The following is a 57,671-nucleotide window of genomic DNA, read 5'->3' as shown; positions in this document are numbered from 1 at the left end:
CTTGTAAAATTTCGCCAATTTGGTCATTTCCTTTTCCGTAAAACTTTCTACGTTTACAGTTTGCAAGTTATCTTCTACTTGAGCAACGCTTTTAAATCCAGGTATTACACAAGAAATTGCATCGTGTTCTAAAATCCACTTGAGTGCTGCCCGTGTCATATTCCCTCTATTTTCAGCTATCCAAGTAAGTTTGTCACTTAACTCTATACCCTTTGCAAATTCTACCCCTGCAAATGTTTCTCCAATATTAAATGCTTCTCCATCTCGATTAAAATTACGATGATCATCTGTTTCAAACTGTGAATTGGCTCTAAACTTCCCTGTTAATAACCCACTTGCTAGTGGAACTCGCGCGAGAATACCAACCCCCTGTTCCTTTGCTTGCGGAAATAGTGCTTCTAACGGCTTTTGACGAAATAGGTTAAATATGACTTGCAATGCACTAACATTAGGTTGCTCCAAGCAAAATAAACCCTCTTCAACAGTTTCAACACTAACACCATAATAGCGAATTTTCCCCTGTTCTTTCAAACGATCAAGTACTTCAAACACTTGACCATTCTTTAAAATCTCCATTGGTGGACAATGAATTTGAAACAAATCAAGTTGATCGCGATTAAGTCGTCTTAAGCTGTCTTCACAATACTTTGTAACACTTTCCATTAAGTATGTTTTAGGGTCATGTACATCCCCTGCTCGACAGAATTTAGTTGCTATATGAATTTCAGATTGTTTTCCTTTGGTTGCTTTCGCTAATAGTTCCTCACTATGGCCATCTCCATAAACATCTGCCGTATCGAAAAAGTTTACACCTTTTCCTATTGCGTGGTCTAAAGCTTTCAATGCTTCTAGATCATTCGTTCTTCCCCAAGCTCCGCCAATTGCCCAAGTACCAAAGCTGAGCTCACTTACCTTTAAATCTGTATTGCCAATTTGACGATAATTCATTTTTCCTCACTCCACTTATCCAAGTATTTTTTAACAAAGCCTATAACAACAGATTTGAAATACAAGAACAATAGCTTTAATACGTATACTAATGAATAAAAGCCGTTTTGGCACTCACGATAATATTAATTATTCACTCTTTTACGAACAAATCATATCCATTTCATTTCCGCAAAACTTCGGTGAACATGCTTCAAACTGTATATAATAGTTCTATCCTATTTGGATTCACTTGTTCTTGTTAGATCTCATTAGTGACTTTTATGTCAGAATTTCACACTTAGCTGTTATGTTCGTCATTAACTTCTTCACCGTTATGCAGAATAGTTACTAGTATTTCTATAAATAAGAGTCCCAACTAACTAGTTGAGACTCTTATTTAAAAGGACTACCTACGGAATTCTAAAAGCCTTCGATTAATATCTTTTGTTTGACCGTAAATATCCTGATAAATAGCGAACATCTTTTTATATTTTTCCACATTAGTTTTATTGGGATGAAATCGTTTATCTTCCTTCAAGAACTCATTCGCGCAATCCTTCAATGAATCAAACCATGAACATCCATAAGCTGCTAACATGGCTGCCCCCATACCTGGTCCTTGTTCGCTTTTAAGTCTAACAATATCAGCATCGAAAATATCAGCCTGCATCTGAAGCCAATCTTCATTTTTCGCACCACCGCCAATTGATATGACCGTATCGATTTGTTTGCCCTTTTGACGAAAAATATCAATAGTTTCATTTAGCGAAAATGTAATCCCTTCAAGAATTGCTCGAACAAAATCTTTTCTGTGATGAGAACTGTCCATTCCAATAAAACTTGCACGAATTGCAGCATCTGCATGTGGTGTTCTTTCACCCACCAAATAAGGAGTAAATACCAGTCCATTAGATCCAACAGGGACAGAGCCAACATCGGCTAGTAAATCATCGAAAGATTCGTCCCCCGCAAAAACATCTTTAAACCAAGTTAAGCTATAACCCGCAGCCAGAGTAACACCCATTGAGTAAAATGCGTCGGGAGCACCATGATTAAAGTAATGAACCTTTCCTTGGAAATCTTTATCAGGACTTGCTTCATAAGACAAAACGACACCAGATGTCCCAATACTACAAAGTGTTTTTCCATCCTCTAAAATCCCTGAACCAATAGCACCACAAGCATTATCAGCACCACCTGCAAATACACGTGTAGAGTTGGCAAGACCAGTAGATTCTGCAAATACAGATGTTATCTTACCTACTTCCTGATAGGAGTGAACTAATGGTGGACAAAGACTGGTATCAATATCTAGTAATTCACAGAGTTCTGTACTCCATTCCTTTTTACTGACATCCAAAAGAAGTGTTCCAGCTGCATCAGAGTACTCCATTTGTAATTTACCTGTAAGCTTGTAACGCAAGTAATCTTTTGGAAGAACAAACGTCTTAACCTTACTAAATAACTCTCGCTCATGTTCTTTAACCCATACTATTTTTGGTAAAGTGAATCCTTCTAATGCGTGGTTTTTTGTTATAGATAACAAACGCTTTTCTCCAACGACTTCATAAATTCGCTTGCACTCTGCTGTTGTCCTTGTATCATTCCAGAGAATCGCATGACGTAATACTTCATTATTTTCATCTAACAAAACAAGTCCATGCATTTGCCCAGAAAAACTAATGCCTTCAATATCTTCTGGATCCCCATCGAAATCCTTCAAAAGATCAAGTAGACCCGATACAGTCTGATCAACCCAATCTTTAGGGTTTTGCTCACTATATCCCGTTTTCTCTTGAATTAGAGGGTAAGATTTCGATACCTCTTGAACAACAGCGCCATGTTGATTGACGAGTAAAATTTTAACAGCACTTGTTCCTAAATCTATACCTATTACATATTTCATAGCTACATCTCTCCTGCCATTCAAAACTTAATTAGTTAGCGAAAGCTTTCAATAAGTATTGATTGATTGTTGCTTTAATTTGTTCTAAGCGACCAGATGTCTGTTTTATATCTGATAAACCATAAGCATACTCTTCCAGTTTACGGAAGTCTGTTTTTCCTTCAACAATAGCAAGTCCAATACCTTCTGTGTAAGTCTGATAGCGATTTTCGACTATACTTTCCAAGACCTTATCATCAATTAAATTTTGTGCCACCCTTAAACCTACTGCAAAAGCATCCATTCCAGCAATATGTGCATGGAATAAATCTTCTGGCTCAAATGAACCTCTTCTTACTTTCGCATCGAAGTTTAGGCCGCCCCTACCAAGTCCGCCATTTTTAAGAATTTCATACATTGCAAGTGTTGTTGACCATAAATCCGTAGGGAATTCATCTGTATCCCATCCGATAAGTGGATCCCCTTGGTTTGCATCAACTGAACCCAGCATATTATTAATGCGTGCATAGTGAAGTTCATGTTCAAATGTATGTCCCGCTAGTGTCGCGTGGTTTGCTTCAATATTGAACTTGAAATGATCTTCAAGACCATAACTTTGCAAGAATGCATGTGCAGTAGCTACGTCATAATCATATTGATGTGTTGAAGGCTCTTTTGGCTTAGGTTCAATTAAAAATTGGGCATCAAAGCCAATTTCTTTGGCGTAGTCAATAGCCATATTATAGAAACGTGCTAAGTTATCCAGCTCCAGCTTCATGTTTGTATTCAGAAGTGTTTCATAACCTTCGCGGCCACCCCAGAATACATAGTTTTCTGCACCAAGTTCCTTACCGATTTCTAATCCCTTTTTCACTTTAGCTGCAGAATAAGCAAATACATCTGCACTACTTGAAGTGGCAGCACCATGAACAAATCGTGGGTGTGTAAAGTTATTCGCCGTATTCCAAAGTAATTTTGCTTTACTATCTTTCATATAGTCTTTGATCATACTTACAATTGTATCTAAGTTTTGATTAGACTCTCTTAAACTGCTACCCTCTGGTGCTATATCAATATCATGGAAACAGAAAAATGGAACATCAATTTTATCGTAAAATTCAAATGAAGCATCTACGCGGGCTTTAGCTAAATCCATACCACTAAACTTATCCCACGAGCGAATCATGTTGCCTCCGCCAAATGGATCTGAGCCATTCATCGTAAATGTATGCCAATACGAGACTCCGTAGCGTAATATTTCTTCCATTGTTTTATCACCGATTTTTTCCTCGGGATTATAAAATTTAAATGCATATGGATTTGTTGATAATGAACCCTCGAATTTAATCTTGTCAATGTTTAGGAAATAAGTCATTGTTTGTACCTCCTAGATTTTTTATGTTACAAAGCAACAGCGAATGTAAAGGCTTACAATTGTAATTATAACACAAATCATTAGTTTGTCTATTAGTTGAACAAAGTTTTTAACTTAAAAAACTGATTGCATTTATCACTGGAAATGATGAACTTTTTATATGAGTAGTGTATGCTTTTAATGATTCCTCTTTCTATTAAATAATGAGATTGGCTTATTCTATAAGTCAGGAAATAAGGGTGGTTGTCAATGAATCCTACTAGTGGCTTTATTTATAACGTTTTTGAATGGATAACAAGGTTTGCCTATTTAAATTTATTGTGGATACTTTTTTCATTAGCAGGCGGAATAATTTTCGGCTTTTTCCCAGCTACTATAGCAATGTTTGCAATAACCCGAGAATGGTTAAAAGGAAATACAGAAAAGCCAATTTTAAAAGCCTTTTGGGAATACTATCGGAGAGACTTCTTAAAAAGCAATCTTTTGGGAATATTTATTAGTATAATAATCTTCTTAATTACGATTGATATTATTTACATTCAAGGTAATACTAACGGGGATTTAACATGGACATATATACCTTTATTTGCATTTATGTTACTTTTCATTATGTTATTATTTTATATCTTTCCTGCCTTTGTTCATTACGATATAAAAGTACAATATGTTATGAAAAACAGCTTTTTTATTATGTTAATAAACCCCTTCAATAGTTTATTGATAATACTCTGTCTTGTACCACTCTTTTTTATTATGAAAAGTTTTCCTGCCTTGGCATTCATATTTGGTGGAAGTTCATACGCATACATAACAATGTGGGTCAGTTTACATGCTTTTAATAAAACGAATAAGAAAAATGGCAATCCCGTTAATATCGAGAATTAACGACTTTTTTCACGAAAAAAACTTCACACAACGGAGCAGTTCAATCCCCCGTTGTATGAAGTTTTTTTATGTGCCATACACTTATTACCCTTTCACTGCACTAGCAGAAATCCCTTCAACGACTTTATTACTAAAGAAGATGAATGCAACAATAATTGGTAACACACTAATGATTAACGTTGCTCCGATTGCTCCCCAGTCTGTCATATATTGCCCAATAAAGTTTTGAATACCTACGGTTAATGTTTTATATTTTTCTGAACTTATAAACGTATTTACAAATACAAATTCATTCCAATTATAAATCATATTAATAACCACAGTAGTAGACATTACTGGCACAGTCATCGGAAGAATAATTTGGAAAAACAATCGATGAACTGAAGATCCATCTATAATTGCGGCTTCTTCTATTTCACGAGGTAATGTGTAATAAAAGCCGAGTAATATCATCATTGTGATTGGTAAATTATAAGCCGTATATGTAATGACAACAGCGAAAGGATTATCAATTAAGTCTACGCTTAAGAACATACTGAAAAGTGGTATCAAAGCAGAGTGTATTGGAATCATTAGTCCAACCATAAACAACCCCAATACGAAACCGCTTAACTTCCATTTCATTCTTGTAATTGCGAAAGTTGCCATGCTCGCAAACAATACTGTTAGGATAATCGCTAGACCAGTAATCCAAACACTATTGAAGAAATAAATGCCTATTCCACCATCCCAAACCTTTTGGTAGTTTTCCCATCTAAACTCCGACGGTAGAGCAAATGGTGATCCAGCAAATATCTCTTTATTATCTTTTAATGAGAAAATGAAAAGCCATATTATTGGGAGTATCTGGAACAACGCTACAGCTGCTAGACAAACGTAAAGAAAAAAGTAACCAATGCGACCCATATCATAAACCTCCTTCTAATATTCTATTGGCTCGTTGGAAGTAGTAAATTTCCGAACAACTAACGTTACTACTAAGGTAATGATCAACAATAAGAATCCAATGGCACTTCCATATCCAAAATCATAACTTGAAAAAGCTAGTTTATACATATAGGACGCCATAACCTCACTCGCTCCATTTGGTCCTCCACCAGTCATAACATAAATCAAATCGAAGTACTTTAGTGATCCAACAATAGCTAATACGACTGTGACGCTTACTACTTCTTTAATTAGAGGTAGCTTAATCCTAAGGGCAATTTGAAAAGCAGATGCACCATCAATTTTCGCTGCCTCTATCATCGATTCAGGAATATTTTTAAGTGCTGCATAGTAAATCAAAATATAAAATCCAGCATATTGCCACAAAATTGGTATGAAAATAGCAAATAATACTAGTGATGGCTCGGCCAACCACGCGGGCGGATTATCAATCCCTATTTTGATAAGAATAGCATTTAAAATACCATTCGACGGATTGTATACTTTGATCCAAAGTTGAGCGATCGCAACTGAAGACAAAAGCATTGGAATCAGGTATATTTTCCTCAGTAAATCAGCGCCTTTTATTTTGGATGCCAATATTAATGAAACTAACAAATATAGCGCTAAGCTCATTGTCGAGAAAATTGCTAGTAAAAACGAATGATAAGCACTACTCCAAAATTTGAGATCCTTAATCCCATTAATATAATTTTCTAATCCAATAAATTTCTTTGCACCAATGCCGTCCCAGTCCATTAATCCATAGTAACCCGTAAGGATTAATGGAATAAATATTAGTACAGTAATCAACAGGAGTGCTGGTAAAATATAAAGTGCTATATATAGCTTATTTGACATTACTTTATTCATTACACTCAACCCCATATCTTATGAAGTAGAAGAGGACCATCCGATGTTAAGGATATGTCCTCTTCATTGTTAATTTGACTTTACGCAATGCAGAATGCTTTTTACTATTTCGAAAGGGCTTCTTCGTGCGCTTTCGCAAACTCTTCAGGTGTCATTTGATTCCCAAAAAGTGCTTGAATCGCATCTAAATGCACTTGTGCTACACTTGGACTCATTTGAACGTCAGCAAACATAGTAATATTGCTTGCTGAATTAAGTTCATCCAATATATCGATATACATTTGTGGCAGGTCTAAGGATCCAGCATCCACTTTTGATGCTGGAATAACGCCAGCTTTTGTGACAGATTTCTCGCCCCATTGTTTAACAAAAAATGCGGCAAATTCTTTAGCTTCTTCTTTTACATCAGAATCTTCTGCAACAAATAATCCAACCCCAGGTCCCCCAATAAAACTATTCATATCTCCCTTCCCATCCACAGTTGGAAACTTGAGATATTCTACAGAATCTCTAAATTCTTGAGGTACATCTTCATTTGTTGTGTAATTTGGTAAATCCCATGTTGCAATTAAATACATTGGTGCTTGTTCATTCATAAACATACTTTTCGCTTCTTCATCAGAGAGACCATTAAATCCTTTGACAAATGCCCCCATATCGACAAGGTTTTGTACTTTTTCTGCTGCTTCAATTAATGCTGGATCCTCGAAAGTACCGGATCTATCGATCGCTTTATTAAGGACTTCAGCACCACCAATTCGGTCTGCTAGATACATATACCATAACGAACCTGTCCAAGGATCTTTGTTACCTAAAGCGATAGGTTGTATTCCATCTGCCTTAAATACATTAATTACATTTTCTAGTTCCTCAAATGTTTCTGGTGCTTCGAGATTATGCTCTGCAAACATAGTTTTATTATAATATATTGTCGCAATGTTCAACTCTAGTGGAAGACCGTAAGTCACCCCATCTATTGCATAAGCCTCTACAGTTCCTGGAATGAATGTATCGCTTAATTCTTTATCAATAAGATCATCTAATGGAGCAAACATATTACCACCTACATAGGGTTCTAAAAATCCTGCTGCCCAAGTCATTCCAACGTCTGGTAATTCTTTAGATGTTGATAGAACCTTTAACTTATCTTTGTATTGCTCATTGCTTAACACTTCTAAATCAATTTTGACACCTTCATGTTCCTTTTCAAAATCAGCAATAATTTCACTTACAATTTCATGATGCTGTTTAGAGCTCCCCTCGGGCCATAGATGCATAAACTTTATTTCAGTATCACTAGATGTTTTACCTGAATCTGAACAACCTACTAATAATAAAGTCAAAACAAAAGTGGATAACAGAATTGTAAACGCTTTCTTTTTCCTCATTATTTATCTCCCCCAACTCAAGTTTTTGAAACAACAATATTCAGATTGTTGTATGCATTTTCATTATAGCAAACAGGAAGTTGTTAGTCTAGTGGATGAACAAAGTTTTTTTCTACCTCTATTTTTGTGATTTTCAATTGTGTTTTTCCCCCAAAATAGGAAAAGGACGTTATAATTCTTTCCACAAAAGTTAGGTAGACACTCAAATCAGTTGAATACGAAGTTGTATCTAATCAAGTTTTTATTTGTTAGAATGAAAAAAAAGAGAGAAAGAGTTGAATGGAATGAAGATGGATGCTAATCAAACTTGGAATCATCATGTAGTCAAAAAAGGCAATAAATCTTTAGTTTTAGATAAAATTAAAAATAACTCCCCTATTTCAAGGGCTGCTGTTGCAAATCAAACTGGTTTAAACAAAGGAACCGTCTCATCCTTAGTGAGCGAATTACTAGAGGATCACTTAATCTATGAGTCTGGTCCAGGTGAATCTAGCGGCGGGAGAAGACCTGTCATGTTATTATTTAATAATTCAGCTGGCTATTCGATAGGAATAGATCTAGGGGTGAATTACTTACTCGGCGTTTTAACTGACCTAGACGGAAATATTTTTCAAGAGAAAGTAATGACTTTTAAGAACCTTTCTTATAATGAAATTGAAGAACAATTATTTAACACCATCGATTCCCTAATTTCTTCTGTGCCACCTAGCCCTCACGGAATCGTTGGAATCGGTGTTGGTGTACCGGGAATAGTTGATAATAGTGGGGAAGTTTTGCTAGCGCCAAATCTAAACTGGACAAACGTTAATTTAAAGTCAATTTTACAAAAAAAATATAACCTTCCAGTCATTATTGAAAACGAGGCAAATGCTGGTGCCTACGGAGAGAAGAAATTTGGTGCTGGAAAAGAGTTTGAAAATATCATTTATGTAAGTGCTGGGATTGGAATAGGTGTCGGACTTATTCTTAATGGTTCTTTGTATAAAGGGTCCAATGGTTTTTCTGGTGAGCTTGGCCATATGACAATACAAGTTAATGGTTCTAAATGTCGTTGTGGAAATGATGGTTGTTGGGAATTGTATGCGTCAGAACAAGCATTAATCAATAACGCTGGACTGTTAGATATCCCCCTCCCTTCTAACAAAGAAGGCGACTTAAATAATTTATTAACTCTCGCAGAGAATGGCAATAAAGAGGTTATCAAACTATTTGAACAAACTGGGGACTATTTAGGTGTAGGCATAAATAACATTATTAATATCTTTAATCCACAACAAGTGATTATTGGTAATCGGATGGCCTCTTCTAAAAAGTGGCTAGAGGAATCTTTGAATACAAGAGTAGCTAACCAAGCTCTATGGTTTCAACGAAGTGATTTACAAATTGATTTTTCGGAGTTATCCACACTCTCGTCCGCATTAGGCGTAGCTGCTTTTTCAATAGAAAACTTTTTAAGTGTTAGTATCCAACAAAGAAGTATAATTCAAATTTAAAGTAGTAGTAACGGCAAACCTTTTGTTACTTTAGTCATTCGTTAATCAACTATCACTAATTTGCTAATCCAATTAACTAGTGTATTATCTAATATAGTATTGTGAAAATTGCTAATTAATGATTTCATTTATTTATTAATCCCATTACTCCCCTGCCAATAACTGTCGGATTATTGATAAACAATAGGTCATTAATTAGTATTTTTATAATTGTATTTAACCTTTCTCCATTTTGTAAGCACTTACATGCATTCACTATTTTTCAGGGTGCTCAGATTTGGTGAAAGATAAAAATTATGTAAAGGGTGAATTAAAATGACAATCATTCGGAATCCAATTTTACCTGGATTCAATCCAGATCCAAGCATTTGCCGCGTAGGAGAAGATTATTATATTGCCGTTTCTACCTTTGAGTGGTTCCCTGGAGTGGGTATATATCATTCCAAGGATTTAAATAATTGGAGATTAGTTTCAAGGCCCCTTAATCGATTAAGCCAATTAAATATGATGGGAAATCCTAATTCAGGGGGTGTATGGGCCCCCCAACTCTCACATAGTGACGGTAAGTTTTGGCTAATCTATACGGATGTGAAGGTAACAGAAGGACAATGGAAAGATTGCCACAATTACCTTGTAACCAGTGAAACTATTGATGGAGAATGGTCTGAGCGTACTTACTTAAACAGCTCCGGCTTCGATCCATCATTGTATCACGACGAAGACGGTAGAAAGTATCTAGCGAACATGTACTGGGATCATCGTATCGATCATCATAATTTTTATGGTATAGTTCTTCAAGAATATAACGTCGAGGAACAAAAACTAGTTGGAGAATCTAAAATAATTTTTAAAGGGACAGATATCAAATTAGTTGAAGCCCCTCATATATATAAAATCAATGATTATTACTACTTATTAACAGCAGAGGGTGGTACAAAATACGATCATGCTGCCACGATCGCACGATCAAAAAATCTTTGGGGACCATATGAAGTGCATCCCGAGAATCCATTGATTACATCATGGCCATATCCTAGAAATCCACTTCAAAAGTCTGGACATGCTTCAATTGTTCATACACATACAGATGAATGGTTTTTAGTACACTTAACAGGCAGGCCCTTACCAAGAGAAAACCAACCATTGTTGGATGATCGAGGCTATTGCCCACTTGGACGGGAAACTGCCATTCAAAGAATGGAGTGGAAAAATGATTGGCCATATGTGGTTGGGGGTAACGGACCGTCCCTTGAAATTGAAGGACCTGATATCGAAGAAGTAAAATGGAAGAATGATTATGATGAGAAAGATGACTTTGATATTGATGAATTAAATAATCATTTTCAATCACTGCGTATCCCATTAGGCGAAGATATTGTTTCACTAAAAGACAATCCTGGCCACCTGCGACTATACGGAAAAGAATCCTTGACTTCAAAGTTCACTCAGGCTTTTATAGCTAGACGTTGGCAACATTTTAACTTTACTGCAGAAACGAAAGTGAACTTCACTCCAAACTCTTTCCAGCAATCTGCAGGACTAGTCAACTATTATAATACAGAAAACTGGACAGCACTTCAGATTTCCTGGCACGAAGAGAAAGGTAGAATCCTTGAACTCAGCACTTACGATAACTTTATATTTGCTCAACCGCTTCAAGGTAAAGAAATCGTCATTCCAGATACTATAGAATATGTTCACCTCAGAGTTGATGTAAAAACCAATTTTTACGAGTATTCTTATTCCTTTGACGGAGTGAATTGGACTGTTATACCTGTCAAATTTGCGTCACATAAGCTTTCTGATGACTATATCAAAGGTGGAGGCTTCTTTACTGGTGCATTTGTCGGCATGCAGTGTCAAGATACATCAGGTCAGAATCGACATGCTGATTTCGATTATTTTATTTATAAAGAAAGGATATAAAGATTCCTGTATTTAAACTGAGTGGAAGCAAATATCACCCCAAAAAGACATGTGTTCCAATAGGAATCACATGTCTTTTTTGATTGAGTAAACACAAATAGAAGTATATAAACTATTACGTCACACTGACATAAAGCACTAATGAACTATTTTCACATTGTCCTTCGATTAAATTAAGCTTTGCGATGTTTTGGGATGACTATCCCTTTCCCCAAATCATTTGATAATGCTGGTTTTTTATTAGCCTGGACTCTAGGATATAATATCAGTACTATATAATAATGTATTATTATTTAGTTTTTATTAAATCTATATATTGAACAACTGGGTATCTAAATAAATTAAGTAAAGGTGACTTAAAATGCATAACTCAAGACCTAAGAGTTGCAGCAAATCACCTTGGCTAGGGGCGGGAGACAATCCCCCTCGTCATAGTGAATTCAGTGGGATTCTATATTCCATATATCAATATATATAATATTTACCGCATTTCATGTTACTGAACATTCACTTCTTTTCCATTTTCAAGATTAATAGACTTTCCGTTGTGTGAGATAGTTAACGCCTCTCCCTCTATTACCAAATAAGTTACTTCAGTTCTATCCATATGGATTTTTAGTAGCCTGCCTTGATATTGTAAATGTAAATCGAGTGAATTCCATTCACTAGGAAGAGAGGGTGTTAATGAAAGGCCCCCTTCTTTCACTCGTAAACCAGCAAATCCATAAACGATTGCTAGCCAAGTTCCCCCCATATTTGCCATATGAAGGCCATCTTTTGTATTTCCATGTGTATTATCCAAATCTAGGCGAACCGTTTCATTAAAATAATCATAGGCTTTCTTTTCGTAGCCTAGTTTGGAAGCCATTATGCTAAATACACAGGAAGATAATGATGAATCATGAGTGGTGATTTGTTCGTAATAATCGTAGGATCTTTTAATTGTTTCGAAATCTTGTTCATCTTCTAGCAGAAAATGAGCCAAGACAGTATCTGCTTGTTTGCAAACTTGATATCTATAAAGTGTTAACGGATGATAATTCAATAAAAGTGGGAACTTATCTTTCGGAGTATTCTCTAAATCCCATCGCGCTTTTTGCAAAAAACTATCGTCCTGAGCATTGATTTTATAAGTTTCATCGTATGGCAGATACATTTTCTCACCTGCTTCAGTCCATTTTCTTACTTCTAATTCTGTCAGTTCTAACCTTTCAGCTAATTGTTTTAGATGATTACCATCCTCTTCTTTTAACAGATAATATACTTTAGCAGCCCACAGTAAATTATGTTTTGCCATGACATTCGTATAATAATTATTATTCACAACGCATGTATATTCGTCTGGACCAGTTACACTATCAATTCTAAATAAGCCATTTTTCATGTGACCAACATCACCCCATAAACGTGCAGTTTCAAATAGGACTTCTGCCATATACTCTTTTAAAAATGCCTCGTCCTTCGTTACTAAATAATATTGAATATAACTATATGCGATATCTGCACTTATATGATACTGCGCAGTTCCGGCAGGGAAAAACGACGAGCTTTCCGGACCGGAAATCGTTCTCCAAGGGAATAAAGCCCCTTTTTCATGTCCCATCTCCATAGCTCTTTCCTTAGCACTCCCTAAAATAGAGTATCTATGAAGTAATAAGTTTTTCGCAATTTCAGGGCTCGTCATTAAGAATACCGGAAACATATAGATTTCAGTATCCCAGAAATAATGCCCTTCATAACCTTCACCAGATAAACCTTTTGCTGCAATATTACTTACCGGATCTTTGCCGACTGATTGTAAAAGTTGAAAGAGATTAAAACGAATGCCTTCTTGAAGCAGTGCATCACCATCAATCTTCACATCGGATTTACTCCAGAAATTATCTAGATATTCTCTTTGCTCCAGTAAAAGATCTTCAAAAGAAGATCCTTTAAGCTGCCGTTGAATAGCAATTGCATTTTCAATAACTGTTTCTCCATGTCTGAGTGTATCTGTATAAACATTGTATTTTGTAAATTGCACTGTTTCATCACCAACGCATGAGTAAGTCTCTTCTACGTAATTATCTGCGGTTTTACTTTCATACATATACTTTCCAGATTCAATCACAGAAGAAGTAACACAAGCCACTTCAAGCTTAGTAATATAGGTACTGTTTTTTACTATGCTGAATTCTTCTTCCTTTCGAACTTCCGTTACATGTAGTCTTTTAGCATGACCTGAAGCTACCCGGGGGTCATTTTTATCAACAAAGTTAGAGACATCGCCATTAACAGTCGAAACAATTTTCAGCTGCTGAATATGGCTTAAAGGCTCTATATTAATATTTACTGCAAATAATTCCCTTCTAACAAAAGAAATGAGTCGTTTAAAATGGATTTTAACTTCTTTTCCGTTAGGTGATCTCCAATGTACAATTCGTTCGGCAAAACCCGCATCCATATGCAGATTTCGTTGGACATTAATTACTTCTCCTTCAAACATAGAAAATAGTTCGTCATCCAAATAAATATGTATAAATTGCCCATCAATGACATTCAGGATCTTTTGCTGTGTTTCTGGAAACCCATGCAACTTCTCTCCATAATTTATTTCTGTTTCATCATGAAAAGCATTTATATATGTACCTCGAATCGATTTATATGTATCCTTATAGCCCTCCTCGAAATTCCCTCTCACACCTAGATACCCATTGCCTAAGGACAAAAGACTTTCATTTAGCAGTAAGTTTTCATTATCTAACTCTGACTTCGTTAATTTCCACGTCATTGATATATCACTCCTTAGTCAATTAATATTTGTATGAAGATTTAAATTTCTTTATTCAAATTTGATTAAATTATATTTTCTCATTATATCGCTTTACAATTTCTTCAAAAATCAATTCAGACGTATTTCCTACTAGATAGTCTGCATGGGATAAATGTTCTAATGCACCAACGCCAACAGAAAACATATTTGCTTTATTAATTGCCTCTACACCTACGGCTGCATCTTCTAGACCGATACATTCAGAGTAGGGAATATTCAAGAAGTCCGCTGCTGATGTAAACGTTTCAGGATTAGGTTTTCCTTTCGTTACTTTTGTAGCATCTACAACGTAATCAAAATAATTTGTCAATAAAAGTTTCTCTAATACCTTAAGTGCATTTTTACTAGCTGAGCCAAGCGCAATTTTAATATGCTGAGCTTTGATTTTCTTCAATAGACTTTCAATGCCAGGCAATATATAATCTGGATTTATCAAGTCTATAAACTCCAAATAATGGTCATTCTTTTGATTTGCCAGTCTTAATCGCTCCTCATAAGACAAGCTTCGCGAGGAGGGGGTCAATTCCAAAATACGCTCTAAAGATTCCATACGACTTATTCCTTTAAGTTGTTCATTAAACTGTCTATCCATCGATACACCAAGTTCCTGTGCAAGCTTTTGCCACGCCAAAAAGTGGAACTCTGCTGTATCTGTGATAACGCCATCAAGATCGAATATAAAAGCTTTTGGGTAGTGTGTCATGTCTTACTCCCCTTTCTTTTTAAGTAATTATATCGGGATTTGGCAGCTTCTTTACTTACGTAACGCCTTGACACTTTCCCGTTCGAGTAACTGATAGTCGACATAAATATGCTTCTTATCTAGTTTGTTTTCCATCAAACTTTGTAGCAACTGCGCTGAAAGCCTTCCGATTTCAATGAAATCCTGTCGAATTGTAGTAAGTTTCGGTTGGGTATAGCCACTAAGTACTAAATCATCAAACCCAGTAATAGAAATATCCTCAGGAATTCTTAATCCTGCTTCTTTTACTGCCCTCATTACACCAAATGCCATCAAATCACTAAAGCAAAGAAACGCTGTTGGTTGTTTAGTTTGCAGATACTTTTCCGCCAAAATATACGCTTGCTGCTCGGAAAATTGAGCATAAAGCACGTCTTCATCACACATCTCCAAGTCATTTTCTTTAAAAGCTTCCTGAACTCCTTTAATCCTCTCTGCATTTACATCGGTTTCTTTTGTCCCCGCCACGATAACAATGTCTCGATGATTGCGTTCTATTAAGTAACCAGCAATCTCTCTACTAGCTTTGGCGTTGTCAATAGAGACACTGCCAATCAATCCATTGTTCATATCTGTCATAATGTCGACAATCACACAGGGGATATTGGTATCGATTAGTTCTTTATAATATGGATCATCAGTGCGTATTCCCTGTAAAATCGCACCACCAATATTTCGCTCCCGACAATATTGAGCATAACTTTTTTGTTTCTGCTTCAATGAATCTATTAGAAAAATCGACAATTCATTTTGACTTTCTTCAACAGCGGTATACACTCCTTTGAATATATCGAATGCGTTGTTATCTTTTTCATTATTGTTAAGAACGCCAGATGAAATCAATCCAATAGTCATTTGCTTTTTTGATGATAAATTTTTGGCTACAACATTAGGTGTATAATTCAATTCTTTTGCGATAGCGAAAATTCTTTGTCGTGTTTTTTCACTAATATCAACATAATTATTGAAAGCTTTTGATACGACACCAATGGATACACCTGCTTTTTTTGCAACATCTTTTATTGTAGTCATTTTAGAATCACTTCCTTAATTAGTTAATATTAATAACGGGCAATCGCATTATCTATAGAGTCGAACCCGATAATGCTCCCATAAAACCCGAAAACACTTGCATTCTCTTTCCCACTGCAAGAACGAATTTATTTCACTGCTCCTTCCCCAATACCTTTAATAATATGTTTTTGTGCAAGTACATAGAAAATTACAACTGGAATGATTGTCAACATCAATCCCGCCATTGCTAAATTCCACTTAATCGTAAATTCGCCAAAGAAATAAAAAGTTGATAGTGGTATTGTTCGAAGCCCCTTGTCAGTAAGTGTTAGGGACGGTAATAGATAATCATTCCAAATATTAATAACGTTTAGGATCATCACAGTAACAGTAATCGGTTTCAACATCGGGAAAATGATTTTCCAAAAGACCCCAAACTTTGAAGCTCCATCAATCGTAGCTGCTTCTTCCAAAGTGATTGGAATAGACTTAATAAAACCATGATATAGAAAGACAGAAATACTTGAACTAAATCCAACATGCATAAAAATTAAACCTTCACGAGTATTGAACATTGGAATGTGTAACGTATTCGTAATAGTACTCATGAGTTGCATTAAAGGCATCATCAATGTTTGGAAAGGTATAAGCATCGTTGCTATAAAAGTCATGAAAATAATTTTGCTCAACTTATTGTCCGTTCTAGCTAACATCCATGCAGTCATCGAAGATAAAACAACAATAATCACAACTGAGAAAATAGTAATATATAATGAGTTTCCCAGCGCAGTCAAAAAATTCATCTTTTCCATAGCTTCTAGATAATACTGAAAACTGAATTTCCCAGGCAATGCAAGTGCATTTTCATAAAGTTCACGGCGATCTTTAAATGAGTTTACAATGATTATGTAAATGGGAGATAAGAAGAAAAGTGCTGCCAATAAGAGTAATACTTCTTTTGTAATTCCTCGTATTTTTTCCATCACATCTCTACCTCCCGCTTCTTCGTAATATAGACTTGAGTCAGTGTAATAGCAGCAACAACAAAGAAAAATACAATTGCTTTCGCTTGACCAAATCCATAATTACCATAACCAAAAATTTCATTATAAATATTCATCGCAAACATTTCCGTCGAATTAGCTGGGCCACCACCTGTTAAGGACAAGTTTACATCATAAATTTTAAATGCTGATGAAAGAGTTAAAAATAAACTGATTGTAAAAGCTGGCATTAATAAAGGAAAAGTGATTTTTCTAAGTCTTTGCCACCCATTTGCACCATCAATTTTAGATGCTTCGACTACGTCATTGGGAATACCTTGAATTCCCGCGATATAAATGATCATGATGTATCCCGCCATTTGCCATGTGAAAACGAGAACTAGGGCATATAATGCATAATCAATATCGATTAGCCAATTAAAAAATACATTGTCTAGTCCAGTCACTTTACCTATCAATGTAAATACATCCAAAAAGATAAATTGCCAAATGTATCCTAGTATTAGTCCACCGATCAAATAGGGCATAAATACCATTGTACGTGCCATATTTGCAATTCTGAGTTTGGATGTCACCAGTAAAGCAAAAGCTAGTCCTACCACATTTACTGAAATAACTGCTAAAAATGTAAACAATGTCGTTTTCCATGTAGATGCAAGAAAACGTGTGTCACCAAATAACTTGATGAAATTATCAAATCCTACAAATACTTTTGGGTTTGCTGCAATCCCATCCCATTCGAAAAAGGAGTAGTAAATTCCTATTAAAAAAGGAATAATCACTACCGTAACAAAAATTAGCAATAGCGGAGCAGTAAATAATATGTACCACCCTTTATTATTTTTTCCTGGCATGTAACCACCACTTTCTAGTAGTTTGTCTATCTTTCAACTAGTTAATAAAGGAAGATAGATTATAAAAATCTATCTTCCTATTCATGATAACTATGATGTTATAGTGATATTATTTCACTGCGTTTTTCCATGCTCCATCCATTTTTTGAATGAATTCATCACCTGTCATATCTTTTGACAAGAAGAATTCTTCTGCAGCTGGCGCAAAATCATTCGGAATAATATTAGCTGGGAAATAATTTAGTGCCCAAGGTATTGTTTGACCACTATTTGAAGCTTTTAATACATCTTGAGATAGTGGATCTAAATTGCCTGCATCGATATTTGTCAAAGCAGGAACAAATCCGAATTCCTCAACAATGTATTGATGACCCGTTTCAGTTGTAAACATCCAGTTCAAAAAGTCATTTGCTGCTTTAACTTCAGCCTCATCTTTTTCCCCATTAATCGTCCAGTTGTTACCGACTCCAACAGCCAATTTATCATTGCCCATTAATGGGAACGGTAACATGCCTACTTCAAAATCCACATCGAAATCAGACAGCATCCCCCACGCCCAGTTACCTTGATGAATCATTGCAGATTTACCAGCAGCAAAGTCACCTACTTCTTTGTCATACGTTACATCCAATGGACTTACCGTATTCGTTTTAATAGCATCCATAAATTTCCCAAACTCTTGGAATTCTTTCGTGCCTGCCATCGTAACTCCACCATCTGTCAATTTATCGATGAACTCGTAATGATCGTTTTGCAATGCGAAAGGATAGTTTGCAATATGGCCAATTAAGAAATAAGCTTCTTTAGAAAGACCAAAACCATTAATATCTTCAGCTTTAAACTTTTCTAATGTACTTACAAAAGATTCATAGTCGGCAACGTCTTCAGGTTTAACTAAATCTTTGTTGTAAACCATACCAAATCCTTCGACGCCATATGGAACACCAACGATCTTATTATCAATTTCTAATTCCATTCCAGGAGCAATGTGTTTTACATATCCTTCAGAAGTCATATCGTAAGCATACGATTTTAGTTTTTCAGCTTCTGTCACATTTTGAAGACTAAAAATAGACGGACCTTGATTACTGTTCAGACGAATTTGTAGTTGTTGGAAGTAATCATCACCTGTTGTCCCCCAGACTTCCACTTCGACGCCTGTTTCTTTCGTATATTCTTTTGTCAGTGCTTCCAACTGATCTGATATTTCAACCTTACTTTGGAAAATCGTGATTTTTTGAGCTGCTGATTTTTCAGGCTCTTTAGTACTTTCTTCCGATTTTTCACCATCTTCTTTTCCACTACTACATGCAGTTAAAAGAAGTAATAAAGCTATTAGCAATAGACTACTAATCTTTCTTTTTTGATGCTTCATTTAATTTCCCCCTCTTATCATTTGAATTTTTATAGTGAATAAAATGAATAATCATTTTATAACTACCAACATTTAATACACCCTTTACTAGTTATCCTGCATTAGTTAGCTTTATATGCAGAGGATGCAGGTCCTCCATCGAGTGATATTTCACTCTGTTAAACCAAATGGTATTTCTATAAAATCATCACACTCATGAATTTCACCAAAAACCTCAAATATTATGCTCTCCTTGTTTTCTACCTTCACTGACAAGGTAGATTTTGTTATTGAAATAGTAACCTGCTGAGCCTGCCAATGAATCGTAAACTTCATATGATGCCAATGTTTTGGTATTCTTGGGTTTATTCTCAGTCTTCCATCGACAAGCCTGATTCCAGCAAAACCAAAGATTGCTGATTTCCAAATACCACCAATAGAAGCGGCATGAACACCATCATCTGATGTATTCATCAGTGGTCCTAAGTCGATTTCACTAGATTTTTTAAATAAAGAATAGGCTAAATCAATGTCACCAATATCATTTGCTACGATTGCGTGTGTCGCCAAACTTAGCGATGAATCATGTAATGTCTTCGGTTCATAATAATTAAAATTTGCTCGTTTAACAGCTTCTGAAATGCGTTCATCATCATTTAAAAAAGTTTGTTCTAACAAGTAAAACAAGATTAATGTGTCCGCCTGTTTCGTAACCTGCAATTTATTTATTTGTTCCGAATTATAATCTCGATAGATACCTCTAACTTTCTCCTGATTTTTATATTTCGCGAGATCAATTTCTTTTAACAGTAAATACGTATCATCTTGCGGTATTACTAGATCTTCTTCGCGCGGTTCTGGTAAATAGATTTTTCCTGCTTTATCCTGCCAATGTTGATATGCTTTATCCAAATTCAACTTTTTGGTTAGTTCTTTTAAACACATCGGGTTTTCCATTGTTAACTTTTCATAATAGCGGATTGCTAGTTTCATATTGAAATACGCCATATAATTCGTAAAGGCATTGTTATCTACATGTTCTTTGTACTCATCCGGACCAATTACATCATTGATATGATATTTTTGTTTTTTCTCGTTCCACTCAAGCCGACTTGCCCAAAACGTTGCTGTATCAAAAATAATCTCATAACCATAGTGGTCCATGAATCCCTGATCAGCTGTAACATTATAGTATTGATAAACAGCAAAGGCGATATCTGCAGTAATGTGCTGTTCGATAAATCCTGACCAAATTTTCGTCTGATTTCCAGTAACGATATCAATATCTCCCCAAACTGGCGTTACTTCTCCATCTGTCGGCCAGGCTACTTCCCACGGATACATCGCACCAAGGTAACCATTTTCTCTAGCTTTTTTCCTTGCTCCTACTAAACCATGGTAACGATAGGTTAATAGCGATTTTGCAACTTTGGGATTAGAATAGATGAAAAATGGAAGAATGAATAATTCTGTATCCCAAAACGAATGTCCTTTATAACCTTCTCCACTTAACGCTTTTGCTGCGATTCCCATTCTGTCATCGTGTGCTGGTGTCATAATGGTTAAATGGTAAAGCGAAAAACGCAATGCAAGTTGATCAAAGTCATCATCGCTATTAATCTCGAAATTATATGCTTCCCATATCTTGTTCTGCCACGTCTCCAAATGTGACTGAAAAAGTGTATCATATCCTTTTCCGGAGCTGTCTTGTAAATCTTGTAATGAATGGTCGCGAAGTTGTTGTATATTGTATTCAGCTTTTTCGAATTCCTTATCTCGGCTAGTGAACACTGTTGTTATTTTTTCTATTTCCAGTTTATCAGTAGGCTGAAGACTGAAATCATAAGTCAACCATACTTTTCGACGATCCATATTCATCTCAGGAACTTTGATTCTTTCCTCATCATTAACCGTAATTTTATGAGTTGTGTTAATTACAACATCAATTTTAGATTCATTAGTTGTTTGGACTAACTGAATGAATTGCTTATCAAAAATTCTTCGTTCACCTTCAAGAAAATGTTGTGATCCAGAATTGCTCATTTGTGCATTAATACCGGAATCAAGGGAAATTCGAACTGGATCTGTAAGACTTTCAACCATCATTTTCATCCCAATTAAATGTAAGTTATCCAGTGAAACAAACCGTCTAAAATGGAATCGTAATTCTTTTCCTCTTGGTGAAGTCCAGTCAAAATACCTTGTCAGCTCAGCCGTTTTTAGATTTAATTGTCGCTGGTAATTCTTCGTTTCTCCAAATTCAAGGCTAAAACGTTCACCATCTATCCGTATATCAAACCTTGTAACATCCGCTAAATTTGGTAACTCCGTAACTTCATTTTCCTCAGCTCTATTAAATGTTCCACTTATAAGCAAATTTCTTTTGTCTTTTATGTATGGCTCTTCAGTAGTAGATCTCAATCCCATATATCCATTTCCAAGATACATAATTGATTCACTTTTCCCTAATGTATCAGGAGAAAACTCAACTTCGGAAACAACCCAATTCTTGAGTTCTCCTTTACCTTGCGAATAATTCATCATACAATGAAAGTCCTCCCTTCAGTGAATACGCTTTCATTAATTCACGAAAACGTTTTAGTTTTAAACTAAAAAAATATACGCTTTGATTGAGATGCTCAATGTGACCATTTGCGAAATCGTTTTAGATTTTGTTTAAAAACTAATATATGAGCTTACAACGAATTATAGAACCGATATTCTAAATTGTCAATCAATTTATTTTGATTTCTATGATCCTTTAGTCTACTAGTAATCTGTTCGAAAGGAATATCTATCGATTCATTGACTTCAAAAAAGTTGCTATCCCCTATGACAAGGAAATCTTGCCCATAAGTTCTAACAACTTTATATCTACTAATTCAAAGTTTCCTTTTCAACATTCCCAGTTTCTACTTGCCTCCTCATTACGAGTCAGAAGTTAACCCCTCTACTACCGTCATAACTGCCTCTTTTAATTTCAATAAAAGCGCGTCACTTTCAACTTTTGTCGCGCCCTTCACTCCAAAATAGAACTTAATTTTCGGTTCTGTTCCAGATGGACGGATGGCGAACCATGCACCATTAGACAATATAAATTTAAGAGCATTCGCGATAGGTAAATTGAGTGGCCGCCGATCCCCCGTTTCAACGTTAACAAAATGTCCAGATGAATAATCTTCAATGATTGAAAGGGGTTTGGTAAACTCTTTTACAAATGATGTCGACCGGAAATAATTCACGATTTCATCAATTTTCGCCATTCCAGTCTTCCCTCTTAGCGTTATTGATTCCAAACTTTCTTGATAAAAGCCGTGCTCTTCATACAGTTCGTGTAGTCCATCCAATAATGTTTGGCCTTTTGCTTTATAACGAGCGGCCACTTCAGCAATTAAAACCGATGCTTGGACAGCGTCTTTATCCCGTACGAAATCGCCAATCAGGTAGCCATAGCTCTCCTCATAACCAAATAAGAAAGTTGACTCTGCAGTTTCTTCAAATTCTAAGATTTTTTCACTTATAAATTTAAACCCTGTAAGGACGTCCATCGTTTTAACACCATACTTGTCTGCAATCGCCCTACCAAGTTCTGATGTGACGATTGTTTTTAAAACAACACCATTTTTCGGCATTGTATCGCGGTCCGACTTATCTTCCAACAATGCATTTAATAGTAATGCACCAATCTGATTACCTGTTAAAAAAACATATTCTCCTTCTAAATCCCGTACTGCAACTCCCATTCGGTCTGCATCTGGATCAGTAGCTATGAGTAGATCCGCTTTCACTTTATAGCCATATGTAAGTGCCATTTCGAAGGCTTGTGATTCCTCCGGATTTGGGTACTTAACGGTTGTAAAATTCGGATCTGGAATTGCCTGTTCACTAACTATGGTTACGTCCGAGAAGCCTGCTACCTCTAGTCCTCTACTAACTAATTTGCCCCCTGCTCCGTGAAGTGGAGAATATACAATCGATAGACCTTTATCCGGCTCTCCGCCTAAAAGTATTCCATTCAAATGCAATACATACCGGTCGCTCATTTCATGATTCAAATAAGTAAGCAATCCCTCTTTTAAGAGAATAGCCTCTTCCGCGACCTCAACCGAAAATAGATCATTAATACTCTCCGTATGAGCAGTAATCGCATTTGCGGCTTCTAAAGTTACTTGTCCACCATCTTCTCCGTATACCTTCAGTCCATTGTATTCTGATGGATTATGGCTTGCTGTAATGACAATGCCCGAAAACGTATTCAACTCCCGCACTGCAAAGGATAACAATGGAGTAGATTGAAGTTCATCAAACAAATAACAACGAATGCCATTAAACCCAAGGACTTTCGCCACTTCAAGACCAAATTCCGCAGATTGATGCCTCGGATCATAAGCAATTACGACGCCCCTATTTTCTGCAACCTCCCCGCAGCTTTTTATATATAAAGCAAGCCCAAGTGACGCTTTCCTAACAGTGTAGATATTCATCCGATTCGTACCAAACCCCAGTTCTCCGCGCAAGCCGGCCGTGCCGAATGAGAGATTTTTATAAAAACAATCTTCCAGTAATTCTTTATTGTTTTTTTCAACCAGAAGTTGTTGCTTTAGTGCAACTTCTAAATCACCATAATTAAACCATTTTGCTGCTCCATCTTGCCACGCCACATGAATAACCTCCCAAAGTCATTTGAATGCACCACTACGTTCATATGCTACAGAACCCCTACAAATTGTCAACTCGACTGAACCTTCTTGCCCTAGAACAACAACATCAGCATCTTTACCAGTCATTAATGATCCTTTTCGTCCTGATAGCCCTAAACGATTCGCTTGGTTTATTGAGGTGATTTGCAGTTGTTCATGGATAGACAACTCTAGCCACTTGGCGAGGTTCAATCTAGCGCTATTCATCGTCACTATGCTTCCAGCCAAAGAACCAGTCGACGTTAATAAACATTTGTCGTCGCGCACAGTCACTTCCTGGCCGCCCAAATCATACTCCCCATCTGGCATCCCTTTCGCACGCATCCCGTCAGTTATGACTAGTACTTTTTCAAGCCCTTTCATTTTCACAATGAGTTTCATTAAATCTGGATGAAAATGAATGCCATCTGGAATAATTTCAACATGGATATCGTCCTGTAAAAGAACTGCTCCAACAACTCCAGGATCACGATGGTGCATTCCTTTCATGCCATTAAACAAATGCGTTGCATGGCTAACACCGTGTGATATGGCATGAACTGATTCATCATAGGATGCATTTGTATGACCCATCGATGGAATCACATTGGTTTTGTTAAGTTCAGTTAGAAGTTCAAAATCGTTGTCCAACTCCGGCGCATATGTGATGATTTTAATAGAACATCCAGATAATTCCTGCCATTCTTTAAATAAATTAGCATCCGGCGTAATAATAGCATTTTCTGGTTGGGCCCCTTTTTGTGTTTTATTAATAAAAGGGCCTTCTAAATGAATACCTAGCATTTCCGCGGTTCCCGGATCATTGCTTTCTACTCGATATCTCCCAAGACTTTTTAGCGTTTCACTAGTATAAGAGACTGGATTCGTTATGGTTGTTGCCAGGAATGAGGTTGTCCCCTCTTTTGCTAGAGCAAGCGCTATTCCTTCAAAAGCTTCCTGTTTACCATCCATAAAGTCGAATCCTGCCGCTCCATGAACATGAATATCAATCATACCTGGAATCACATATTGTTTCCCTTTACAATCGATTACTCGATCTGCCGTAGCCAAAGAGGGGCAATCTCCCATCACACCAATAGACTCGATTTTTTCTTCTTTAATATGTATAAACCCTTCGTGCAATACACTATCTTCCAAAACTAGTGTAGCGTTAATTAAATATAAGTTTCCCAAGAATAACTTCCTTCCATACGTTCAGTCTAGTATTGCAATATAAATCGACACTCATTCAATTATGCACAATCACACTTATCCTCTTTCGATTCTATCGACCAACATCTGCTCAACAGCCCACTCTACTTTTTCTGCATTAATGTGACCCGTTTTTTCTTCCAGCGCATTTAGAACACCAATTGATAGTCCATATTTGATTAAGGCTGCATCTTCTAAACCACGGGCTATTCCCGCAGCAAACCCCGCAATTACGGAATCACCAGAACCTACAGGATTAATCGCCTTAATCTTAGGGGCCTTTGCTCTGTAAAGGGTCTTGTTATTTTTCACAATTGCGCCATCCGCGCCTAGCGTGACAACAACCCAAGGGATATCTGTAAATAGCGTTGATTCTAGCGCTTCCATAATTTGTGTTTCATCAAGAGACGTTTGACCAAGTAAATCTGCAAGTTCTTCCTCATTCGGTTTAATTAAATAAGGCTTATGTTCACTTGCTACTAGTGCTGTTAATATAGCCCCATTTGAATCTAGTAAAACCTGGGTATCATATTGGTTGCAAATCTTCACTAATTCAACATAAAAATCCGTCGGCAAGCCTTTTGGCAGACTTCCAGATAGTGTTACAATCTCAACCTGTTCTGCATATTCAGTAAATTTATCTAAAAAAAGTGCCGCTTCACCTACTGATATTACTGGGCCAGTTTCTAATATCTCCGTCTGTTTTCCTTCATGGATTACAGCTATGCAATTGCGCGTTTCACCATCTATCGGAACAAAAAAATCTTGAATTCCAATTACCGCAAGTTGCGTACGAATGAAATCTCCTAAGCTACCACCTAAAAAGCCCGATGCAGCGACATCTTCGCCTAGTTGTTGCAATACCCGTGCTACATTCAACCCTTTTCCGCCCGCAGTTTTAGATACATCTTCGACCCTGTTTACCGTATCAAGCAATAAGTTATCAAGCTTATAACTAATATCTACTGCTGGATTTAATGTAATCGTTAATATCATCGTATACCACTCCATCCTCAATAATACATTACAAAGTTTACCCCTGTATACTCAAATGGAGTGAGAATATTCTCTCACTCCACATCGTCATGCTTTTCCATCACTCATGCACATGATTATTTTCTCTTTAACTGCGTTCCTCATAGCGTCTTTAGCTGGTTTCATATACTTTCTTGTATCTGTTTCATTTGGATTTTCTATTAAATACGTGCGCAATGCTTCAGAGAACGGGATCTTTAGCTCCGTCGAAATATTTACTTTTGCACAACCAAGTGAAATACATGTTCGAACATCCTCTTGTGAAATTCCCGAAGCACCATGAAGCACAATTGGAATTTCTACTAAGTTTTTTATCTTTTCTAGACGATCAAAGTCAAGATTCGGTTTAGTCTCATAAAGACCGTGACCTGTGCCAATCGCAACAGCGAGTGAGTCAATACCTGTTCTCTCAATAAATTCTTGTACAGTATCTGGATCTGTATACGCTGCATCTGCTGCTTCAACAATAATATCATCTTCTTGCCCAACTAATTTCCCTAGTTCAGCTTCGACAGTCGCACCATATTTGTGAGCTTCATCTACTACTTTTTTAGAGAGAGCAATATTTTCTTCAAAAGTACCATGTGATCCATCCACCATGACCGCTTTTACACCTAACTCAAGCGATTCTACAATCGATTCAACTGTTTCATGATGATCTAAGTGCAATGCAATTGGTATATCATTGCTCTTTGCTGCTACTTCAGCAATTGCTTGAATATATTCACGACCACCATAAGCCATCGTTCCAGGAGTCGCCGCTAGGATGACGGGCGATCTTAATTCAACTGCTGCCTCAATGACCACTTGGATTGTTTCTAGATTATGAATATTAAAAGCAGGAACAGCATACCCTTCTTTTCTAGCTTTAATGAGCATTTCTTTCGTGTTTTGTACGTATCCCATCACTTTTCCCCCTAGTTATTCCATTAATGAATTGAATCGATTTGATAACTGGATAACTTATTTTTTATAGTCGTAAATAGTAACACCTTTAACGACACGGCTAATCGCTCCATCCGGACTCGGATTGTCTGGTGTGATTCCTAATTGAATTGATTTTTTCAATGCTAGAGCTTGGGCGAAAATGATATACAATAATGCAAGATGGAAGTCGCTTGAAAGTGATTCTGTGCCAGTATTTACTGAAATAACCCAGTCAGCTAGTTTTTCAACTTCTTCATCCTTCGTTTCAGTAAGTGCTACAATTTTCATGCCAGATTTTGCTGCCGCTAATTCCTGTAAAATATCCAGATCGTATTTTCTTGTATAGGGATCTTGTGACATGAATAAAACGACTGCTGATTTGTCATTCAAAATTGATTTCGGACCATGACGAAATCCGAGTGATGATTCGTGGATTGCAACAACTTGTCCACCGGAGAGTTCAAGCATTTTTAAAGCTGCTTCATGTGACAGTTGAGCAAGTAAACCTGAACCTAAATATGCAATTCGTTCAAAATCAAATCCCAATACTTCATCAACAGTGTTCCCTAGTCTTTCAATTAACTGTTCCGCACTAGTAATAACTTGTGTTGCTACGTCTTTCGTAAAGACATCCTCAGTAAACAACACATAAGCAGCAATGGTCATACTCGTGAAACTACTTGTCATTGCTAATGATTGATCATTTGCTTTTTCAGGCATTAACAGCGTAATACTTTTGTCATCGCCTTGAATATTTTTCGCTAATTGTCCATCCTTATTACATGTAATAACAACTTGATAAAAGTCAGTAACAATCTCTTGCCCTAATGTAACAGTCGCAACACTTTCCGGGCTATTACCGGACCGTGCAAATGACACCAAGATTGTTGGTATCTCTTTAAATAAGTATTCTGTTGGATTGGAGACAATATCAGTTGTTGGGATTGATTCAAATTGGACGTTTTGTTGATTTTGTCGTGCTAATTCTGGAACTAAAGTGTCGCCAACAAATGCAGATGTACCGGCACCAGTTAAAATAACTCGAACAGTATCATGTTTTTTGTAAATGGATGTAAGAAATCCTTTAAATGTTTCTTGCTGCTCTAATAAATCTGTAACCAGTTCCTTCCATACAACTGGCTGTTGATGTATTTCCCTTGACGTATGTACCGCATTGCTTTTCTTAATTTGGTCTGAAGTTAGATTAAACATTTTTAACATCCTCCACTTCTTCAATGAATACTTCCCTTACTTTTTCACACTATCGCGAATAATAAGTTTGGTCGAAACAAGTATTTTCTTCGCTATTTTTCTGCCTTCTAGTCGTTCTAATAATGTATCTACAGCTGTTTCACCCATAACTTCCGTATATACTCTAATCGTACTTAATGATGGATACATATATTTCGAAACTGTCATGTCATTTATCCCAATAATACTGACCCGGTCTGGGATTGTTATATTAGCCTCATGAAGTGCTCTTAAACTACCAATGGCCATAACATCACTACTCATAAAAAAGGCAGTCGGTAAGTCTTCTCCTAAGTCTTCTATAGCTTGTTTCATTAAGTTGTAGCCATCTTCAACTGAAAATGAGCCCACATAGACAAATCGTTCATCAAACAGTCCATTTTCCCACATATAGGATTTATACGTCTTTTCCCTTAAATCTTCTATAGGTTCGGTCTGGCCTTTCAGTAATTCTCTCCCGCCAATAAATCCTATTTTACGATGATCAGTGGAAAGGAAAAAATCGATTATTTTCTTTGTAGCTTTTTCAAAATCAATGACAATTGAATCATATTTATCTTCATTAGGACTGTAATCGACAAAGACAACCATTGGATTAATAGTTGTTAATTCCTTAACTTGTTGTTCGCTAAATTTACCAACAGCAATAATACCCTCTATTTCAGCAGCCTTTATATCTTTAATATTATTGAAAAAATATACTTCTGGCTTCATACCAATTTCTTTACATCGTTTTTCGATTCCAAGCCTTATTGATAAATAATAAAGGTCATTTAATTCTTCTTTTTCCGTATACCAATGCACAACAGCGACCTTTTGATCGACATACCTCTTTGACGAAGTTTTTCGGTATGATAATTCTTCTGCTACTTCAAATATCTTCTTCTTCGTTTCATCTGCTACCGATAAGCTTGCATCATAATTAAGCACCCGAGAAACTGTTGCAGAAGAGACACCCGCTTTTTCTGCTATATCTTTAATCGTTGCCACTCTCAATCACCTTTTCCATTTCTATAATTACCGTATTTAGTAGATTACCTACAATATATACATCATACAGTATTTATAGTCATAGAACAGATTAGCAACTGTCCTATGATTTAGCCTAGTTTATGTGTGTCTATTAGCGAGACTTTTATGGGCCTTGTTCCATAATATAGGTAGATATTTCCCGGCATTGCCATTACTATAGATGTTGAAATAAAAATTCCAATTGAATCCACTTCGACGCTAGGGGATGCCTTCCACGCTAAGGTCAACTAATATAGGTATTCATTTGTTTAACGTATATACCAGAGTTCAAATTAAAGGACCTCATTAGCAAAATTAGCGATATGAATGACTTTACCATTTTGTCGCCTTGAAGCTTCAGCACCAAATGCCAAAAGGTGACTTTCAAGTGATACAGCGGCAGATGATCTACTTTCATTTCCACCGTAGTTTCTTGCTTCATGTAAGAAGTCCCTGACGATTGCTTCATCACCGCCTCCATGGCCACTCTTGGGTTCATTCAACTTCGTAACTGTTTCATTATTTGTTAGAAAATCGAAAACAGAGATTGAGTTTTCATCCATTTTCCCTCTAATTTCACCTTTTGTACCCATGATTTGCACAATACGCGTTTGCTCTCTTGTGAATCCACACATACTAAATGTAGCTGTAGCCCCGTTTTCAAATTCCAGATTGACTACTTGATGATCAACAACATTATTATCAGAACGATAGACACATTTCCCATAAGGCGTTGTATTTAACGCATGAATAATACCTTCTCGTGAATGATCAGTAGTGAACTTTTTCGCCCACCCTTTTCCTTCACCTAAGTAGTATTTCCCAGCATGGAAAACACAATCGTTTTCAATTGGGCATCCATCCAAACAGCGCAACGGTCCATTTTCAGGTGCATTTGATTCTTTAAAATGCATCAATGACCCAAACGAACTGACATGCTTACATTTCTGGTCCATCAAATACATTAAGATATCCATATCATGACATGATTTTTGCAAGATCATCGGGCTTGATACATCACTATTATTCCAATTCCCTCGAACAAAACTGTGTGACATATGCATAACTTCAACGTTTTCATTCAATTGAATGGAAACAATGTCCCCTATTTTTCCTTCTTCAATAACACTTTTGATGTTTTGCCAAAATGGTGTATACCTAAGAACATGGCAAATCGTTAGCAGTTTATCATGTTCCTTTGCAATTTCCACCATGGAAATACATTCCTTGGGATCAGGTGACATCGGTTTTTCTAGTAAAACATGGTACCCTTTTTTGATCGCTTTTACTGTTGGTTCATAATGCTCCCTGTCCAATGTACATATGAAAGCAACATCCGCATCGATATCATCTTCTAGCATCTCTTCCCATGAGGCATAACACCGGTCTTCCGAAAGTGAGTATTGTTGTGCAAATGCTTCTCTTCTCTCAGGATTTAACTCCGCGACTGCTACAAACTCTAATTCATGTGGATAGTCATTGGCATAAGGAGCGTATGCTTTTGCTCCCCTATCGCCGGCACCAATTAATACCGCTTTTGTTTTTTTTGAAGTTTTCTCATCTTTATAGTGTTTCAAATCTTCTTTCCTCCCTTTACCTATTCAATCCCCTTTAAAGCGGCACCAACAATTCCTGAATCACCTTTTAATCTACTTATATGTAAGCGTTCTAGGCTATGTTGCTGTTCAGGGATTAAATATTGTTTCAAAGACTCTTTTATCAACTCTAACAAAAATGGGTTTTTATTAACAACTCCTCCACCAAGGACAATCCTGTGTGGATCTAACAAACATATAATTGAATAAATACCATGCGCTAAAGATCCGACCACTTCATTCAGTAACGTTTTTGCAACTTCATCATTATCTTCATACTTCGAGAAAAATTCGCTTGTTGTAAGATCAGGATTGTTAAATCGCTGTTCCGCAAGTTTTTTTATTGCAGGACCTGAGGCTGACTTTTCCAAGTTTTCAATTCCATTTAATGATGCTCCTGCCAATACTGGAAATAAACCAATTTCACCTGCAAAACCATTCCCACGCATAAACGAGCCTTGATGAATAATTGCACAGGAGATTCCTGTACTAATTGTTAAATATACAAATGTATCCTGCTTATTCGTGTTTGATACTTTCCATTCTGCAAAAGCAGCCATATATACATCGTTATCGATTACAATATTTTTAAACGAAAAGTAATCTTGTAATCGACTTACAATTGGAAAGTCCCTCCAAGGTAAATTGTTTTGAAAAACCGCTATCCCATTCTCACGATCTACTTTTCCAGGTACACCAACACCCATACCCTTGATGTCACTAATACTTATTTTTGAATCATCTAGTACCATTTCAATACTTTTAATCACCTGTTCAAACATCTTTTCTTTATCTGACGGATCACTCGATACTTCTGAACGTTTATAAATTTCACCATTTTGATCAATTATCACGGTCGCAATTTTTGTACCACCAATATCAACACCCAGCGCATATGTCACATTATTCACCACACAATCTCTTGAAATAAAGAATTCCTTCCAATCCGCTTTGGCGCTTTATGTATGCCTTTGTTCAGTCTATACACGTACTCATAGATTCTACTTATATATCTACTTTTTAGAATCCCGGTAAACTAGTTTAGTAAAACTATTACTAACGTTTTTTTCAATATTACCACACACTTATTATTACGTCTATGCAGAATATCAGTAATAAATTCTCATCTCCCGTAATGAGCTACACTCTAACGGTCATCTAGCACTAAGACACTTCTTCAATTACAATTACACAGGGTTGAATAGGGAAGACTTTTCCGCCCTTTCAGCTGATTGTCTTCCCCACACAAGCCCTATACTTTCTTTTCTGCCAGAAAACTTCTAAGCTTCCAACTTACACTCTTTACTTTCCAGCCGCTTCGATATACATCCATTTATAGCTAAAATCGCTACCGAATGGATTGATGGCAATCCCTTTTACAGCTGGGTTCCTAAGAAACATTCCTCCGCGTTGATACGTCGGCGCGATAGCTGCATCATCTTCCAGGAGGATTTTTTCAGCTTCCGCAAACACTTCAAAACGTTTGATTGGATCATTTGCATAAGTTGTTTTTGTAGATTCAATAAGTTCGTCATAAGCTGGATTTGAGTAACCCATTTTGTTATGTGGGCTTCCTGTTACAAACAACTCCATAAATGAGATTGGATCCTGGAAGTCAGGACCCCATGCTGATGCCTCGATGTCATAATCACTATTGTCATCAAGTTCCAGACGCACTGCTGAAGGAACTTCTTTCAGTTTGATTTTCAAACCTGGTAGGTTTCTTTCAAGTTCCGATTTGAACCATTCTTGTTGTTTCTTAGAATCTTCTGTGTCTCCGCCAAGAAGTTCAATTGTTAGTTTGTCTGTTCCAAGTGCTTTTAGCCCTTTTTTCCAAAATGCTTGTGCTTCTTTAACATCGTAAACAGTGAAGTCTTCACTGTATTCACGGAAGTCTTTACCGTTTTCATCGAGCACAAAGTCATTTGCAACTAGGAAGTTAGCGGCTTTAGCTCCATTCGCCAAGACTGCATCTGCAAGCTCCTCTTTATTGAACGCTCTTGCAATTGCTTTACGAATGTCAGCATTCGCAAGTGGCGTTGGTTTACCATCACGCAGTTGGTTCATTTTGAAGAAGTATACAGCCGTTTCAACCTCACTAATAAGATTGGGATCATCAGCATATTGCATTGCATACTCAGCACTCAGTTTCACACGATCTTTCTCGCCGCTTTCATATAATTTTACAGCTGTTGACGTTTCTTTAATGACATCAACAATGATTTCATCAAGCTTTACACTATCAGCTTCCCAATATGTGTCGTTTTTGGCGTATTTCCAGTTACCAGTACCATCCCACTCTGACAATGAGAATGGACCGTTATAAATCATCGCATCAGAGTTAGTCGCATATTTATCGCCCTGGGCAGTTACGAATTCTTCGTTAAGCGGTAAAAATGTTGCGAAAGAAGTAAGAGATAGGAAGTAGGCAACCGGGCGTTCAAGTTCAACGACAAGTGTTTTATCGTCCACAGCCTTAATTCCAAGGTCTGTAACTTTCGCTTTCCCTTCACCAATTTCAGTTGCATTTTTAACCATGCCTGCCATCAAATACGGTCCGTAAGGTGAAGCCATATCAGGATCAATAGCGCGTTGCCAAGCATATACGAAGTCATGCGCAGTTACAGGTGTTCCATTAGACCATTGTGCGTCACGGATTTTAAACGTATACGTCATTCCATCTTCACTGATTTCAGGTTCAGCCTCAGCCATAGCTGGTGCTAGTAAACCTTCTTTATTCACACGATAAAGTCCTTCTATTACGTTGTTTAGTACCTTGGTACTTACTGCGTCTTCAGCAATTGCTGAGTCAACAGATGCAATTTCTGCTACTTCAATCAAATTTAGAACTTGTGGCACATCTTTACCTGATTCTTCTGTCGTCCTTTTTCCAGCTCCAGCAGCAGTGTCAGCGCTTTCTTTTTTGTCACCGCACGCCGCTAAAAACACACTAAGTACAAGTATCAAGCTAATAAGCCACATAAAATTATTCTTCTTCATATTGGTTACCTCCTCTAAACTGTTTGTAAAATTGGTATATTAATGTTTTAAAATTATTCTTACAATTGAAAACACCTTTTTATAATCTCGTAATGCACTAGAACAGGGTAATATAGAGAAATGATTTTCAGGACCAACAATACGTTTAATGAATTTTCCCATATCTTTTCCGTAACTACCGTATCACTTGCCACAGCTGAAAATATATGTATTTTTAATAGTGTTCAATTCGAACGTTCATCACCATCAGCACTCACCACACAATCTTTTTAGCTACTTATTAATTAAACCTCCACATCCAGATAAAACTCAAGTAAAAACAATCAGTAAAATGTTTACTTAATGTTTTTTTAACAATAACATACATTCATTATTCCGTCTATACAGAATACAAAAAAATCAGTATACGAATTCTCTCACCAAAAAATCCCATACGCCACAAAGGACATAAGGGACTCGCACACACTTCTTCACACATTATTATATGAGTACAAGATACTCATCGGATTTACAACGTATCAAATGTTGGGCTTGTCCTATTCTCATTAAAATCACTAGTTAACAGCCATGCGTTTTATCCTAGTTTAGTTAAAAATTCAATTCGGATCAAATACGTCAACTAACAGTAAAGACACAGCACCTATAAGTGTTGCATCATCCCCGAGTTTAGTTATGGTTACTTCAGTCTGCTTTGCCCGTGGTGTCAATGCACATTCTTCAATCGTTTTTAGTATGACTGGTAAAATAAATTCTTTTGCTTTTGTTACCCCACCACCAAGTACAATTTTTTGCGGATTAATGATATGTATTAAATTTGTTAAACCTATCCCAATAACTCTTCCAGTTTCTTTTAATAACGTCACAAACTCTTCATTACCCCTAATAGCTAATTCATAGACTTCCTCTGCAGTGATAAGTTCTTGGGATATGCTCTTCATTGCTCGCCTAGCAATCGCGGGACCCGTTGTGAACGTTTGCAAACAACCGCGATTACCACATTCACAAATTTCTCCGTTCAAATCGATAGTCATATGTCCCACTTCACCTGCAATATCTTGTGCCCCGTGGTATAAATTCCCATCAATGATTAGGCCCGCGCCGACACCCCGTCCAATATTCACAACTAACATACTCGTTAATTCACCGTGATCTCCAAACCAAGATTCGCCTAACGCCATTGCGCGTGCATCATTTTCTACTTTAACTTCTAGTTCAAATTCTTTTTCCAATTCTTCTTTAATCGGAACATTTGTCAGACTTAAAATAGGAGCAAACAATGATGTACCAGTTTCTACGTCCACAACTCCATGCATAGCTATACCTATACCAATAATTTTTTTACTAGTTGAGGGTATGTCTTTTATACAATTGTGAATACAGTCTTTTAAAATAATGAGAAATTGGTTGTTTGTTAGTGGTGTAGTCAACTTACTTAAAGTCCGATTCAAAATTTTTCCCGACAAATCGGTGAGGATACACTCTATCATTTCCGGTCCCGCGTCTACTCCTACTACATAAAATTCTTGGTTATTGATTAAGAGCATCGTTGGCTTACGGCCACCTTGAGACTCACCAAGCTTACTTTCTTTTACAAGCCCTTGCTCAATCAACTTTTTCACATTACTACTAACCGTAGGCGGCGTTAATTTAGTCTCTTTAGCAATTTGCGCTCTAGAGATGGGTGCGTCCGTCCTTATTTTATTTAATATAATGGACTTGTTTACTGATTTCATCCATTGGAATGTGCCTTGCCGCATATTAAAGCCTCCTATTATTATAGATTTATAGATAAATAACATCCCTATTTTACTTCTAACACATTAATCTATAATACCAATCAAATCGTTTTTTCATGACAGGAAAACGCTTTAACTAGTTGATATTTATTAGCTTCTCAATTTATGCTCGAAAGGCTAACCATTATTATCATTACACGAATCGCTCATTAGCATTAATACTATCACTTATCTCTTTAGTAGAATAGACAGACAGCATTGTTTGAGTGTGAAAAGTTCAATTTTTCTTCGAGGTTTTTCCAATTGCCTTTGGCCGCATGAATTCGAGCTAAACCGCCCTACTTTTCGCCCAAATACTGAGCAATGTAATCTCTTTTCTATAAATCAAATATAGAACTAGTGTCTGCTGCCATTAGACAAATTCCATATCGATTGACGAGCTTCCCCTGTGATTCTTTGCACGTTTTCCATTTTCTGCAGACGAACATAATTTGCAAAAAAATTCATCAATGGTTATCTCAAAACTACCCGTTAAGTTGGCTTATTTAGATTCACTATAGATTCCATACTAATTCATGAATTCATTGTCGGGCATTTTCAATCATTCCATTGGAAGCTTCTTAATTTTGATAATAATTATTTCGCTAGGACAAGAAAAACTCTGTCGAACAGGCAAGTTGATATTTATCGCATTCATTGGTATTATCAGTCTCTATGTATAAGAAAGGGGACAATTATGATACACCTAATTGCAATTGATATGGATGGAACAATATTAAGCCCTGACCACAGCATCAGTACTAGAAACAAACAAGCAATTTTAGCTGCGCAGTCAAATGGAATTGAGGTTGTAATCGCTACTGGAAGAGGTTTCTCAGAAGCCTATGGTCCTGTTAGGGATAGTGGATTGAATCTTTCATACATTTGTCTTAATGGCGCAGAAATTAGAGATGCGTTTGGGGAATTGATTTCCGCAACCCATATAGTCGAAAATGACATCACAAAAATCACATCTATTTTGGATACTCACACAATCGATTATCAATTATATATTGATACGCTCATTTATATTAATAGTATTGAAGATCAAATCGATACTTTCATTCAACTTGCTGAGGCAGCTAACCAGATCCCCGTCGTAGATAAAATTCGACAAGAAGTAATGGATAGAGTAGAACAAGGTTATATCCGCCAAGTTGATTCTTACAAAGAGCTGATAAACCAACGTGGAAGTGAAATTTATAAAGTATTTGGAACGTCCTTTAATAGACTGAATTTGGATAAAGCTAGAGAAGCTCTTCAGTTATTGCCTGGACTTGCTATCAGTTCATCTGGAGCGGGAAATCTCGAGATTACAAATATCAATGCGCAAAAAGGAATAGCAGTTGAAACATACGCCAAGAGTAAAGGGATTTCAATGGAAAATGTTATGGTAATTGGTGATAGCTATAATGATTTATCAATGATGGTACGTGCAGGACGCGCTGTAGCTATGGGTAATGCTCCAGCGGCAATTAAAGCTGCTTGCACTGAAATCACAACAACAAATGAACATGATGGTGTTGGATTAGCAATTGAAGCTATTCTGCAACGTCAACTTTAAATTAAGTAAGTCGTAAGGCACCGTTATATTTGAACGTAGCCTTAGTTCACGACATCCTTTCGCAATAAGGAGGGATGCCGTTCAATCGCTCCTTATTGCGAAAGCGTTGGAGGAATTGATGGAAAGGGCAATCTTGTCCATTGCCATCAATTCTTAGGCAACTCGAAGAAGCCGACAGATGGACATAGACACTGTTCCATATCGAAAAACTTATAGTTCCTTTATCTATCAAAATCCCCCTCTTCGATTGTCTATCTAATTATAGAGGAGTTTCTTTGTTGTTTTTTATCGATACATAGCAATCATCTATTTTTTAACTCAAAATGCATTGCTCAATTTCACAGGTGATCCTTTTATTGCCGATTCTAACGCAGCCGTGGTTACTTTATGCGTCTTATAAGCATCTCCGTAGTCTGACAATATTCTAGATGGGTCACCTGTGCGTACTGCATTGATAAATACTTCATTTTCTGTTTGATAAGGATTAACCGTGTCGATATAGTCTGCTGTAGACCCTTTCATCTTAATCTCTAAACGTTTGGGTGACCAATCTACCATTCCTTGATTTGTAAATAAGGTGATTCCCGATTTCCCAACGCTTTCTGGGAGTATACAAGTATTCGATATATTAGCTACAATCCCATTACGTAGTTTCATGGTTACCGTTCCTACATCCGCAACTGTGACAGATTCGTCTTGCGTAGAAAGAATCTGGCTACCAAATACCGCATAAACTTCTTCGACTTCCCCACAAATATAGCGAAGTAAATCGACAATATGCGTTGTCTGTTCGATAAATTGTCCCCCGGAACTAGCTTGATTTCGCCACCACGGCACTTTTGGCATACTCCCCATATACTGCCCAAGGACAATACCGATATTCTGGTCATTTAGTATACTTTTTAAATGCGAAATCGAATCACTATAGCGATAATGATAGCCTACTGATGTAAGCAAAGACTTTTTTTTGATCTCCGTAAATATAGTTAAAGGTGTTTCATTGTCTTGACTCAATGGTTTCTCCACAAAAAACGGAATTCCTCGCTTAATTAATTCCAGTTCTATCTCTCCATGTGCCATTGGCGGGACACAAATATAGACAGCATCCAAGTGAATGGCGTCCAGCATACCTTCCAAATTGTTATACCCTCTCGCATGCGTAAACTTTAATGCCATTGACTCCGCTTTTTCTATACTTGTCCCATATATAGCTGTTATTTTGACACCTGCTAAACCCGATAAAATCTTTGCATGGAATATGCTGAAGTAACCAGTTCCAATAATCCCTACATTTATAGTCAATATAACTCCCCCATTAACTTGATTTTATTCCTTCTATAGTAATCACTGGTTTAGCGGAAATCGAATTAGGGATTTTCTGCGTTATGGCAAGTTTGAATTGATTGAACTGTGTCGCCACTGGCTGGCTTGTTAAATGGCCTTTTTCTCGTATGGCGCTGCTTCTAGCAATTCAATTATTTCCACTCTAACAACCAGCATTTCTAACCTTGTTTCATTTAAATGAGCAGATGCTTTATGAATAGGTAGATCAAAAATTTCCTTATCTGCTGACACATCTGCCAATGAGCTTAAACAATTTGTTTTATTTTTGATACACCTCAAAATTCACTCTCTTCTATTACTTTAACAAACTAAGTTATTTCAATTGAATGTCATTCGGTGAAGTTTTACGACTCACAATCCCTTCTTGCATTGACTAATTACAGGAGCAGTACCTACAATACTTTTCTTAACATTTCCAACTGAACTCTCAGTGATCTTCTATTGCTTTATCCACTGTTCTATTCAAGCTTCGTCCCATAAACGACGTACATTATCCATACCCATTTTCGAAGCTTGTTTACACTCTTCTATTCCTTCAAATTCAACTGATATATAGCCGTTAAAACCTGACTCTTTAATAACTTTGATAACTTCTCTCATATTAATATCCCCATGACCCACAATTGAACCTCTTAAATAATTACCTGATGTTGTTTGCATCCAGCCTTCTCCAGGATAAAGATGTGCTTGTCTCAGATAAAAGTCCTTGATATGTACTACAGATGCATATGAGATGTTTTTCTTAACAGCAGATACTGGATCTTCATCTACACACATAAAGTTCCCAACATCTAATGTTGTTTTAAAGTTAGAACGATTTACATGATTTATTAACGACTGTACTCGATCACTTGCTTGAATAAAAAAGCCATGATTTTCTACACTAGTTGTAATTCCATATTTCCCAGCATAATCTGCAACTATTTGACAAGCTTTTGTTAGCTTAGGTAAGTCAGATTCGAATTGTTTGATTGTTGAGTCGGAAATAGGTAGTGACGCTACATCATGGCGCATGAATTTTACCCCAAGACGATTAGCAATATCTACTTCTTTTTTAACTCGCTCAATTTCTGTTTGAAAAGCTTCTTCACCTTCTGTGATAAAATTAGCTCCAATCGCATAATTAGAAATATCAATCCCAACAACACTAGCTTTCTCTCGAATAGCATCAACTAATGCTGGATTATCTTCAAGTTTAAAACCAAGATTCGGGACAATTTCAATATGCTCTCCCCCCTGATCAGCTACCCATTGGATCGCCTCAATAATTGACATTTCCTTACTTTTCAATATTCCATATAGACTGTAAGAACTTAAACCAACTTTCATAATAAGCATCTCCTTCTATAGTAGTATAGCGGGGCTAGTCTAGAAATTTTGGTATATGTTAGTTAAATCTTTAGTCAAAAATAATGCTTGCGATAAAATATTCTATGCCCACCACATATCAGTAGGTTGCTCTTCAATTAAGACTGACTTCAAATTCTTTACTGCGCGCGAAAATCCTTCTTCAATCGACATCAATGGATCCTCATGTTCAATGCTCACAACATAATCATACCCATATGTTCGCAGAGCACTCATCATATCTGACCACTCTTGAATACTATGTCCACATCCAACAGACCTGAATGTCCATGCTCGACTTTGTACCTCTCCATAAGACTGCATATCAGTTAATCCGTGCATGTTTACATTTTCCTGGTCAATAAAGGTATCTTTTGCATGGAAATGATGAATTGCATTTTCTTTACCCAAAATCTTAATCGCTGCTACTGGATCAATACCCTGCCACCAGAGATGACTCGGATCCAAGTTAGCACCGATAGAATTGTTTGTAGCATCTCTCAATTTCAGCATCGTGTATGGTGTATGAACTGAAAACCCACCATGTAGCTCTAAGCCAATCTTTACACCATGATCTTCGGCAAATTTACCCTGTTCTTTCCAATAAGGAATCAACTTTTCTTCCCATTGCCATTTATAAATATCGGAATATTCCGATGGCCATGGAGATATTGGCCAATTTGAATATTTCGAATCTGGATGAGACCCGGGTGTCCCAGAAAAGGTATTAACAACAGGCACATCTAATAATTTTGCCAATCTTACCGTTTTGGTAAATGTCTCATGTGCATTTCGGGCAATTTCTTTATTGGGCGAAACAGGATTATCATGACAACTAAACGCACTAATGGTTAAACCACGTGAATGCACGTGATCAATATATTCTTTTCTTTTATCTTCACTCCCAAGTAATTCATCTAAATTACAATGGGCATTACCTGGATATCCACCTGTACCAATCTCTACCCCGTGCAATCCAGCTATTTGCACATAATCTAGCATTTCTTCAAATGTTTTCCCCGCAAATAGTACTGCAAAGACTCCTAATTTCATAATTATTTTCCCTCCCAATTTTAGTCGCATAGGTAGATAACTTTTGTGCTGAAATAACTGTAAACTAATACATTTATTTTAGAAGTATAGACTGCTTATATCCTGTTACTGTTAGGAAAAAGGCAGTCTATATTTCTCTTAAGTTCTTTAATTCGTCTAAATAGTGGCCTTATAACGGATCCAATTTATAATACCGGAATATGAATATCTACTTCCTTTCCTTTTTCAGAAGACCTGAAAATACCATCAATGATTGCTTGGTTGATTAGGATTTCTTCCCCTGGAATTGGTGCAGGTTTATCTTCTTTGATAGCAACAACAAAATCGCGTACTTTCGCATCAAAAATGTTGATGTCATGTACTTGTAGAGGAATAGCTGTTTCTGTTTGATGACTATCCACATCATGAAACATGCTAATTGATCCAATTCCTCCATCCCAAACCCCACTCCAGGGTCCACTACCTGCAGGCATTAACTTTAAACCAGCATCTTTTCCAAGAAAAATCGTAGGCCCTAATGTATCCATATGCATTGCCCAAGATATTTTAAAGTTAAGTACCATACCGCCTTCTAAACGAATCATGGCAACACCAAAATCTTCTACTTCGAACTTATCCGCTTCAGGATGATAAATCGGATTCTTCCCAAAATGATTCGATGTATATGCCGAGACTGTTAGCGGCTTTGGATGACCTAATGCATTTAGCGCTAAGTCAAGCGAGTATGTTCCTATATCACCCATAGCTCCTACACCCGCCAATGCTTTATTAATAAACGTGCCACCTGGCATCCCGCGACGGCGTCCTCCCCCTACTTCTACATAGTAGATGTCTCCAAGCTGGCCAGACTGAACAATGTTTGTTACCTTTTGCATATTTGGATCATATCGTGGTTGAAAACCAACAGAGAGCATTTTCCCTGTCTTTTTCGCTACTTGAACCATTTCAATTCCTTGATCAAGTGTGACTGCTAAAGGCTTTTCGACAAGTACATGTTTTCCGGCTTGCAATGCATCAATACTTGTCATATGATGAAAAATATTTGGGGTGCAAATACTAACACCATCTATATCTAGATCGAGCATTTGTTTATGATTTTCAAATGCTTGGGCATCCTCAATCGCTAAGTTATTAATGAATTCCTGTGCCTTTCCTGGTACAACATCTGCCACCCCTACAATCTGAACACCTGCCATTGCTTGATAAGCTTTTGCATGACTGACTGCAATTCCACCACTGCCAATAATGCCTATTTTAATTACTTTTGTCATCACTTAATCCTCCAGATTATTATACTAATTACGAAATTAGCAATTCTATATATTCAGTTTTTAAAATCTATATTTTTATGTCCAATAGAAAACCAAAACAATTTTATTGAAGTAGTCGAGCATAGTCAATGCACACTATTTATCAATTTATTTGATCAGTTTGATATCGTTCATATAAGATACATTCAATATTATTTTCAACAACCTATTCTTCGTTTAGACTCTTTTATTATCAGCTATAATAGAGTTATTCATTTCCTTAAAGCAACAGACTTTTTCATGGAGCTAAATTGATCTCCATATAGAAAAATGGTCGGAGTATCGTTATACTTGCATAACCTTTCTTCACATTTATGATTTTTCACTAATTCTCCTTAGTTCTTTAGCATTTTGTGCTGCACTTTCTACTGGGTCACCTGTAAAGTCTTCTTGTTCAATAACAAACCAGTCAACTTTATGTTCTCTACCCGCTTCTAAAAACTGGGCAATATCAAGTGTTCCTGTACCAATTTCAGTTGAAACAGGCTTACTATTAACAAGCTTTAGATCTTTAATATGTAACGAAACACAGCGATCTGCATACTTTTTTATTATTTCAACTGGACTGTTCCCAGCATGTGCAGCCCAAAAACAATCTAACTCCATTTTCACATATTGCGGATTCGTATTTTCATATAATAGTTCAAAACCTGATTTCCCATTAAATAAATCAAATTCAAATGCGTGATTATGATAGCCAAATGAAAAACCTGCTTTAGCTACTTTCTCACCCAAATTATTAAATAATTCAGCTGTCCGTTTATAATCATCCTCAGTTGTCCGCATGTTTTCTGGTAGATATGGACAAATCAGTAGACGATTATCTATACCTTCATGATAACGTAGTAAACCATCAACATCATCTTGTAATTCCTCAATTTGAATATGTGCACCTGCTGCCTTGATTCCTACTTCATCCATTTTAGCTTTTACATCTTTTGCTGTATGGTCAAAGAAACCTGCAAATTGAGCACCTTCATACCCCATATTAGCAACTTGCTCAAGTACACCAAGTAAATCTTGTTCAGCTGCATCTTTAATTGAATACAATTGTAATCCTAACTTCCCCATTACTTTCTCCTCCTTCAAATTCCACATTTACTCATTAGTTATATCCTGTTACTTATAACTTAATAGCCCTTTTCAATTCACTTGATTGATATGCTGCTAGCGACACTTCGAGTGATTTGAGTCCATCATAGCCGGTAATGGAGGGTTCCCTGCCTTCTTTCACACAGTTTACGAAATCAAGAATCAAACCATAGTCCATATCATTTCCAAAAAACACGTGCTCTAAAGACTTGCTACCACTACCAAACATTCTAAAGTGCTCTTTAAACGCGTCAACTTTTACTGTTTGTTTCGTTCCAATCACTTCAATTGTTGCGTCACCCCATGTTGGGTATTCAGTAAAGCGTGACCAACTGGCATCATGGGAAGCTATCACACCATTGTTAAATTCAAACGTAAGAATCCCTGCATCATCAATGTCAACATCATGAAAATAAGAATCGACAAACGCTCTTACCTCGGTTACTTCTTCATTTAAATACCAACGCATAATATCAAGCATATGAACAGTATGGTCGAGTACAGCCCCACCACCTGATTGCTCTTCATCAATAAACCAGCCTCCAGGATTTTGGCCACGGTTTGTTGAACGAAATGCGACAATATCACCGAGTTCCCCTTTATCTATCATCTCTTTCAATTCTCTAATTGGTGAGCTAAATCTTACTGGGTAAGCGATTTGTAAAGTAACATTATTGTCTTCGCAAACTTGAATCATTTCTGTAGCATCATCAAGATTGGTTGCAATTGGCTTTTCACACAAGATATGTTTCTTTGCCTTTGCTGCGTTCAAAACCATTTCTTTATGTCGATTGTTTTCACTGCAAATAATGACGGCATCCATTTCTTGTGCTAAGAAGTCTGCTTGATCACTGTAATGTATTGTATTATAGTTCACCGCGACTTCTTGTCCTCTTTCAACGTTATCATCATAGATACCAACTAATTCAACATTGGGTATGTTCTTTAACCCCTCTGCATAACTATATGCGTGCATATGTGCGAAACTCATCATACCTATTTTCATTTAGTTGCACCTCCATCGACAAGCAATCCAAGATGATTCATTCGATCAATAAGCGCCTGATCAACTTTGTATGCTGTAGCTAAAATGGAATCAACTGAATAGGTTAACGGCAATGCCGTCTTACTTCCAGGTCGGACTGGTCTCATTTCATCACTGTCAAATTCAATAATAGTATTAATCCCACTCCATTCAAACTCAATTCGTTCCTGATCAGTAACCGTATACTCAATATGAGCCATTGTTCCGCTACCGAAATACAACATAATAATGATATAAGCCGGGGTTACAGTTTGATCAGTCCGTTTTACATGAACATCTTGTGGCTCACCTAAAAGTGCTGATAACACATATAAATCTCCCGCAAGTAATGAAACATCTTCAACATGCTTCACAGTGCGTCTAAAGCGAAAAACACCTTTACGTTTATCTTCTTTACTAATAATCTCTTTCGCCTTTTGGTAAAATGGATAGTTTTCTAAATCAAAATAAACACTCGAATCCAGATTTTGATTGTTGGTTGTTATCAGATTTGATGGAATATAAACTTGGTGTGCATGATTCTTTACTGCTTGCAAGTTTTCAACTGTAGCTGCTAGGACGATAATCGCTTCGCCATTTTCATTTTCTCTTAATTGTTCAGCAGACTCCAAAACACTTACATTTTCTAAAGTCGTTCTAAAGTCGATCCTGTCAAATCTACTGAATATCATTTTCATCAATTTAAAGAGCCTCCTACTTTATTACTAAAGTCCCCTTATAAATAAACTTCTTTACCTATTTTTGCGGATTCATAAATTGCATTAAGCATTTTCATTACTTCGACACCATCAGCTATAGGTGCAATTGTTTCATGGCCAGATTGACAGCATTCTACAAAATGATTGATTTCATTTGCGAATGATTTTACAAAGTCAAAACCTAAATTGTCAATTTGAGGAGTAACATTCAAGATTGTATTATTCTTCTCCAAAACAAGTGCTAATGCAGGCTCAATTTCAGCCCCGCCCTTGTCTCCATATAGTTTAACCGACGTTTCATCCTCCTTAGCGTGTAGTGTAAAACTAACATCAACAAAAAGTGATGCTCCATTTTCAAAACGGATGAGTGCATTTGTTAGATCTTCTACATCATTTAATGTTGGATTATAGTCTGCTGCTTGATAAGATGATAGATTTTCAATATGACTACGATTGCCAAGCCTATGGTATGTATTTCCACTTACTGAAACGGGTCGCGGTTTCCCCATTAAATACCACATAATATCAACTACATGAACGCCCAGGTCTATCAACGGACCGCCGCCTGATTTTGTTTGATCACTAAACCAACCACCTGGATTTCCCAATCGTCTCAAGTATGATGCTTTTGCATAATATATTTCACCAAGCTCATCATTATCGATAAATGCCTTTAAAATTTTCACATTATCTGCATGTCGTCTGACAAAACCAACTTGTACAGTTTTTCCAGACTTTTTAGCTGCAGCCTCAACTGCAAATGCTTCTTCGACAGTCATACTTAATGGTTTTTCAACTAAGACGTGTTTACCAGCTTCGAGCGCAGTAATAGCAATTTCCGCATGCGTGTTGTTCCACGTACAAATACTTACAGCGTCAATTCCCTGATTATTTAATAGTTCCTGATAATTAGTGTATAACTGGCTAACACCAAATAACTTACCTTTCTCAACTAAGCGCTCTTCATGAATATCACATAATGCGACTAACTCTACTTCCTTATTTTGAGAATACGGTGTAAGATGCATCTCCGATATTGAACCTACCCCAATAACTCCAACTTTCAACATATAATCTACTCCCTTGAAAATGTAAATAAAATAAAAAAGAGAGATGATCAGCAAGGTTTTATAAACTTAGTTTATAACTAATTTTGCTGGTCATACTCCCTAATTCTTAACATACTATTTTTTCTTGTTTCAATTATATAATTAGCTATTTTCAGTTCCACATAACAGTTCAATATTTCACTTGAAATGCATTACAACTCAATCCGACGTCCTTCATCATGAGATTTCACTGCCGCTTCATTAATTAGTGTTAAATTAATGACATCTTCTTTCGTAATCGTTGGCGGTGCCCCTGTTTTAATCGCATTAACCCACTGCACCATTGGCATTGGTAATGCCGGTAATACTTCTGTTAAGTCTTGTGATTTTATATTGGCACTATTGATGTGAATTTTATCATCACTAATACGTAACGTCCCTTCCGTTCCATATACCTCCAACTGGAACGGGCTGCCATTTGACACAAAACTTGTTTCAATAATACCAAGTGCTCCCGACTCATAATCTACTAATAGTGCAGAATTATCATCTACAGTTGTACTGTTTGCTTTATGAAGACGTGCATAAACACCTGCTGCTTTTCCAGCTAAGCGATTCGTCAAATAGATTGGATGTGCGCCAAGGTCAATCATAGCCCCCCCACCAGCTTGTTCCTTATCATAGAAACGTGCAGGCAACCATCCATTTTCTTGTCCTTCTGGCGCTACGCCACCGTTATGAGCGAAACGACAACGAACCATTGTAACTTTTCCTATCCAACCTTCATTAATTGATTTCTCAGCATATAGGAAGTTATTATCAGTTAGTCTCGGTAAAGAAACCATTAGCTTGACGCCAGCTTCTTGAACGGCTGCATATATCTCTTCAGCGTCCTGAACCGTAAATGCTAAAACCTTTTCAGTGAAAATATGTTTTTTATGTTTCGCTGCAGCAATGATAACTTCTTTGTGCATATTTGTTGATGTATTTACGATGACTGCGTCAATATTTGGATTTGCTAAAACAGCTTGCAAATCTTGTTCAAACGGAACATTTAGCTCTCTTGCCCAGCCTTCTCCACGTTCGACTTCTTCATCCCAGACAACTTCAATCGACATGTTGTCGTTTTCTTTAACATTACCAGCATAGTCATCAGCGTGTACATGCCATCTACTTAATAAGGCTACTTTAATCATTTTTATCACTCACTTTTCTATATTTTATATTTAAGTCATAAATACTTCATAAGCTAAATGTACTCGCTTTCAAATCTCGCCATTTTAATACAGATACTTATTAGTCGAAATAAACAGCTTTACCAGTTTTAGCAGACTCATAAATTGCTTCTAAAATTTGCGTCACAACAAAAGCTTCTTCTGGTTTAACAGTTGGTTCTGTGTCATTAATAATGCAGTCAATCCATAAACGCGCTTCAAGATCGGCATTGCTTTCTGATGCGCCGTCATAATAAGCAACACCACCTGCACCTAATTCTACATTTCTAGTATACAAGTTGCCCATGTCTTCTCCATTAATACGCAGACCATTTTTCATATCTGCCCCACCTTTTGAACCACTTAGGGAACATTTAGCTTCATCAACATCAAGTGTATTTAATGCCCAACTTGCTTCTAAGGTAATTGTTGCACCATTTTCCATTGTAATAAAGCCAAATGCAGAGTCTTCAACTTTGAATTTTTCAGGATCCCAAGGTCCCCAAGCATTTGCAGCATTTTCGTTTTTACCCAATACATGATAAACATTACCCATTACAGATTTCGGCTTATAATTATCCATCATCCATAATGTTAGATCAAGTGCATGTGTCCCAATATCAATTAGCGGACCGCCACCTTGCTTCTCCTCATCGAGGAACACTCCCCAAGTCGGCACAGCACGTCTACGAATTGCATGTGCTTTGGCAAAGTAAATGTCTCCTAGGTCTCCACGTCTTGTGATTTTATGCAAGCTCTGACTATCAGGCCTAAAGCGATTGTCATAACCAATTGTGAGCTTTTTACCAGTTCGTTTAGCTACTTCAACCATTCGTCGCGCTTCTTCAGATGTTTTAGCCATTGGTTTTTCACATAAAACGTGCTTCCCTGCTTCCATTGAAGCAATTGAAATTTCTGCATGAGAGATATTTGGAGTTAAAACATGAATAACATCAATTGATTCATCTTTTAATAATTCTTGATAATCCTCATAAACCTTAGCATTTTCAGTCCCATATTGTTTAGCTGCTTTTTCAGCCTTATCTAGTTCTATATCACAAAATGCAACAAGTTCAACGTTCTTTAGTTTACTTAAGCTTGGGAGGTGCTTCCCATTTGCAATTCCGCCACAACCAACTATACCCAGTTTTAATTTTTTCATCATTTTTTTCCTCCTTGGACTTCCTATTTTCCCAATCTTACGAATCAAAATTCCCAAACGCTCTACTCATCTACAATGTCAGTGTAGATGAGTAACAGCCAGCACTTGGTTTCATCAAAAATAACCCCTCATTCAGACAATCTAAATCTGGCCATATCTCGTTATTCAAAATTCGGTAACAGATTTATTCTTTGCTTTGTTATTTATTTGGAAGTTGGTCATATTCAATCCTTTCCTAAAGGAAAACTTTAACCTTTTCCATCTCTTTGAACTACAAGTTATATCAATTCACTTAACTTGCTGCCCAACGATCATAAGCTACCTGGTAGATTTCAATGTACTTGTCAATATTCATATCTTCGATTGTTTTTACATATTTATCCCAATTAGATAATGGCTCAACACCTGTGATGAATTTTGCTTCCATTTGCTGAATATACGATTGTAGGTCTATTTCAATTGTGTTAACTTGTTTCTGCTCTTCTGACGTTAAGTACACAAGTGGAAAAGGTACTTCTGCAAATGGATCGATTTTCCCATTAGTTTCAGACTCGATAAACTTATCAAATTCTGATATCTTCTTCCCTTCTACTGGACCACTTAAAGAAGGTGCGGGAATTCCGTAATCAGGTGTTAATGTCCCACGGTATTCCTCTGAGGATTCATAGCCCTCTGGCGGATCAAGATTTACTATAGCCCCTCCTTCTTCGTCAGCCCATTCCCAAAGTGCCCCCTTAGGACCCATATTTAAAAATGCATAGCCCTCTGGTGAATAGAAATAGTCAATCCATCGTATAGAAGCCTCTGGATTTTGATTCCCACTTGAGATCGAGAAAGCCCCTCTTTTGATTCCCGGACTGCGTGGTACCAATGGTTTATCCGAAAAGGGGCTAGTTAACGGTTGAAACATGGGATTAGTCATTGCATCTTCTTCCTTTTCTCCTGTTGTAAAGAATGAAAAGTAATCTGGGAATATCCCAACTCTATTAGCTTGTCCTTTTGCTTTTTTCTGTTCATCGGATTGGGAGAATGTCTCTGGGTCTAATAGTTTTTCCTCATAAAGCTTATTCATATACGTTAGATACTCTTTATATTCCGGAAGTTTCGGCGCATATCGTACTTTACCATTAATTTCTTCAATCCCCTGTTCTTTCATGCCAAAAGCACCTAGAAACCATGCACGAGTGCCATCCATTTTTACATCAAGCAATGGAATTTCATCTACTTTTCCATTTCCATTGGGATCTTCGTTTTTGAATCGTTTTAATAGATCATAAAACTCATCTGTAGTTTTCGGTAACTCTTTAACATTCAACGCTTTTAGCCATTTACCGTTATACCACATTGGTCCTTTATACCAGATAGATGTTGGCCCACTAGAAATCACTGGTAATGAATAAATATGTCCATCGATTGTAGTAATAGACTTTTTCACATCCGGTCTTTCTTCAAGTACTTTTTTCAGATTAGGAGCATACTCTTCTATAAGGTCTTCTAAAGGTAATAAAACCCCTTGTTCTCCATAGTCAGTTTCCATAGCTGGTGTTAAATTATTTGTTCCAGCTGCATATATAATATCTGCTATTCCTCCACTAGCAAATGCCAAATTTAATTTTGTTTTAAAGTCGCTCATTGGAGGTGTTTCATAATCAAAAGAGATATTCGTCATTTCCTCATATTCTTGTAATGTAGCCATGTCTTTCCATTCAGCTAGGCCAATACCTGGTGCAATCATAGATAACTTTATTTTTTCCTCAACAATTGGAAATCCTGTTTTATTTACTTCAACATTTGTACTTTTGGATGCATCTTTATCCTTTTCCCCTTTATCTGATGAGCAAGCTACCATAATCAATATAGTTAATATAGCTACAAAAAGTAACGTAATTGTTTTTTTCATGCTCCATTCTCCTTTTTTAACTACTATTATTTCCCAAGAATTGCTTCAATCCTTATACGCATCACCCCCTAAATATCATCTATGTTTATGCGTTCATCTTAACTAGCCTTTAAGTGATCCAATCATGACCCCTTTAACGAAGTGACGTTGCATAAATGGATACATAATGATAATAGGTAGGGTAGACACAATCATAACTCCATATTTGATAATAGAGGCTAGTTGTTGCTTACTATGAAGTACCTCAGCCATACTACTTGACATATTTATATTCTGTGATGACATTTCCTGTAATACCAGTATTTCTCTTAATACTAATTGTAGCGGATAAAGGTTTCTGTCTGATAAATAGATTAAGGCGTTGAAATAGCCATTCCAATGTGCTACCCCATAGAATAGTGCCATAACCGCTATTATTGGAGCCGATAATGGTAGTATAACTTTAAAAAACATTTTAAAATTGGTGGCTCCATCAATAGTTGCCGATTCTTCCAATTCTTTTGGAATCGTAACTTCGAAAAATACACGAGCAATTATTATATTATAAACCGCAGCGGCATTAGGTAAAAGCATCGCCCAAATTGTATCAATAAGCCCTAAATTTTTAACAACTAAATAAGTTGGAATCAATCCACCACCAAAAAACATTGTCAGAACAAACATACCCATGAATAGATTTCTACCTGCAAGATCTCTACGTGATAATGCATAAGCAGCTGGAATTGTAATGGCTAAGTTTATAAATGTACCGAGTACGGTATAAAAAATAGTATTAAGATATCCCCTCCAAATATCACTATTTTCAAAAATTAACTTGTATCCGTCAAATGTTATCCCTTTAGGAAGTAGCCACATCGTTCCTGAGTTTACAGCTGCGGGATCACTTATTGATGCACTAACAATATAAAGCAAGGGATACAACACTACTACCGCTGCCAGTGTCAGAAAAATATAGTTAAAAACATTGAACAATTTGTCTTTATTTGTTTCTTTTATTACTGCCCCCATATTCTTACCTCCTCACCATAGACTTGTTTCACTCGTTTTTTTCGCAATTTGGTTTACACTAATGAGTAAAATAGCATTAATAACTGCATTGAACAATCCAACTGCAGAAGCAAAACTATATTGACCATCTAATAATCCAGCTTGATAAACAAATGTAGCGATAACGTTCGAGGATTCGAGGTTAAGCGGATTTTGTAATAATAAAATTTTCTCGAAGCCAATTGCTAACATATTCCCGACGTTCAATATTAATAGAATAACCATTGTTGGGAATATCCCCGGAATGTTTATATACCATATTCGTTGTAAACGTGAAGCTCCATCTACAATTGCCGCCTCATGTTGCTGTGTATCAACACCGGCTAAAGCAGCCAAGTAAATAATTGTTCCCCAACCTGCATTTTGCCATACTCCCGAAAATACATAGACCGTCTTAAACCATTTTGGATCCGTCATAAAAGAAATAGGTTCAAAACCAAGTAATTGAATAGCATGATTTATTATGCCTGTTGTTGGGGCAAGGAATGCAATGACCATCCCTGTCATTACGACTATTGATATAAAGTGTGGTGCATATGTAACCGTTTGCACAGTTCTTTTATATAAACCATCTTTTGCTTCGTTTATTGCTAGTGCCAAAATAATTGGTAACGGGAAACCTACAATCAACTCATAAACGCTAATTCCTAATGTATTCTTAATTAAATCCCAAAAATAATATGACTCGAAAAATCGGATAAAATGTTCGAAACCTACCCATTCACTACCCCATATACCCAATGATGGAATAAAGTCTTTAAATGCGATTTGCACCCCATACATTGGAATGTAGTGAAATATCAAAAAGTATAAAAATGCTGGCAATATAAATATGTATAATTGCCAATTCTGTAGGATTTTACTTGATCCAAGCTTTTTTTTTGATTTTGCTTCCTTTTGTTGGGTAGCTGTACTCATGCTCATTCAAATATCCTCCTTTATCCATTAATGTGAAACTACCATCATCTTAGCTCGTTATGTAATTTGTAAGCAATATGTTGATTTTATTAATTCTTGTTTCCGCGATGAGTAGTAACGCAATTCAGACTTGCGAGACATGGGATTGATAATGAAATGGATATGTCGATTTTATATTCATATGTCGATTTAATACATAAGGATTTAGGTCATGTTTAGAGTGAAACTGAAGCACATACTGCCAATCCGTTCTTAAACCTACATTTAAATTAACGAAAAAAAAAAGCCCTCACACAATACGAAGGACTTTAGAGTTATTTGATTACTTTCTATTCAATTTACGATATTCACCAGGTGGGATTCCTTCCCTCTCCCTGAATTTCCGTGTGAAATTTGATACATCCTTGTAGCCAACATCGAGAACAATTTTCTTAATTGGCCAATCCGTGTCCTTTAATTTTCTCTTTACATCTTCCATGCGCAGTTTCAATACATACTCCGTAAAAGTGCTACCAGTTTGATCTTTAATAAATCGGCTAAGATAAGGTAAGGTAAGATGAAAATTTATTGCTATGCTTTCCAGACTTAAATCGAACATTTTATATTTCACTTTAATGTATTCAAGAACATCATTTCGCAATTCCTCATTATTTGACCTCTTCTTACTCTCAACCTTTTTACATATTTTTATGGCTACTTCGCAAAGCTGTTCTTCTAATTGTTTTATAGAATTAAAATCTACAATGCTATTGAAGTCGTCTATATACTTCGTTAATTCCATTTCAGAAGCCGTTTTCATTACCGTATTGATAATATCAAAACAGATACATTTTAAAACTTGTATGGACAATTCCTCTTTCGCAAGTCTTGTAAACATGTCGCGCAGTGTTTCTGTTGCAACTATATGATCCCCTTGCTTCAGACTTTGGGCAAGCTTTATTTGGTCTTCTACTGGATACCCCAACCCCCGTTCTGACTGGGAACTTATTTCCTCAAAATAAATGATACTCCCCTGTGGTACTGCAAACTTATATTCTATTGCCGCAAGTGCTTCAATATAAGATCGATTAATATAGCTTTTTTCCTCATACATTTTCCCTACTGCAACAGTAGGGTTAATTACAGTAGTTTCCTGTATATACTGTTGGATTTGTGAGACAAGTATTCGGCGTTGATTGACAGCTTTATTTGGATCTTGGTTCATACTTATAATTAATGCCAATGCATCATTATAAATCAAATCAACTCCATGTACTGCGGCATCCTGTATTGTTAGTTTCGATAATAGCTGTAGAAAATTCTCTTTTTCTTTCATTTTATCGAAATATACAATTGTAACAAAATAACAATCATCCCTCATTACAACATTTAGCGCATGCATTAATGCATCTATTTCTTTGTTATCCCTTAAATCACCTTTCAGTAAATTAATAAGTAGTTGCTCTTTTGCAAATGGTTTTTGTAAAAAGATTGTTTCATTCAAACTCTGATGCGTTAGGAATGCCTTTGCAATTGTATTTCCGATGTTCTCGAATTCATTTAACTCCATAATTTCCACATTTTGTTTGTCGTTTTTTTGTGTTAGTTCAAATAACTTTCGAATTGGTTTATATTGTTTACTCCCAAATAAAACAGCTATTATAATACCAACAAAAAGGAGGAAAATCAAAATTGTGATGATAAATGTTCGCATATGGAAAACCCGTTCAAGAAACTGATCTGTATCCATCAGTGTTATAAATGTCCATCCACTAATTTCTGATTTGACAGAAACGAGAGAGTACTCTTTTCCATTTATCTCTACATTCCTTATCTCTTGATCATTAATAGTTGTTAAATTTAAATTCCCCTCACTAATCTCCTGTACATTAATACTAGATGCAACCTTCTGATTATTCTCGTCAAAAATATACGTATTTCCTTGAAAGTTACCTAATATGTTTTGAGTGAGATCTGTCAGGACCTTTTCTTTGATAAAATACATAACGGTTCCGTAAGGGTAAAGACTATTTGGAACTATTGGGTATAGGAAAGCAATTATACGATCTTGCGTACCATTATTCAGCGTTACGTTCCCAACAGTCTTTAACATTGGCTTTGTAATATATAAATCATTTATCAAGCTCTCTTGTTCTTCTTTATCGAATTTATACATTCTCTGTGTAAATGTATCCAGCGAAAAGGAGCCACTTAAGGTATATATATGGTCATTTTCATGGTAATAAACAAACAAATCTTCAATAATTGAACTGTTTGACTTATATTTTTTCAACTCTTCAATTGCCTCTCCACTGTAATAATTATGTTTCATCATGTACGGTGTCAAGCGGGGATCATAGGCTATATTTGTCGCAATTTTTTCTAGCTCCTTTATCCGTTCGTTTGTAATGTTTTCTACTTGTTTCAATTTATTAATATTAGATTGTTCGATTTCCTCTCGTAAATTGTAAACCGAACTATAATAAATAAATGCACTCATTAACATGAAAGGAATGAGGAAAACTAATAAATACGACACAATGTACTTAAATAATAATCGGGATTTTGTCCTCTTAAGCCAATGCATATATTCAACTTCCTTTCTGTACAAAAAAGTTGTAAATATTCTAGGTTGCTTTCTTTCCTTCTATTTGTTTGAATGCTTGAGAGGCGAACCACATAAGCGAATACGCAATAAGTGAAGACCCTACAAATATCAAGAGAATCGGTAGAAAGTTAAATAAATAATAGAGAAGTATCAAACTAATAACCATTGCGATTGTTTCAAATGGTCTAGCTAATGCAATATAAAACGATTGCTTAAAGTTCTGAGAATACTTAAGCTTATATCGTACAAATACAGGGAAAAAGTATAGTAAAGTAATTAAATACAAGAAACCAATAATCAATAAAATAATATGTAAATAAAAAGATTGGACTAGCTGCTTTGAAATTTTCATATCAATATATAAAAATATACCAATAGCTACTAAAAATGTCCCTAACGCATTGGATTTTAGAAAGTGGGTTTTATACGATGCGAGGAAGGTCTGAAATACTGGAATATCGTTATCATCTTCCATCCATTTACGAATTACCGTAAACATTGCTGTCGTCGCCGGCATAACACCAAACACCACAAGACCCATTAATGAGAATATAACCCATAAGAGGTGGAGATACATCATTTTACTAAGCCATTTTCCTATTTCAAAAATCGCTTTAAAGATACCATTTAAAGATTTCATACGATTAGTTCCTCCTTTAAATCATCTTCAACCCAACTATAGATAGAACCGATTTCAGCCAAAAGTTTCATTACTAGATCCAGGGTTCATATTATTCGCTTTATTAAATCTATACGGAAGAATATTAATATAGAAAATCTTAATAAATCAAATAAAAGTAAATCACTACTTAGTCCTTCATCCTTTTAATACACTCCATGTCCACCGTCAATTAAACACCACGTTCGGTTACATCAATTACTACTTAAAGTGGCTTTCTAAGAACGTCATAATATCAATATAGCTATTGGTCCTGAACCGATATGTAACTTTAATAGGAGTGACATTTCATTCGCAAATTTGCGAGCAATTTTTTACGGTTTATTCCCGTTGTCTCCATTTACACTTTTACTCATCAGCACCTTTAATTTGAAGATATGATCCGAATACTTTCTCACTGCTCGATTAATCCATTCTAATTTGATAATTCATCAACCTGCAAGAAATTACTGAAACAATAAAAAAGCCGATATATTCTGTATACCTCATTCACCTCTAGCAATTAAATCTGAAATTCGTTCGGTGCCACATCTTCCTACTTCAACAATCATTGTCACTCCCTGCTTAACTCTGATTTCATTGATATCATCGCCATAAGCATTGAATGATGGGAACGCATGGACATGTAAATCAATCCAACCACTTGATATATATATCTGAACAATTAATAATATACTGCCCTTGTCCATTTCCAACTGTCGTTATTTCGATTACTTTAACATTATTTAATATACGAATTCGTAAATACATACCTTCCGTTTTCATTAAACTATTTCCCTGATTCTATATGTAAGTTATTGCAAGAGAAGTCTTATTACTATAGAAAAGGAGGCCAATATTCTGGCCCCCAAAGTTATTTCAATACTAAAAACGATTGTTCCAACTTTGTTTTGAATTTCGCTAAAAAACAAAAAGATCATTCTTATTATATAAATACACATGAATTGTAGTCGGCCAAGCCTAGTCATCATTGTTTGTGATAAACGATAAAGAATGCTAAACACGTAAATCTGATGAACCGGTAAGTTTGTTCCATCTAACATCGCTACTATACCTTGTTTCTGTTGAATAGCGTATATTGTACACATTTCATTAACTGTCTTTTACCAGATATCAAAATAAAAACCAGTTTTCACCAAATCGAACTCCTGAACCCAAAAAAAATACATTCCTAGTATTAAGAATATACTGAAAAATACTTTAATGTCAAGTATTTTTGGAAGACTCTCTTATTATTAAATCCACATCATATTGAACTATCCGGTCATAATGTGCCTTTCCAATGATTTGATAGCTTAATTGGTCTGCTAGTGTTCTACCTATTTCTTTTTTCGGGATATTAATTATTGTTAAAGTCTTAGTAGCCATACTAGCTAGTTCTATATTACAATTCCTATTGCTGAAATAGCTAAAGGTGTTTTTCCGAGACTAAGTAATTGACCACGTTGCACGTGTAGCAATAAATCATTAGAAGCAGCCACCTATTATTCACTTTTCCCCTTCATCCGTAAGAGTATTAACATTTTAAAAAATCACACTACTATTCATAGATCCTAATTCGTATTATAGATTAACTTCATTTTTTTTCTTCTAGAGTAATCGCTAGTTTGACGGAAATCAACTAACCAATTTTCGTGCTATAACATTTTTTATATAAGCTTAGATATTGAATATGGATTATAAACCGAACAAAGGTATCCCAGAGCGCAGAAGCA

The 57,671-nt window shown here is 36.3% G+C and carries 44 protein-coding genes (1 of these 44 only partly in view); 4 read left to right on the top strand and 40 right to left on the bottom strand.

What is annotated here, in order from left to right:
- The 3 genes from ACGLYD_RS07075 to xylA all read right to left on the bottom strand — a co-directional run.
- A protein-coding gene (locus ACGLYD_RS07075; protein ID WP_399632123.1) for an aldo/keto reductase crosses the window boundary here: on the bottom strand, nt 1-948 show its 5' portion. The gene continues 36 nt to the left of window position 1, outside the view; only the first 948 of its 984 coding nucleotides appear in the window; the start codon lies at nt 946-948; the stop codon falls past the left edge of the window.
- 388 nt (nt 949-1,336) lie between these two features.
- On the bottom strand, nt 1,337-2,836 hold the full coding sequence (gene xylB, locus ACGLYD_RS07070; RefSeq protein ID WP_342538124.1) for a xylulokinase: 1,500 nt from the start codon (nt 2,834-2,836) through the stop codon (nt 1,337-1,339).
- Between the two features lie 31 nt (nt 2,837-2,867).
- The gene (xylA, locus tag ACGLYD_RS07065) at nt 2,868-4,190 is read right to left on the bottom strand and encodes a xylose isomerase (RefSeq protein ID WP_338652503.1); all 1,323 of its coding nucleotides are present in this window, start codon (nt 4,188-4,190) and stop codon (nt 2,868-2,870) included.
- 249 nt (nt 4,191-4,439) lie between these two features.
- On the opposite strand from xylA, the gene ACGLYD_RS07060 reads away from it, so the two are divergent.
- Nucleotides 4,440-5,075 (top strand): YesL family protein, encoded by a 636-nt coding sequence (locus ACGLYD_RS07060; protein WP_340742028.1) that lies wholly within the window; start codon nt 4,440-4,442, stop codon nt 5,073-5,075.
- An 84-nt stretch (nt 5,076-5,159) separates the two neighbouring features.
- Here ACGLYD_RS07060 and ACGLYD_RS07055 read toward each other — a convergent pair whose 3' ends face one another.
- From ACGLYD_RS07055 to ACGLYD_RS07045, 3 genes are all read right to left on the bottom strand, one after another.
- Nucleotides 5,160-5,981: a carbohydrate ABC transporter permease gene (locus ACGLYD_RS07055; RefSeq protein ID WP_067208777.1), complete on the bottom strand. Its 822-nt coding sequence runs from the start codon at nt 5,979-5,981 to the stop codon at nt 5,160-5,162.
- Nucleotides 5,982-5,996: 15 nt separating this feature from the next.
- Nucleotides 5,997-6,875, bottom strand: a complete 879-nt coding sequence (locus tag ACGLYD_RS07050) for a carbohydrate ABC transporter permease (protein WP_067208774.1) — start codon at nt 6,873-6,875, stop codon at nt 5,997-5,999.
- Nucleotides 6,876-6,979: 104 nt separating this feature from the next.
- Nucleotides 6,980-8,263, bottom strand: coding sequence for an extracellular solute-binding protein (locus ACGLYD_RS07045; RefSeq protein WP_342538123.1), 1,284 nt, complete (start codon nt 8,261-8,263; stop codon nt 6,980-6,982).
- A 290-nt stretch (nt 8,264-8,553) separates the two neighbouring features.
- On the opposite strand from ACGLYD_RS07045, the gene ACGLYD_RS07040 reads away from it, so the two are divergent.
- Together ACGLYD_RS07040 and ACGLYD_RS07035 are read left to right on the top strand one after the other, a co-directional pair.
- Nucleotides 8,554-9,756, top strand: a complete 1,203-nt coding sequence (locus tag ACGLYD_RS07040) for an ROK family transcriptional regulator (RefSeq protein ID WP_067213924.1) — start codon at nt 8,554-8,556, stop codon at nt 9,754-9,756.
- Between the two features lie 315 nt (nt 9,757-10,071).
- Nucleotides 10,072-11,682 carry a glycoside hydrolase family 43 protein gene (locus tag ACGLYD_RS07035; RefSeq protein WP_342538122.1) on the top strand — a complete coding sequence of 537 codons (1,611 nt, stop codon included), beginning with the start codon at nt 10,072-10,074 and terminating at the stop codon, nt 11,680-11,682.
- Nucleotides 11,683-12,178: 496 nt separating this feature from the next.
- Here ACGLYD_RS07035 and ACGLYD_RS07030 read toward each other — a convergent pair whose 3' ends face one another.
- The 17 genes from ACGLYD_RS07030 to ACGLYD_RS06950 all read right to left on the bottom strand — a co-directional run bounded on the left by ACGLYD_RS07030 (nt 12,179) and on the right by ACGLYD_RS06950 (nt 35,929).
- Nucleotides 12,179-14,452, bottom strand: a complete 2,274-nt coding sequence (locus ACGLYD_RS07030; protein WP_399632118.1) for a glycoside hydrolase family 65 protein — start codon at nt 14,450-14,452, stop codon at nt 12,179-12,181.
- Between the two features lie 70 nt (nt 14,453-14,522).
- The gene (pgmB, locus tag ACGLYD_RS07025; protein WP_399632116.1) at nt 14,523-15,197 is read right to left on the bottom strand and encodes a beta-phosphoglucomutase; all 675 of its coding nucleotides are present in this window, start codon (nt 15,195-15,197) and stop codon (nt 14,523-14,525) included.
- A 51-nt stretch (nt 15,198-15,248) separates the two neighbouring features.
- On the bottom strand, nt 15,249-16,268 hold the full coding sequence (locus tag ACGLYD_RS07020) for a LacI family DNA-binding transcriptional regulator (RefSeq protein WP_340764606.1): 1,020 nt from the start codon (nt 16,266-16,268) through the stop codon (nt 15,249-15,251).
- Between the two features lie 128 nt (nt 16,269-16,396).
- Nucleotides 16,397-17,233 carry a carbohydrate ABC transporter permease gene (locus ACGLYD_RS07015; RefSeq protein ID WP_338652511.1) on the bottom strand — a complete coding sequence of 279 codons (837 nt, stop codon included), beginning with the start codon at nt 17,231-17,233 and terminating at the stop codon, nt 16,397-16,399.
- Complete coding sequence (locus ACGLYD_RS07010) at nt 17,233-18,108, bottom strand: sugar ABC transporter permease (protein WP_338652512.1); 876 nt, start codon at nt 18,106-18,108, stop codon at nt 17,233-17,235. Before ACGLYD_RS07010 ends, ACGLYD_RS07015 begins: the two co-directional genes overlap by 1 nt.
- 109 nt (nt 18,109-18,217) lie before the next feature.
- Nucleotides 18,218-19,483 carry an extracellular solute-binding protein gene (locus ACGLYD_RS07005; protein ID WP_342538118.1) on the bottom strand — a complete coding sequence of 422 codons (1,266 nt, stop codon included), beginning with the start codon at nt 19,481-19,483 and terminating at the stop codon, nt 18,218-18,220.
- Between the two features lie 150 nt (nt 19,484-19,633).
- Complete coding sequence (locus tag ACGLYD_RS07000; RefSeq protein WP_399632111.1) at nt 19,634-22,006, bottom strand: glycoside hydrolase family 65 protein; 2,373 nt, start codon at nt 22,004-22,006, stop codon at nt 19,634-19,636.
- A 383-nt stretch (nt 22,007-22,389) separates the two neighbouring features.
- Nucleotides 22,390-24,129 carry a phospho-sugar mutase gene (locus tag ACGLYD_RS06995; RefSeq protein ID WP_399633138.1) on the bottom strand — a complete coding sequence of 580 codons (1,740 nt, stop codon included), beginning with the start codon at nt 24,127-24,129 and terminating at the stop codon, nt 22,390-22,392.
- Nucleotides 24,130-24,141: 12 nt separating this feature from the next.
- Nucleotides 24,142-25,335 (bottom strand): N-acetylglucosamine-6-phosphate deacetylase, encoded by a 1,194-nt coding sequence (nagA, locus tag ACGLYD_RS06990; RefSeq protein WP_187047617.1) that lies wholly within the window; start codon nt 25,333-25,335, stop codon nt 24,142-24,144.
- A gap of 75 nt (nt 25,336-25,410) precedes the next feature.
- The gene (locus tag ACGLYD_RS06985; RefSeq protein WP_342538114.1) at nt 25,411-26,349 is read right to left on the bottom strand and encodes a hexose kinase; all 939 of its coding nucleotides are present in this window, start codon (nt 26,347-26,349) and stop codon (nt 25,411-25,413) included.
- 87 nt (nt 26,350-26,436) lie between these two features.
- Nucleotides 26,437-27,294 (bottom strand): tagatose-bisphosphate aldolase subunit GatY, encoded by an 858-nt coding sequence (gatY, locus tag ACGLYD_RS06980; protein WP_187047615.1) that lies wholly within the window; start codon nt 27,292-27,294, stop codon nt 26,437-26,439.
- Between the two features lie 57 nt (nt 27,295-27,351).
- The gene (locus ACGLYD_RS06975; protein ID WP_354312920.1) at nt 27,352-28,527 is read right to left on the bottom strand and encodes an SIS domain-containing protein; all 1,176 of its coding nucleotides are present in this window, start codon (nt 28,525-28,527) and stop codon (nt 27,352-27,354) included.
- Between the two features lie 36 nt (nt 28,528-28,563).
- On the bottom strand, nt 28,564-29,556 hold the full coding sequence (locus ACGLYD_RS06970; protein ID WP_187047613.1) for a LacI family DNA-binding transcriptional regulator: 993 nt from the start codon (nt 29,554-29,556) through the stop codon (nt 28,564-28,566).
- A 314-nt stretch (nt 29,557-29,870) separates the two neighbouring features.
- Nucleotides 29,871-31,154, bottom strand: coding sequence for a Gfo/Idh/MocA family protein (locus ACGLYD_RS06965; RefSeq protein WP_399632106.1), 1,284 nt, complete (start codon nt 31,152-31,154; stop codon nt 29,871-29,873).
- A gap of 20 nt (nt 31,155-31,174) precedes the next feature.
- The gene (locus ACGLYD_RS06960) at nt 31,175-32,074 is read right to left on the bottom strand and encodes an ROK family protein (protein ID WP_399633135.1); all 900 of its coding nucleotides are present in this window, start codon (nt 32,072-32,074) and stop codon (nt 31,175-31,177) included.
- A gap of 400 nt (nt 32,075-32,474) precedes the next feature.
- Complete coding sequence (locus ACGLYD_RS06955) at nt 32,475-34,172, bottom strand: peptide ABC transporter substrate-binding protein (RefSeq protein ID WP_399632104.1); 1,698 nt, start codon at nt 34,170-34,172, stop codon at nt 32,475-32,477.
- A gap of 596 nt (nt 34,173-34,768) precedes the next feature.
- A complete protein-coding gene (locus ACGLYD_RS06950; RefSeq protein ID WP_399632102.1) occupies nt 34,769-35,929 on the bottom strand; it encodes an ROK family transcriptional regulator in 1,161 nt (386 codons plus the stop codon).
- 715 nt (nt 35,930-36,644) lie between these two features.
- Here ACGLYD_RS06950 and ACGLYD_RS06945 point away from each other — a divergent pair.
- A complete protein-coding gene (locus tag ACGLYD_RS06945) occupies nt 36,645-37,511 on the top strand; it encodes a Cof-type HAD-IIB family hydrolase (protein ID WP_399632100.1) in 867 nt (288 codons plus the stop codon).
- Nucleotides 37,512-37,829: 318 nt separating this feature from the next.
- Here ACGLYD_RS06945 and ACGLYD_RS06940 read toward each other — a convergent pair whose 3' ends face one another.
- The 17 genes from ACGLYD_RS06940 to ACGLYD_RS06860 form a co-directional block, all read right to left on the bottom strand.
- Entirely contained in the window at nt 37,830-38,813 is a 984-nt protein-coding gene (locus ACGLYD_RS06940) for a Gfo/Idh/MocA family protein (RefSeq protein ID WP_399632097.1), read from the bottom strand.
- Between the two features lie 129 nt (nt 38,814-38,942).
- Nucleotides 38,943-39,134 (bottom strand): hypothetical protein, encoded by a 192-nt coding sequence (locus ACGLYD_RS06935; protein ID WP_187047605.1) that lies wholly within the window; start codon nt 39,132-39,134, stop codon nt 38,943-38,945.
- A gap of 183 nt (nt 39,135-39,317) precedes the next feature.
- Complete coding sequence (locus tag ACGLYD_RS06930; RefSeq protein WP_338652525.1) at nt 39,318-40,184, bottom strand: sugar phosphate isomerase/epimerase family protein; 867 nt, start codon at nt 40,182-40,184, stop codon at nt 39,318-39,320.
- A 102-nt stretch (nt 40,185-40,286) separates the two neighbouring features.
- Entirely contained in the window at nt 40,287-41,255 is a 969-nt protein-coding gene (locus tag ACGLYD_RS06925; RefSeq protein ID WP_338652526.1) for a sugar phosphate isomerase/epimerase, read from the bottom strand.
- 185 nt (nt 41,256-41,440) lie between these two features.
- The gene (locus ACGLYD_RS06920; RefSeq protein WP_340742006.1) at nt 41,441-42,526 is read right to left on the bottom strand and encodes a Gfo/Idh/MocA family oxidoreductase; all 1,086 of its coding nucleotides are present in this window, start codon (nt 42,524-42,526) and stop codon (nt 41,441-41,443) included.
- Nucleotides 42,527-42,877: 351 nt separating this feature from the next.
- Nucleotides 42,878-43,636 carry a sugar phosphate isomerase/epimerase gene (locus ACGLYD_RS06915; RefSeq protein ID WP_187047601.1) on the bottom strand — a complete coding sequence of 253 codons (759 nt, stop codon included), beginning with the start codon at nt 43,634-43,636 and terminating at the stop codon, nt 42,878-42,880.
- Between the two features lie 52 nt (nt 43,637-43,688).
- Complete coding sequence (locus tag ACGLYD_RS06910) at nt 43,689-44,663, bottom strand: Gfo/Idh/MocA family protein (RefSeq protein ID WP_187047600.1); 975 nt, start codon at nt 44,661-44,663, stop codon at nt 43,689-43,691.
- Complete coding sequence (locus ACGLYD_RS06905) at nt 44,660-45,382, bottom strand: hypothetical protein (protein ID WP_187047599.1); 723 nt, start codon at nt 45,380-45,382, stop codon at nt 44,660-44,662. Before ACGLYD_RS06905 ends, ACGLYD_RS06910 begins: the two co-directional genes overlap by 4 nt.
- 35 nt (nt 45,383-45,417) lie before the next feature.
- Nucleotides 45,418-46,470: a Gfo/Idh/MocA family protein gene (locus tag ACGLYD_RS06900; RefSeq protein WP_187047598.1), complete on the bottom strand. Its 1,053-nt coding sequence runs from the start codon at nt 46,468-46,470 to the stop codon at nt 45,418-45,420.
- Between the two features lie 191 nt (nt 46,471-46,661).
- The gene (locus ACGLYD_RS06895) at nt 46,662-47,645 is read right to left on the bottom strand and encodes a Gfo/Idh/MocA family protein (RefSeq protein WP_399632089.1); all 984 of its coding nucleotides are present in this window, start codon (nt 47,643-47,645) and stop codon (nt 46,662-46,664) included.
- Nucleotides 47,646-47,745: 100 nt separating this feature from the next.
- Complete coding sequence (locus tag ACGLYD_RS06890; RefSeq protein ID WP_399632087.1) at nt 47,746-48,828, bottom strand: Gfo/Idh/MocA family protein; 1,083 nt, start codon at nt 48,826-48,828, stop codon at nt 47,746-47,748.
- 289 nt (nt 48,829-49,117) lie between these two features.
- Nucleotides 49,118-50,725 carry an extracellular solute-binding protein gene (locus tag ACGLYD_RS06885; RefSeq protein WP_399632084.1) on the bottom strand — a complete coding sequence of 536 codons (1,608 nt, stop codon included), beginning with the start codon at nt 50,723-50,725 and terminating at the stop codon, nt 49,118-49,120.
- Nucleotides 50,726-50,827: 102 nt separating this feature from the next.
- Nucleotides 50,828-51,733 (bottom strand): carbohydrate ABC transporter permease, encoded by a 906-nt coding sequence (locus ACGLYD_RS06880; protein WP_187047594.1) that lies wholly within the window; start codon nt 51,731-51,733, stop codon nt 50,828-50,830.
- 12 nt (nt 51,734-51,745) lie between these two features.
- Nucleotides 51,746-52,690 carry a sugar ABC transporter permease gene (locus ACGLYD_RS06875; RefSeq protein WP_255428686.1) on the bottom strand — a complete coding sequence of 315 codons (945 nt, stop codon included), beginning with the start codon at nt 52,688-52,690 and terminating at the stop codon, nt 51,746-51,748.
- 322 nt (nt 52,691-53,012) lie between these two features.
- Entirely contained in the window at nt 53,013-55,256 is a 2,244-nt protein-coding gene (locus ACGLYD_RS06870; protein ID WP_399632081.1) for a helix-turn-helix domain-containing protein, read from the bottom strand.
- A 40-nt stretch (nt 55,257-55,296) separates the two neighbouring features.
- Nucleotides 55,297-55,917 (bottom strand): YesL family protein, encoded by a 621-nt coding sequence (locus tag ACGLYD_RS06865; RefSeq protein WP_187047591.1) that lies wholly within the window; start codon nt 55,915-55,917, stop codon nt 55,297-55,299.
- Between the two features lie 524 nt (nt 55,918-56,441).
- Nucleotides 56,442-56,645 (bottom strand): hypothetical protein, encoded by a 204-nt coding sequence (locus ACGLYD_RS06860; protein ID WP_187047590.1) that lies wholly within the window; start codon nt 56,643-56,645, stop codon nt 56,442-56,444.
- Between the last annotated feature and the right edge of the window lie 1,026 nt (nt 56,646-57,671).

The organism is Sporosarcina sp. SG10008, from assembly GCF_044569405.1.
Classification (GTDB): Bacteria; Bacillota; Bacilli; order Bacillales_A; family Planococcaceae; genus Sporosarcina; species Sporosarcina psychrophila.
The sequence above is the reverse complement of the archived record's forward strand: the minus strand, read 5'-3'. Positions and strand labels throughout refer to the sequence as shown.

Bases quoted from the DNA above. Each gene is read 5' to 3' on its own strand.
- ACGLYD_RS07060 (WP_340742028.1), top strand. From the start codon at position 4,440: ATGAATCCTACTAGTGGCTTTATTTATAACGTTTTTGAATGGATAACA.
- ACGLYD_RS06900 (WP_187047598.1), bottom strand. From the start codon at position 46,470: ATGTTGAAAGTTGGAGTTATTGGGGTAGGTTCAATATCGGAGATGCAT.
- ACGLYD_RS06925 (WP_338652526.1), bottom strand. From the start codon at position 41,255: ATGAAATTAGGAGTCTTTGCAGTACTATTTGCGGGGAAAACATTTGAA.
- ACGLYD_RS06885 (WP_399632084.1), bottom strand. From the start codon at position 50,725: ATGAAAAAAACAATTACGTTACTTTTTGTAGCTATATTAACTATATTG.
- ACGLYD_RS07030 (WP_399632118.1), bottom strand. From the start codon at position 14,452: ATGACGTGGAAATTAACGAAGTCAGAGTTAGATAATGAAAACTTACTG.
- ACGLYD_RS07005 (WP_342538118.1), bottom strand. From the start codon at position 19,483: ATGAAGCATCAAAAAAGAAAGATTAGTAGTCTATTGCTAATAGCTTTA.
- ACGLYD_RS06875 (WP_255428686.1), bottom strand. From the start codon at position 52,690: ATGAGTACAGCTACCCAACAAAAGGAAGCAAAATCAAAAAAAAAGCTT.
- ACGLYD_RS07015 (WP_338652511.1), bottom strand. From the start codon at position 17,233: ATGGAAAAAATACGAGGAATTACAAAAGAAGTATTACTCTTATTGGCA.
- ACGLYD_RS06890 (WP_399632087.1), bottom strand. From the start codon at position 48,828: ATGATGAAAAAATTAAAACTGGGTATAGTTGGTTGTGGCGGAATTGCA.
- ACGLYD_RS06945 (WP_399632100.1), top strand. From the start codon at position 36,645: ATGATACACCTAATTGCAATTGATATGGATGGAACAATATTAAGCCCT.
- ACGLYD_RS06955 (WP_399632104.1), bottom strand. From the start codon at position 34,172: ATGAAGAAGAATAATTTTATGTGGCTTATTAGCTTGATACTTGTACTT.
- ACGLYD_RS06860 (WP_187047590.1), bottom strand. From the start codon at position 56,645: ATGGACAAGGGCAGTATATTATTAATTGTTCAGATATATATATCAAGT.
- ACGLYD_RS06920 (WP_340742006.1), bottom strand. From the start codon at position 42,526: ATGACAAAAGTAATTAAAATAGGCATTATTGGCAGTGGTGGAATTGCA.
- xylB (WP_342538124.1), bottom strand. From the start codon at position 2,836: ATGAAATATGTAATAGGTATAGATTTAGGAACAAGTGCTGTTAAAATT.
- pgmB (WP_399632116.1), bottom strand. From the start codon at position 15,197: ATGACACACTACCCAAAAGCTTTTATATTCGATCTTGATGGCGTTATC.
- xylA (WP_338652503.1), bottom strand. From the start codon at position 4,190: ATGACTTATTTCCTAAACATTGACAAGATTAAATTCGAGGGTTCATTA.
- ACGLYD_RS06985 (WP_342538114.1), bottom strand. From the start codon at position 26,349: ATGATATTAACGATTACATTAAATCCAGCAGTAGATATTAGTTATAAG.
- ACGLYD_RS06895 (WP_399632089.1), bottom strand. From the start codon at position 47,645: ATGATTAAAGTAGCCTTATTAAGTAGATGGCATGTACACGCTGATGAC.
- ACGLYD_RS06865 (WP_187047591.1), bottom strand. From the start codon at position 55,917: ATGAAATCTTTAAATGGTATCTTTAAAGCGATTTTTGAAATAGGAAAA.
- ACGLYD_RS07055 (WP_067208777.1), bottom strand. From the start codon at position 5,981: ATGGGTCGCATTGGTTACTTTTTTCTTTACGTTTGTCTAGCAGCTGTA.
- gatY (WP_187047615.1), bottom strand. From the start codon at position 27,294: ATGGGATACGTACAAAACACGAAAGAAATGCTCATTAAAGCTAGAAAA.
- ACGLYD_RS06950 (WP_399632102.1), bottom strand. From the start codon at position 35,929: ATGCGGCAAGGCACATTCCAATGGATGAAATCAGTAAACAAGTCCATT.
- ACGLYD_RS07045 (WP_342538123.1), bottom strand. From the start codon at position 8,263: ATGAGGAAAAAGAAAGCGTTTACAATTCTGTTATCCACTTTTGTTTTG.
- ACGLYD_RS07050 (WP_067208774.1), bottom strand. From the start codon at position 6,875: ATGAATAAAGTAATGTCAAATAAGCTATATATAGCACTTTATATTTTA.
- ACGLYD_RS06910 (WP_187047600.1), bottom strand. From the start codon at position 44,663: ATGAAAATAGGTATGATGAGTTTCGCACATATGCACGCATATAGTTAT.
- ACGLYD_RS06975 (WP_354312920.1), bottom strand. From the start codon at position 28,527: ATGTTTAATCTAACTTCAGACCAAATTAAGAAAAGCAATGCGGTACAT.
- ACGLYD_RS07035 (WP_342538122.1), top strand. From the start codon at position 10,072: ATGACAATCATTCGGAATCCAATTTTACCTGGATTCAATCCAGATCCA.
- ACGLYD_RS06930 (WP_338652525.1), bottom strand. From the start codon at position 40,184: ATGAAAGTTGGTTTAAGTTCTTACAGTCTATATGGAATATTGAAAAGT.
- ACGLYD_RS06870 (WP_399632081.1), bottom strand. From the start codon at position 55,256: ATGCATTGGCTTAAGAGGACAAAATCCCGATTATTATTTAAGTACATT.
- ACGLYD_RS07020 (WP_340764606.1), bottom strand. From the start codon at position 16,268: ATGACTACAATAAAAGATGTTGCAAAAAAAGCAGGTGTATCCATTGGT.
- ACGLYD_RS07000 (WP_399632111.1), bottom strand. From the start codon at position 22,006: ATGATGAATTATTCGCAAGGTAAAGGAGAACTCAAGAATTGGGTTGTT.
- ACGLYD_RS06915 (WP_187047601.1), bottom strand. From the start codon at position 43,636: ATGGGGAAGTTAGGATTACAATTGTATTCAATTAAAGATGCAGCTGAA.
- ACGLYD_RS06880 (WP_187047594.1), bottom strand. From the start codon at position 51,733: ATGGGGGCAGTAATAAAAGAAACAAATAAAGACAAATTGTTCAATGTT.
- ACGLYD_RS07010 (WP_338652512.1), bottom strand. From the start codon at position 18,108: ATGCCAGGAAAAAATAATAAAGGGTGGTACATATTATTTACTGCTCCG.
- ACGLYD_RS07040 (WP_067213924.1), top strand. From the start codon at position 8,554: ATGGATGCTAATCAAACTTGGAATCATCATGTAGTCAAAAAAGGCAAT.